Annotated in this window: 54 protein-coding genes and 1 riboswitch (1 of these 55 running past the window's edge); of the genes, 46 read left to right on the top strand and 8 right to left on the bottom strand. The window is 72.5% G+C overall.

What is annotated here, in order from left to right; genetic code table 11:
- The 13 genes from AB0B85_RS26175 to AB0B85_RS26115 form a co-directional block, all read left to right on the top strand.
- On the top strand, nt 1-102 hold the 3' portion of the coding sequence (locus AB0B85_RS26175; RefSeq protein WP_357411614.1) for a glycosyl hydrolase. Its footprint begins 1,611 nt before the window's first position; only the last 102 of its 1,713 coding nucleotides appear in the window; its start codon lies beyond the left edge, outside the window; its stop codon occupies nt 100-102.
- A 212-nt stretch (nt 103-314) separates the two neighbouring features.
- Nucleotides 315-2,264, top strand: coding sequence for a hypothetical protein (locus tag AB0B85_RS26170; protein WP_357411625.1), 1,950 nt, complete (start codon nt 315-317; stop codon nt 2,262-2,264).
- Between the two features lie 112 nt (nt 2,265-2,376).
- Nucleotides 2,377-2,910 (top strand): DapH/DapD/GlmU-related protein, encoded by a 534-nt coding sequence (locus AB0B85_RS26165; protein WP_357411613.1) that lies wholly within the window; start codon nt 2,377-2,379, stop codon nt 2,908-2,910.
- Entirely contained in the window at nt 2,903-4,489 is a 1,587-nt protein-coding gene (locus AB0B85_RS26160) for a lipopolysaccharide biosynthesis protein (protein WP_357411612.1), read from the top strand. The genes AB0B85_RS26165 and AB0B85_RS26160 overlap by 8 nt, the downstream gene beginning before the upstream one ends.
- Before the next feature lie 68 nt (nt 4,490-4,557).
- Complete coding sequence (locus AB0B85_RS26155; RefSeq protein WP_357411624.1) at nt 4,558-5,859, top strand: O-antigen ligase family protein; 1,302 nt, start codon at nt 4,558-4,560, stop codon at nt 5,857-5,859.
- Nucleotides 5,856-7,484, top strand: coding sequence for a lipopolysaccharide biosynthesis protein (locus AB0B85_RS26150; protein ID WP_357411611.1), 1,629 nt, complete (start codon nt 5,856-5,858; stop codon nt 7,482-7,484). The genes AB0B85_RS26155 and AB0B85_RS26150 overlap by 4 nt, the downstream gene beginning before the upstream one ends.
- 8 nt (nt 7,485-7,492) lie before the next feature.
- Complete coding sequence (locus tag AB0B85_RS26145; protein ID WP_357411623.1) at nt 7,493-8,395, top strand: sulfotransferase domain-containing protein; 903 nt, start codon at nt 7,493-7,495, stop codon at nt 8,393-8,395.
- The gene (locus tag AB0B85_RS26140) at nt 8,392-9,654 is read left to right on the top strand and encodes a hypothetical protein (protein WP_357411610.1); all 1,263 of its coding nucleotides are present in this window, start codon (nt 8,392-8,394) and stop codon (nt 9,652-9,654) included. Before AB0B85_RS26145 ends, AB0B85_RS26140 begins: the two co-directional genes overlap by 4 nt.
- Before the next feature lie 211 nt (nt 9,655-9,865).
- Nucleotides 9,866-10,345: a UDP-N-acetylglucosamine--LPS N-acetylglucosamine transferase gene (locus AB0B85_RS26135; RefSeq protein WP_357411609.1), complete on the top strand. Its 480-nt coding sequence runs from the start codon at nt 9,866-9,868 to the stop codon at nt 10,343-10,345.
- Nucleotides 10,342-11,010: a glycosyltransferase gene (locus tag AB0B85_RS26130; protein ID WP_357411608.1), complete on the top strand. Its 669-nt coding sequence runs from the start codon at nt 10,342-10,344 to the stop codon at nt 11,008-11,010. Before AB0B85_RS26135 ends, AB0B85_RS26130 begins: the two co-directional genes overlap by 4 nt.
- Nucleotides 11,007-11,930: a glycosyltransferase family A protein gene (locus AB0B85_RS26125; RefSeq protein WP_357411607.1), complete on the top strand. Its 924-nt coding sequence runs from the start codon at nt 11,007-11,009 to the stop codon at nt 11,928-11,930. The genes AB0B85_RS26130 and AB0B85_RS26125 overlap by 4 nt, the downstream gene beginning before the upstream one ends.
- Nucleotides 11,931-12,030: 100 nt before the next feature.
- Nucleotides 12,031-13,209 carry a chorismate synthase gene (gene aroC / locus AB0B85_RS26120; protein WP_357411606.1) on the top strand — a complete coding sequence of 393 codons (1,179 nt, stop codon included), beginning with the start codon at nt 12,031-12,033 and terminating at the stop codon, nt 13,207-13,209.
- Nucleotides 13,209-13,712: a shikimate kinase gene (locus tag AB0B85_RS26115; RefSeq protein ID WP_357411605.1), complete on the top strand. Its 504-nt coding sequence runs from the start codon at nt 13,209-13,211 to the stop codon at nt 13,710-13,712. The genes aroC and AB0B85_RS26115 overlap by 1 nt, the downstream gene beginning before the upstream one ends.
- A gap of 28 nt (nt 13,713-13,740) precedes the next feature.
- Here the strand turns inward: AB0B85_RS26115 and AB0B85_RS26110 are convergent, their stop codons facing one another.
- Entirely contained in the window at nt 13,741-14,469 is a 729-nt protein-coding gene (locus AB0B85_RS26110) for an alpha/beta hydrolase (protein ID WP_357411604.1), read from the bottom strand.
- Nucleotides 14,470-14,548: 79 nt separating this feature from the next.
- Here AB0B85_RS26110 and AB0B85_RS26105 point away from each other — a divergent pair, with 79 nt between their 5' ends.
- From AB0B85_RS26105 to nusB, 5 genes are all read left to right on the top strand, one after another.
- Entirely contained in the window at nt 14,549-15,547 is a 999-nt protein-coding gene (locus tag AB0B85_RS26105) for a YafY family protein (RefSeq protein WP_357411603.1), read from the top strand.
- 10 nt (nt 15,548-15,557) lie between these two features.
- On the top strand, nt 15,558-16,637 hold the full coding sequence (gene aroB, locus AB0B85_RS26100; protein WP_357411602.1) for a 3-dehydroquinate synthase: 1,080 nt from the start codon (nt 15,558-15,560) through the stop codon (nt 16,635-16,637).
- Nucleotides 16,634-17,065: a type II 3-dehydroquinate dehydratase gene (aroQ, locus tag AB0B85_RS26095; protein WP_357411601.1), complete on the top strand. Its 432-nt coding sequence runs from the start codon at nt 16,634-16,636 to the stop codon at nt 17,063-17,065. Before aroB ends, aroQ begins: the two co-directional genes overlap by 4 nt.
- Before the next feature lie 415 nt (nt 17,066-17,480).
- Nucleotides 17,481-18,038, top strand: coding sequence for an elongation factor P (efp, locus tag AB0B85_RS26090; RefSeq protein WP_007458344.1), 558 nt, complete (start codon nt 17,481-17,483; stop codon nt 18,036-18,038).
- A 23-nt stretch (nt 18,039-18,061) separates the two neighbouring features.
- Nucleotides 18,062-18,472: a transcription antitermination factor NusB gene (gene nusB, locus AB0B85_RS26085; RefSeq protein WP_203176905.1), complete on the top strand. Its 411-nt coding sequence runs from the start codon at nt 18,062-18,064 to the stop codon at nt 18,470-18,472.
- Between the two features lie 75 nt (nt 18,473-18,547).
- On the opposite strand, the gene AB0B85_RS26080 is transcribed toward nusB, so the two are convergent.
- Nucleotides 18,548-19,036: a transcriptional regulator gene (locus AB0B85_RS26080; RefSeq protein WP_007458348.1), complete on the bottom strand. Its 489-nt coding sequence runs from the start codon at nt 19,034-19,036 to the stop codon at nt 18,548-18,550.
- Between the two features lie 288 nt (nt 19,037-19,324).
- Between AB0B85_RS26080 and pyrR the strand changes: the two genes are divergently transcribed.
- The 15 genes from pyrR (at nt 19,325) to AB0B85_RS26005 (ending at nt 37,327) form a co-directional block, all read left to right on the top strand.
- Entirely contained in the window at nt 19,325-19,909 is a 585-nt protein-coding gene (gene pyrR / locus AB0B85_RS26075; protein WP_357411600.1) for a bifunctional pyr operon transcriptional regulator/uracil phosphoribosyltransferase PyrR, read from the top strand.
- Entirely contained in the window at nt 19,906-20,832 is a 927-nt protein-coding gene (locus tag AB0B85_RS26070; RefSeq protein WP_357254827.1) for an aspartate carbamoyltransferase catalytic subunit, read from the top strand. The genes pyrR and AB0B85_RS26070 overlap by 4 nt, the downstream gene beginning before the upstream one ends.
- Entirely contained in the window at nt 20,829-22,106 is a 1,278-nt protein-coding gene (locus AB0B85_RS26065) for a dihydroorotase (protein ID WP_357411599.1), read from the top strand. Before AB0B85_RS26070 ends, AB0B85_RS26065 begins: the two co-directional genes overlap by 4 nt.
- The gene (gene carA, locus AB0B85_RS26060; protein ID WP_357411598.1) at nt 22,106-23,269 is read left to right on the top strand and encodes a glutamine-hydrolyzing carbamoyl-phosphate synthase small subunit; all 1,164 of its coding nucleotides are present in this window, start codon (nt 22,106-22,108) and stop codon (nt 23,267-23,269) included. Before AB0B85_RS26065 ends, carA begins: the two co-directional genes overlap by 1 nt.
- Nucleotides 23,262-26,609 (top strand): carbamoyl-phosphate synthase large subunit, encoded by a 3,348-nt coding sequence (gene carB / locus AB0B85_RS26055; RefSeq protein ID WP_357411597.1) that lies wholly within the window; start codon nt 23,262-23,264, stop codon nt 26,607-26,609. Before carA ends, carB begins: the two co-directional genes overlap by 8 nt.
- 145 nt (nt 26,610-26,754) lie before the next feature.
- Complete coding sequence (locus AB0B85_RS26050; protein WP_357411622.1) at nt 26,755-27,798, top strand: quinone-dependent dihydroorotate dehydrogenase; 1,044 nt, start codon at nt 26,755-26,757, stop codon at nt 27,796-27,798.
- Nucleotides 27,799-28,048: 250 nt separating this feature from the next.
- Nucleotides 28,049-29,323 carry an adenosylmethionine--8-amino-7-oxononanoate transaminase gene (locus tag AB0B85_RS26045; protein WP_357411596.1) on the top strand — a complete coding sequence of 425 codons (1,275 nt, stop codon included), beginning with the start codon at nt 28,049-28,051 and terminating at the stop codon, nt 29,321-29,323.
- Nucleotides 29,324-29,385: 62 nt separating this feature from the next.
- Nucleotides 29,386-30,222: an orotidine-5'-phosphate decarboxylase gene (gene pyrF, locus AB0B85_RS26040; RefSeq protein ID WP_357411595.1), complete on the top strand. Its 837-nt coding sequence runs from the start codon at nt 29,386-29,388 to the stop codon at nt 30,220-30,222.
- A 178-nt stretch (nt 30,223-30,400) separates the two neighbouring features.
- Nucleotides 30,401-30,718: an integration host factor, actinobacterial type gene (gene mihF, locus AB0B85_RS26035; RefSeq protein ID WP_112584585.1), complete on the top strand. Its 318-nt coding sequence runs from the start codon at nt 30,401-30,403 to the stop codon at nt 30,716-30,718.
- A 25-nt stretch (nt 30,719-30,743) separates the two neighbouring features.
- The gene (locus AB0B85_RS26030; RefSeq protein WP_357411594.1) at nt 30,744-31,277 is read left to right on the top strand and encodes a guanylate kinase; all 534 of its coding nucleotides are present in this window, start codon (nt 30,744-30,746) and stop codon (nt 31,275-31,277) included.
- 63 nt (nt 31,278-31,340) lie between these two features.
- Entirely contained in the window at nt 31,341-31,604 is a 264-nt protein-coding gene (gene rpoZ / locus AB0B85_RS26025; RefSeq protein WP_074318577.1) for a DNA-directed RNA polymerase subunit omega, read from the top strand.
- Nucleotides 31,605-31,618: 14 nt separating this feature from the next.
- On the top strand, nt 31,619-32,827 hold the full coding sequence (gene coaBC / locus AB0B85_RS26020) for a bifunctional phosphopantothenoylcysteine decarboxylase/phosphopantothenate--cysteine ligase CoaBC (protein ID WP_357411593.1): 1,209 nt from the start codon (nt 31,619-31,621) through the stop codon (nt 32,825-32,827).
- A gap of 87 nt (nt 32,828-32,914) precedes the next feature.
- Nucleotides 32,915-34,108 carry a methionine adenosyltransferase gene (metK, locus tag AB0B85_RS26015; RefSeq protein ID WP_357411592.1) on the top strand — a complete coding sequence of 398 codons (1,194 nt, stop codon included), beginning with the start codon at nt 32,915-32,917 and terminating at the stop codon, nt 34,106-34,108.
- 59 nt (nt 34,109-34,167) lie between these two features.
- On the top strand, nt 34,168-36,087 hold the full coding sequence (locus AB0B85_RS26010) for a primosomal protein N' (RefSeq protein WP_357411591.1): 1,920 nt from the start codon (nt 34,168-34,170) through the stop codon (nt 36,085-36,087).
- 256 nt (nt 36,088-36,343) lie between these two features.
- A complete protein-coding gene (locus AB0B85_RS26005) occupies nt 36,344-37,327 on the top strand; it encodes an AAA family ATPase (protein ID WP_357411590.1) in 984 nt (327 codons plus the stop codon).
- 75 nt (nt 37,328-37,402) lie between these two features.
- Here AB0B85_RS26005 and AB0B85_RS26000 read toward each other — a convergent pair whose 3' ends face one another.
- Nucleotides 37,403-38,692 (bottom strand): hypothetical protein, encoded by a 1,290-nt coding sequence (locus AB0B85_RS26000; protein ID WP_357411589.1) that lies wholly within the window; start codon nt 38,690-38,692, stop codon nt 37,403-37,405.
- Between the two features lie 242 nt (nt 38,693-38,934).
- Here AB0B85_RS26000 and AB0B85_RS25995 point away from each other — a divergent pair, with 242 nt between their 5' ends.
- The 4 genes from AB0B85_RS25995 to AB0B85_RS25980 all read left to right on the top strand — a co-directional run bounded on the left by AB0B85_RS25995 (nt 38,935) and on the right by AB0B85_RS25980 (nt 44,541).
- Nucleotides 38,935-41,424 carry a tetratricopeptide repeat protein gene (locus AB0B85_RS25995; RefSeq protein ID WP_357411588.1) on the top strand — a complete coding sequence of 830 codons (2,490 nt, stop codon included), beginning with the start codon at nt 38,935-38,937 and terminating at the stop codon, nt 41,422-41,424.
- 194 nt (nt 41,425-41,618) lie between these two features.
- Complete coding sequence (gene def / locus AB0B85_RS25990; protein WP_357411587.1) at nt 41,619-42,176, top strand: peptide deformylase; 558 nt, start codon at nt 41,619-41,621, stop codon at nt 42,174-42,176.
- 5 nt (nt 42,177-42,181) lie between these two features.
- The gene (gene fmt, locus AB0B85_RS25985) at nt 42,182-43,108 is read left to right on the top strand and encodes a methionyl-tRNA formyltransferase (RefSeq protein ID WP_357411586.1); all 927 of its coding nucleotides are present in this window, start codon (nt 42,182-42,184) and stop codon (nt 43,106-43,108) included.
- Complete coding sequence (locus AB0B85_RS25980) at nt 43,063-44,541, top strand: transcription antitermination factor NusB (protein ID WP_357411621.1); 1,479 nt, start codon at nt 43,063-43,065, stop codon at nt 44,539-44,541. The genes fmt and AB0B85_RS25980 overlap by 46 nt, the downstream gene beginning before the upstream one ends.
- A gap of 17 nt (nt 44,542-44,558) precedes the next feature.
- On the opposite strand, the gene AB0B85_RS25975 is transcribed toward AB0B85_RS25980, so the two are convergent.
- On the bottom strand, nt 44,559-45,449 hold the full coding sequence (locus tag AB0B85_RS25975) for a septum formation family protein (protein ID WP_357411585.1): 891 nt from the start codon (nt 45,447-45,449) through the stop codon (nt 44,559-44,561).
- Between the two features lie 82 nt (nt 45,450-45,531).
- Entirely contained in the window at nt 45,532-46,422 is an 891-nt protein-coding gene (locus AB0B85_RS25970) for a septum formation family protein (protein ID WP_357411584.1), read from the bottom strand.
- Nucleotides 46,423-46,677: 255 nt separating this feature from the next.
- Between AB0B85_RS25970 and rpe the strand changes: the two genes are divergently transcribed.
- The 7 genes from rpe to ribH all read left to right on the top strand — a co-directional run bounded on the left by rpe (nt 46,678) and on the right by ribH (nt 52,881).
- Entirely contained in the window at nt 46,678-47,358 is a 681-nt protein-coding gene (gene rpe / locus AB0B85_RS25965) for a ribulose-phosphate 3-epimerase (protein ID WP_357411583.1), read from the top strand.
- The gene (locus AB0B85_RS25960; protein ID WP_357411582.1) at nt 47,330-48,316 is read left to right on the top strand and encodes a response regulator; all 987 of its coding nucleotides are present in this window, start codon (nt 47,330-47,332) and stop codon (nt 48,314-48,316) included. Before rpe ends, AB0B85_RS25960 begins: the two co-directional genes overlap by 29 nt.
- 77 nt (nt 48,317-48,393) lie before the next feature.
- A riboswitch (FMN riboswitch) is annotated at nt 48,394-48,564 on the top strand.
- A 164-nt stretch (nt 48,565-48,728) separates the two neighbouring features.
- Nucleotides 48,729-49,790: a bifunctional diaminohydroxyphosphoribosylaminopyrimidine deaminase/5-amino-6-(5-phosphoribosylamino)uracil reductase RibD gene (gene ribD / locus AB0B85_RS25955; protein ID WP_357411581.1), complete on the top strand. Its 1,062-nt coding sequence runs from the start codon at nt 48,729-48,731 to the stop codon at nt 49,788-49,790.
- Between the two features lies 1 nt (nt 49,791).
- Nucleotides 49,792-50,430, top strand: coding sequence for a riboflavin synthase (locus AB0B85_RS25950; RefSeq protein WP_357411580.1), 639 nt, complete (start codon nt 49,792-49,794; stop codon nt 50,428-50,430).
- Entirely contained in the window at nt 50,430-51,116 is a 687-nt protein-coding gene (gene pnuC, locus AB0B85_RS25945; RefSeq protein ID WP_357411579.1) for a nicotinamide riboside transporter PnuC, read from the top strand. The genes AB0B85_RS25950 and pnuC overlap by 1 nt, the downstream gene beginning before the upstream one ends.
- The gene (locus AB0B85_RS25940) at nt 51,113-52,378 is read left to right on the top strand and encodes a bifunctional 3,4-dihydroxy-2-butanone-4-phosphate synthase/GTP cyclohydrolase II (protein ID WP_357411578.1); all 1,266 of its coding nucleotides are present in this window, start codon (nt 51,113-51,115) and stop codon (nt 52,376-52,378) included. The genes pnuC and AB0B85_RS25940 overlap by 4 nt, the downstream gene beginning before the upstream one ends.
- Before the next feature lie 2 nt (nt 52,379-52,380).
- Nucleotides 52,381-52,881: a 6,7-dimethyl-8-ribityllumazine synthase gene (gene ribH, locus AB0B85_RS25935; RefSeq protein WP_238648758.1), complete on the top strand. Its 501-nt coding sequence runs from the start codon at nt 52,381-52,383 to the stop codon at nt 52,879-52,881.
- 105 nt (nt 52,882-52,986) lie between these two features.
- On the opposite strand, the gene AB0B85_RS25930 is transcribed toward ribH, so the two are convergent.
- Genes AB0B85_RS25930 through AB0B85_RS25920 form a run of 3 tightly spaced genes read right to left on the bottom strand, consistent with a single transcriptional unit; the run spans nt 52,987 to nt 55,438 of the window.
- Nucleotides 52,987-53,730 (bottom strand): amino acid ABC transporter ATP-binding protein, encoded by a 744-nt coding sequence (locus AB0B85_RS25930; protein ID WP_357411577.1) that lies wholly within the window; start codon nt 53,728-53,730, stop codon nt 52,987-52,989.
- Between the two features lie 2 nt (nt 53,731-53,732).
- Nucleotides 53,733-54,569, bottom strand: coding sequence for an amino acid ABC transporter permease (locus tag AB0B85_RS25925; protein WP_357411620.1), 837 nt, complete (start codon nt 54,567-54,569; stop codon nt 53,733-53,735).
- Between the two features lie 5 nt (nt 54,570-54,574).
- Nucleotides 54,575-55,438, bottom strand: a complete 864-nt coding sequence (locus AB0B85_RS25920) for an ABC transporter substrate-binding protein (RefSeq protein WP_357411576.1) — start codon at nt 55,436-55,438, stop codon at nt 54,575-54,577.
- 115 nt (nt 55,439-55,553) lie between these two features.
- On the opposite strand from AB0B85_RS25920, the gene AB0B85_RS25915 reads away from it, so the two are divergent.
- Nucleotides 55,554-55,835, top strand: a complete 282-nt coding sequence (locus AB0B85_RS25915) for a phosphoribosyl-ATP diphosphatase (protein ID WP_357411619.1) — start codon at nt 55,554-55,556, stop codon at nt 55,833-55,835.
- Nucleotides 55,836-55,883: 48 nt separating this feature from the next.
- Nucleotides 55,884-56,729: an ATP phosphoribosyltransferase gene (gene hisG / locus AB0B85_RS25910; protein WP_357411575.1), complete on the top strand. Its 846-nt coding sequence runs from the start codon at nt 55,884-55,886 to the stop codon at nt 56,727-56,729.
- Nucleotides 56,730-57,230: the final 501 nt, after the last annotated feature.

Raw genomic sequence — 57,230 nt, 5'->3', positions numbered from 1 at the left:
ACCTGCGACATGACGATGAACCACGATGCCTCGGCCGTGGCCGGCTTCGCGAAGGCCGGGCAGGATCCGTACCTGCGGCAGCCCACCGGAGGGAGCCGCTGACGAGCGTCTCAGCGCCGTGACAGGACGCCGGGCGCCGGAGGTCGGACATCCGACCGCCCGGCGTTCTGTCGGCTAGCAGATTCATGCACCGCCCAATCGGCGGATTTCTTTGACCAAGATGGCCGAGGCACGCTACCTCGGGTTCTCATCCATCTTGGAGGCGCAGCGTGCCCAAACTCTCGCACTTGTGGCGTTTCGCAGGACGACGTCGTATCAGAGCGGGGATGGTCGCGTTGGCGATCGTCGCCGCGGTTCTAGGCGTACCCACCACCGCGTCGGCCGCGGTGGTGCCGGTCCCGGCGACGGCGACCCTGGTGTCGGCCAATCCCGCCGACGTGACGCCGCACGCCCGAGACGGTGAGACCCGTGCCTTCGCCCAGGTGGGCAACACGGTCTTCGTCGGCGGCAGCTTCACCCAACTCCGGCAGACCGCCAGCTCCGCCTGGGTCACCCAGCGCTACCTCTTCGCGTACGACCGGCTCACCGGCACCATGTCCACCACCTTCCTGCCGGTGCTCGACGGCGCGGTCAACACGCTTGTCGCCGGCCCCGGCGGCACGCTGATCGTCGGCGGCACCTTCAAGAACGTCAACGGTGTCTCCCGCAAGAACCTGGTCGCGCTCGACCCGGCCACCGGCGCGACCATCGACAGCTGGGTCGGGCGCTCCGACGGTGGCACCGTCCGCGACCTGGCGCTGCACGGCAACTGGTTGTACGTGGCCGGCGCGTTCAACTGGCTCAACGGCACCGCGCACGTCGGTCTCGGCCGGCTCAACGCGACAACCGGCGCGATCGACCCGAGTTTCGTCATCGACGCCACAGTGGGACGGCACGGCACCACGTCGTACGTCTGGACGCTCGATGTCGCGCCGGACGGCAACACGCTTGTCGTCGGCGGCAACTTCACGCTCGTCAACGGCGTGGCGCGCAACCAGATCGCGCTTGTGGACGTCTCCGCGACGCCCACCCTGCTCGACTGGAGCACCGAGAAGTACACCTCGCCCTGCGCGTCGCCGTCGACCTTCGTGCACTACGTCCAGGACGTGAAGTTCGGTGAGGACGGCAGCTGGTTCGTCGTCGGCAGCAACGGTGGCGGCGGCTGGCCGACCGCGTACTGCGACGTCCTGGTCCGTTTCGAGACCGCCGCGCGGGGCAGCGGCCTGGTCGCCACCTGGACCGACTTCACCGGCAACGACACCATCACCTCGGTCGAGGTGGCGGACAACGTGATCTACCTGGGCGGGCACTTCCGCTGGATGAACAACCCGAACGCCAGCGACAACGCCGGTCCGGGCGCTGTCGACCGGCTCGGCATCGCCGCGGTCACCCCGGCCACCGGGATGCCGGTGAACTGGAATCCGCGCCGCAGCGGGAGCGCCTCGATGCCCGCCGGCACCAGCAGTTGGGGTTCGGCGGTGCCGGTGCTCTGGCGCGGTTCGGACGGCCTCTACTTCGGGCACAACTCCGATGGCATGGGCGAGGAGTACCACGGCCGGCTCGGCATGTTCCCGCTGGCCGGCGGGCGGACCTTCACCCCGAAGAACCCGCCCTCCGGCACCACCGGCAACCTCTACCTGAACACCGGTCCGGGCACGGTGGCGAAGGTGCCGTTCGACGGCACCGCGCTGGGCACCGCGACCACTGTCAGCCAGCCGGCCTACACGGCGGCCGGCGCGACGTGGCGGGTGGACGACCGGATCTACTGGTCGCACACGGTGGCCGGCACGCCCACCGGCAGCCGGATCGACGTCTCACTGTTCAACGGCGGCGCGATCGGCTCGTCGTGGGAGGCGTCCGGCTACAACGACTGGTACAACCCGGCGATCCTGACCGGTGCCTTCTTCCTCGACGGTCGGCTCTACTACACCCGCACCGGGGCCAACAATCTCTACTACCGCTACTTCGAGATCGACGGCAACTACCTCGGCGCCACCGAGTTCACCCTGCCGACCACCGGGGTGACCTGGTCCGGAGTGCGTGGCATGGCCTGGGTGGGCGGTCGGATCGTCTACGGTGGAACCGACGGCGCCCTGCGCAGTGCGCCGTTCGACCCGACGGCTTCGCCGAGCATGGCGGTCGATGGCACCACGGCGACAGTCATCAGCACCGCTACGCCCGAGTTGTCCTGGTCCACCCCTGCGACCTTCTTCTCCGTGCAGTAATGGTCAACCGTTCGTAACGGAGCGTCGGTAGATTGTTCACGTTGGGTCGGTGGCGGGCACACCGCCGCCGACCCCGTGACGTGGGGGAGGCTCGTTGCTCGGCGCCGCTGGCATGCGTACGAGACGCGCGGTGCGTCTGGTCTTCGCGGTCAAACGTGGGTGGTACCGGCTCCGCTACCGGCGGCTGACGCTCGGCCGGGACGTGGAGATCCGGGGCCGGGTCCGGCTGCGCCGGGGCGTGCGGGTGACCATCGGCGACCGCACCCGGATCAACAAGTTGGTCCGCTTCGCGGGCCCCGGCGAGGTGCGCGTCGGCGCCGACTGTCTGCTCAACGCCACCTGGATCGGCACCTGGACGTCGGTCACGGTGGGGGACCGGTGCCTGCTGTCGGATTGTGAACTTCTGGACAACGACTTCCACAACCTGCCGCCCGCGCACCGACACGCCCCGCCCGGCCCGGCCACCCGTGCCCCGATCGTCCTTGAGGACAACGTGTGGGTCGGCGCGCACGCCCTGGTGTTGAAGGGCGTCCGGGTCGGCCGGGACAGCGTCGTGGGTGCGGCCACTGTGGTCCGCACGGACGTCCCACCCGGCGTCGTGGTCGTCGGCAATCCTCAACAGGCGGTGAAGAAGTTCCATGACTGATGCGACTTCCGGCTCCTGGACCACCGACGGCCCGCCCGCCGCGACGCCCGGCGCGGTGACCCTGACCGACCTGCTGCGGGTGCCCATGCACCGGCTGCGGCTGGTCGGCGCGGCGGCACTGGTCGGTCTACTCGCCGCGCTCGGTTACGTGCTGCTGGTGCCGGCGGCGCTTACCGCCAACGCAGTGGTGGCGGTCCGGCCGGTGGTGACCGACGCGTTCACCCCCAGCGGCGCGGGCGCCGACCGGGCGGTCAACATGAACGTGGAGAGCGGCATCGCCACCGGCACCGAGGTGGTGCAGCGGCTCGCCACCGCTACCGGCGGGCGCCCGCGCGACGTCCGCGCCGCGCTCGAGGTCGAGGTGCCCACCGGCGGACAGATCCTGCGCTTCACCTACCAGGCGGGCACTGCGCCCCGGGCGGTGCAGGGCGCCAACCTGGCCGCCCAGACCTACCTGGACGTGCGACGCACCATGTACGAACAGCAGCGCGCCGAGATGCTGCGCTCCTACGACACCAGCATCACCAAGGTCGCGGCCCAGCAGGCCGCGCTGCAGAAGCGGGCCGTCACCACCAAGGACCCCGCCGCCGGCAACGCGGTGGTCGCCGAGTTGGCCGGCATCAACAACCAGCTCACCCAGCTCAACGCCGCGCGTACCGAGATCGCCGCGGTCGACGTCAACCCCGGCTGGGTGACCCAGACCGCGGAGAAGTCGCTTGTCACCTCCGCCGGGCACCGGCCGCTCTACCTGGTGGCCGGCCTGCTCGGTGGCGCGCTGATCGGCATCGTGCTCGCCTACGCCTGGGAGTCGACCGACCGGCGGGTCCGCTCGGTCGCCGACGGTCGGGACGCCACCGGTCTGCCGCTGCTCGGCACCGTACGTCGGCCGGCGTTTCGGGGCAGCCCCCGGGCTGTCGACGCCGACATCAGGTACGTGGCGATGGCGGTCGCCGAGCGGGTCCGCCAGCCCGCCCGGGTGGCGCTGCTCAGCGCCCGGGAGGACGCCACCGCGCTCACCGCGGGGCTCGCGGTGGCCTTCGCCGCCGACGGCCGCGACGTCTTCGTCGCCGACGACAGCGGGCGCACCGAACGGCTGCGCGCCACGGTGCTCGCCGACCGGGGACGGCTGCCCATCGACCCGGCCCGACCGCTGGTGCCCAAGCCCCGCCCGGCCGGTAGCCCGCCGGCCGCCGAAGCCCCGGCCCCCCGCCGGCCCTCCCCGCATCCGCCCGGCGCCCGCCCGGCCGCCGAGGCGGACGCCACCCTGACGCTGCCCCGGGTGTCGTCCGCCCGTCCGGAGAACGGGCGGGTCGTCGACCCGGACGAGGTGAGCGTCGGGGTGGGCAGCGTCCGGTTCGGCACCTGGCGGCAGGGCGCGGATCACGGTCTGGTGCTGTTCAACGCCCCACCCGCCGAGTCCGACGAGCGGGGCGTCGCCGTCGCCCGGCAGGGCAGCGCGGTGGTGGTCGTGGAGCGCGACCGCACCCGGCAGAGCGACCTACGACGCCTGGTGGAGCGCCTGCGCGCCGCCGGCGTCACCCCGCTGGGCTTCGTGCTCACCCGCAACGGCCGGGCCTGAGCGTGTCGGTCACCCGCGCCCCGGCGACCCACCCACCGCCCGGCGGCGCCCCCGTCGGCGACGGCGCGGTGCCCGCGCCCCCGCCGCCCCGGCTGCCGCTCTGGCCGCTGTCACTGATGTTCGGCCTGGTGCCACTCTGGTGGCTGCTCGGCGCGTTCTACCTCGGTTGGCCGCTGCTGGGTGCGTTGCTGTTCGCGTTGCTGCTCACCCGGGGTCGGGTGCCACTGCCACCGGCGGCCAGGATCTGGCTGCTGTTCCTCGCCATCGTGGTGGTCAGCGCCACCCAGTTGGCATCGCCGGCCTCACTGCTGACGTTCGCGTTGCGCCTGGCGTTCTACCTGACCGCGCTCGTGGTCGGCGTCTACGTCTACGTCGCCGCCCGGGAACGCGCGAACCTGGTGGCGGTGCTCAGCCCGCTCTGCGCGTTCTGGTTCGGGCTGGTGGCACTCGGCTGGCTCGGGGTGCTGATGCCCCGGCTGGCGCTGGCCACCCCGATGGAGGTGCTGCTGCCCGGCGGGGTGGCCGGCACTCCGTTCATCCAGGACATGGTGCACCTGACCACAGCGGAATACAGCACCCGATCGCTCAACCCGATCTACCGGCCGGCCGCGCCGTTCGCGTACACGAACAACTACGGCAGCGCGTACGCCATGACGCTGCCCTGCGTGGTGGCCTTCACGATGCTGCGCCGGAAAGGTGTCCTGCGCTGGGCCCTGCTCGCGTCGTTGCCGTTGTCGCTCGCTCCGGCGTTCCTCACGCTCAACCGGGCGATGTTCCTCAGCCTCGGCGCCGGGCTGGCGGTGCTCGGGGTGCGGGCCAGTCTGCGGGGCAACGTCCGGGTGGCCGCGTCAATCGTCGGGGTGGTGGTGATCGGGGCGTTGGCCACGTTGTTCATCCCGATCACCGAGCTGATCAACAACCGGGTCGAGTCGAGCGACACCAACACCGACCGACTCTCGCTCTACACCGAGGTGATCCGCCGGGTGCAGGAGTCGCCGTGGTTGGGCTACGGCGCGCCGGTGAACGTCGACACCGTGTCGGCGGACGCGCCGATCGGCACCCAGGGGCAGCTCTGGATGGTGCTGTTCAGTCACGGCGTACCAGCGCTCGGCTGTTTCCTCGGCTGGTTCGTCGCCGCCGCGGTGATCTGCGCGCGGGCGACCTCGGCGGCCGGGCAGTGGCTGGCGGTGGTGCCGGTGGTCTGTCTGGTGCAGGTCCCCTTCTACGGCATGGCCAACCAGAATCTCGCTGTCGCGTTCTTCGCTGTCGGCTTCGCGATGGCGCTCACCGAACGGGAACGCCGGGTCGGGTCGACCCGGGCGGCTGGCTGGCCACGGCCCGCCGCGCCGGCACCGGCGGTGCCGGTATGACCGCCGCGACCCGACCACCGACCGGCCCGGAGCATCCGACGCCGGTGTCCGCCGGTGCGGACCAGCCGGCCGTCGTCGCGGACGCGGGCTCGACCGAGACCCGACGCAGCGCGCGTAGCGGCGTGGCCGGGCTGCTCGGCGCGGCCACCAGCGGACTGTTCGGCTTCGTGCTGGCCGTGGTGATAACCCGGGGGTACGGCACGGCCGGCGCGGGCGCGTTCTTCGCGGCGATCGGGGTGGTCACCGTGGCCACCGCGGTCTGCACGCTCGGCGCGGAGACGGGTCTGATGTGGGCGCTGCCCCGCCGCGCTGCCGGCGTGCGCGGCGACGCGGCCCGGGTGCTCCCGGTGGCGTTGATCCCGCCGCTGCTGGCCGGGCTCCTGGTCGCCGTGGCCGGTGTGCTGGCCGCCGACGCGCTCGCGCCCCGGCTGCTGCGCGGCTCTGGCGCGAGCGGTCACGCGCTGCTCACTGTCACCTTCGCCGCCGTGCCGGTGGTGGTCGCGATGACCCTCCTGCTGGCCGCGTTGCGCTGCGTACGGCCCATCCGGGCGTACGTCGGGGTGCAGTTCCTTCTGCTGCCGGTGGCCCGGCCGGTGCTTGTCGGCGCCGCCGCGCTGGCCGGCGGCGGCCTGGTCGCCGGCATGGCCGGCTGGTTGGTGCCGGCGGCGGTGGCGCTGCTGGTCTGTCTCGTCCTGGTGGCCGGTCCGCTCGGGGTGGGCCGGGGCGCGGCGCTTCGACCCCACCGCGACGACTGGTCGACGTTCTGGCGCTTCGCGCTGCCCCGGGCCGCGTCGGCGGCGATCGACGCGGGCAGCATGTGGGTGGGTGTGCTGCTCACCTCCGTGCTGGCCGGGCCGACCGACGCCGGCGTGTTCGGCGCGGTCGGCAGGTACGTGCTGGCCGGCCAGCTCGCCATGCAGGGGTTGCGGGTGGCGGTGTCACCGCAGTTGTCCCGGCTGCTCGGGCGCGGCGAGCGGGCCGCGGCGGCGGCCGTGCACAGGCAGTTGACCGTCTGGGGGCTGGTGTTGTCCTGGCCGGTGTACCTCCTCCTTGCGGTCTTCGCGTTGGCCTTCCTGCAACTGTTCGGGCCGGAGTTCACCGCCGGGGTGCCGGCGATGACGGTGCTCGCGCTGGCGATGCTCGTCAACACCGGGGTGGGCAACGTGCAGAGCCTGCTGCTGATGGGCGGGCGCAGCGGGCTGCACCTGGTGGCCACCCTGGCCGGCCTGACGGTGACCGTGTCACTGGGCCTGTGGCTGATCCCCGGGCACGGCGCCACCGGGGCGGCGGTGGCGTGGGCCGCCGGCATCGCCACCGAGAACCTCACCGCCGCCGGGTTCGCCCGGTCGGTGGTCCGGGAACCGCTGTTCGACGGCGCGACGGTGCGTGCCGCGGCGGCCACCGCCGCAACTGTGGGGGTGGCGGCCGGAGCCGGTGTGCTGGCGGGCGGGCGCGGCCTGCCCGGCCTGACGGTGGCGTTGGCCGTGCTGCTGGCCGGCTGCGTCGGCATGTTGACGTTGGCCCGGGTGCGCGCCGGCGTCCGGGAGACCATGAGGCAGCTCCGTGGACGGGACAGCGCGGCGGTGGCCGCCGACCCCGGCCCGGCATCGACGAGAGGCAGGTGAGGTCCGTCGTGGCGTCCATCCGTGACCGGGTCAAGCAGTTGGTCCCGACCCAGGTGACAGTCCGGGTCAAGGAGTCCCTTGTGGACTACGGGGTCCGCACGAGTGACCGGCGGCCCCTGCCGGACTTCTTGATCATCGGCACGAAACGGGGCGGCACCACCTCCCTGTGGAACTACCTCATCCAGCATCCGCTCGTGCCCCGCCTCTTTCCGGCGTGGAACACGAAGTCGGCGCACTACTTCGAGGAGCACTGGGGGCGCGGCGAGGCGTGGTACCGCTCGCACTTCCCGACCCAGCGCCACCGCGATGCCCTGTCGAAGCGGCACGGCGGGCCGGTCCGGGTCGGCGAGGCCGCCCCGCTGTACATGTTCCACCCGCTCGCCGCGCAGCGGGTCGCCGCGCTGCTGCCCGGAGTGAAGCTGATCGTGCTCCTGCGGGATCCGGTGGAGCGGGCGTACTCGCACTGGAAGGAGCGCCGCACGCACGGCATCGAGCCGCTGGACTTCGCCGCCGCGCTGGCCGCCGAGCCGGAGCGCACGGCGGGGGAGCGGGAGCGGCTGATCGCCGAGCCGGAGTCGTTCAGCGAGGCGTACGACTGGTACACGTACCGGGCGCGGGGGCGCTACCTGGAGCACCTGGAGCCGTGGTTGGCGCTTTTCGACAGGCAGCAGATCCTCTTCCTGCCCAGCGAGGATCTCTACCGCGACTCCCGGGCGACCTATCGGCGCACCCTGGACTTCCTCGGGCTGCCGGCGTACGACCTGCCCGACTTCAAGGTCTACAACGACCGACGCTCGGCCCCGCTGGAGCCGGCGCTGCGCGCCGAGTTGACCGACTACTACCGGCCGCACAACGACGCGTTGCGTGAGCGGCTCGGGCTGGACCTCGACTGGGCGGACCGGCCGGCGTGACGACGCGGGTGGGCCCGAGCACCGACCCCCGGGCCCGGGTGGACGGTCTGGGCTGGGTGAGCCGGGCGGTCTTCCCGGATGAGCGGGTGAACCTGACAGTGGGCGGCGGCGCACCAGCCGGACACCGGGCGGTGGCCCGGTACGCGGTGGTGCCGTCGGTCGCCCGGGCCCGGTTCCTGGTGCCGTTGGGCGCTCCGCGGGCCGGGGCGGCGTCGCTGTTGGCGTACAACGCGTTACGACCGCCGAAGGTGCGCGCGCTGCGGGCGGTGCTCGGCGGGCTGGCCCGGCTCGGTGCGGTGGGGCTCGCGCCCTTTCCGACGTTGACAGTGTCGGTGCCCGTCGGTGCGACGGCGGCGGAGTTGCTGCTTGCCGAGCGGCTCGCGGCCGAGCTGGGCGGCACGCCGCTGCTGGCCGCGTGCGGGGTCCGACCGCCCGACCCGAACGGCAAGCCCACCCTGCAACTCTTCACCGTCGACGGTCGGCCGTACGGCTACGCGAAGATCGGCTGGAACGACGCGACCCGGGCGCTTGTCACAGCTGAGGCGGCGGCGCTGCGGGCGCTGCGGGCGGTGACAGGTGTCGCCGACCACCCGACACCGCCGCGGCTGCTCGCCGAGACGGCGTGGGCGGGCCAGGTGGTCGCGGTGATCGAGCCACTGCCACCCGCGGTACGCGGGGTGCCGGTCGACGACCCGCCCCGGATCGCGGCGCTGCTCGCTGTCGCCCGGCGGGGCGGCCCGCCGTCCCCGCCCCGGGCACTGGCCGGGTCGACGTTCCTGACCCGCCTGGCCGGGCAGGCCGAGCGGGCCGCCGCGGCCGAGGAGAGCGGCGCGCGGGCGGTCGCCGCGGTCGCCGCGCTGGCTCGCCGGCACGGCGACACGAGTGTCGAGTTCGGCCACTGGCACGGTGACTGGGTGCCCTGGAACCTCGGCCGGCACGACGGCCGGCTGGTCGCCTGGGACTGGGAGCACAGTGCGGCGGACGTGCCGGTCGGGTTCGACCTGGCGCACGACGCGTTCCAGCGGGCCCTGGTGCTGCGGGGCGAGACGGCCGCCGTCGCGGCGTCGGCAGTCGACGCGTACCTGGACCGGCACGGCGACCGACTCGGGCTCGGCGCGTCACAACGCCGGCTGGTCGCCGACGCGTACCTGGTGGAGATGTGGTTGCGGACCTGGCGGCTGGCCGATGCGGGCGCGGGCTGGAACCCCGCGCTGCATCCCGCACTCTTGGACGTCATCGAGAAAAGACATAGCGGCTGATCCGGCGGAATCACGACGTCGGGTACGCCGAAGAGTGACGACAAAATCGCAGGTGGTGATAACGATCGATGGGCCTCGGACGTCCGACGCGTCCGAGCGCCGGGGGCAGAGATCGATGCTCGTCCGGTTGCGCTATTCAACGACCGGAGAACGTGTGATCTGCTTCTGCGTGGCGTGAACTGGAATTCCAAGCGAACTTGTGGGGAGTCGCGTGGACACGAAGAACGACGACGATGCCGCGCCAGTGCTTCTGCTGGTCGGCTCCAGCGGCGGCCATCTGGCCCAACTACTCGCCCTGCGGCCCTGGTACGAACGGTGGCGGCGCTGCTGGGTCACCTTCGACACCCCCGAGGCGGTGTCCCTGCTGACCGGCGAGGACCTGGTGCCGGCGCACCACCCGACCACCCGCAACATCCCGAACCTGCTGCGCAACGCGTTGCTGGCCTGGCGGGTGCTGCGGTCCCGGCGGGTCGCGGCGGTGGTCACCACCGGCGCCGGGGTGGCGGTGCCGTTCGTGGTGCTGGCCCGGCTGTGGCGCATCCCGACCGTCTACATCGAGGTGTACGACCGGATCGACACCCCGACGATGACCGCCCGGCTCTGCCGGCCGTTTCTGTCCGCGATGCTCGTGCAGTGGGACGAGCAGCGCCGGCAGTACCCGGAGGCCACCGTCGTCGGGACGCTGCTGTGACGGGGGAGGCCGGCACCGCCCGGCGTCCGCAACCCGGGTCGACCGGCGAGCAGCCCCGGCTGCCGCGCCAGCGCGACAGCTCGACAGGTCACCTCGGCCTGCTGGTCGCGGTCGGCACCGACAAACACCCCTTCGACCGGCTCGTCGACTGGTTGGCGCAGTGGCACGCGCAGGCCGCCGACCAGGTCGGGCTGACGGTGCAGCACGGGCACACCCGGGCTCCGCAGCTGCCCGGCGCGGTGCCCTTCCTCGGCCACGACGCGCTGCAACAGGCAATGGGCGAGGCCGACCTGGTGGTCTGCCACGGCGGCCCGGCCACCATTCTGGAGGCCCGCCGGCACGGCCACCTGCCCATCGTGGTGCCCCGTGACCCGGCCCGTGGTGAGCACGTCGACGACCACCAGTTGCTGTTCGCCCGCCGGCTCGGCGCCGCCGGCCTGGTCGCGCTCTGCGAGACCCGGGAGGCGCTGCACGGCGCGTTGGCCGCCGGGTTGGCCGACCCGTCCCGGTACGCGGTGGCCCACGACCCGCAGGCGCACCAGGCACAACGGGCGGCGGTGGCCCGGGTCGGGCGGATCGTCGACGACCTGGTGGCCCGCTCGACCCCGCGCCCACCGCGGCGGGCCTGGTCCCGGCCGCGCCCGGGTGCGAAGGAGATCCGATGACCCACCAGCCCAGCGTCAGCGTCGTGGTACCCACCCGGGACCGCCCCGAGCTGCTGCGCTCCGCGGTCCGCGCGATCCTCGCGCAGGACTACCCGGGCCCGATCGAGGTAGTGGTGGTGTTCGACCAGTCCGTGCCGGACGAGTCGCTCACCGAGCTGGGCAGCGGCCCGACCCGGGCGGTGCGGGTGATCGGCAACAGCCGTACCCCGGGGCTGGCCGGGGCCCGCAACAGCGGCACCCTCGCCGGCACGGGTGAGCTTGTCGCGTTCTGCGACGACGACGACGAGTGGCTGCCCGGCAAGCTGGCCGTGCAGGTCGACGCGCTGGCCGCCGACCCGGGGGCCGAGTTCGTCTGCTGCGGCATCCGGGTCAGTTATGACGGGCACACCGTCGACCGGGTGCTGGACCAGGACCGGATCAGCCTGGACGACCTGCTGCGCGACCGGTTGACCGAGCTGCACCCGTCGACCTTCCTGATCCGTGCCAGCGCGCTGCGCGACGGGTTCGGGCTGGTCGACGAGGAGATCCCGGGCAGCTACGCGGAGGACTACGAGTTCCTGCTGCGGGCGGCACGCAGCGCGCCGCTGATCAATCTGCGGACGCCCTCGGTGCTGGTGCGCTGGCACAAGCGCTCGTACTTCTCGCAGCGCTGGGACACCATCTCCGAGGCGCTGCAGTGGCTGCTGCGGCGCTACCCCGAGTTCGCCGGCCAGCCGGCCGGTGCGGCCCGGGTCGCCGGTCAGATCGCGTTCGCCCAGGCCGCCGCCGGCAACCGCCGGGGTGCGCTGCGGTGGGCCCGGCGCACCCTGCGCAGCAATCCCCGCGAGCCGCGCGCCTACCTGGCCCTCGCCGTCGCCGGTCGGGTGGTGCGGGCCGACGCGGTGCTGCGCACCCTGCACAAGCGCGGTCGGGGGATCTGACCTGCCGCCGGTGCCCGCCCGAGCGGGCGCCGGCGTCCGCAGGGCGGGACGCGGCGGGCAGCGTGCCGGGTCGGTGGCACGCCGTGACAGACTGACCGCCGTGTTGCGTTGGTTGACTGCAGGTGAATCGCACGGTCCCGCCCTCGTCGCGATGCTGGAGGGGGTGCCGGCCGGCATTGAGGTGACCACCACCGAGATCGCCGACGAGCTGGCCCGTCGACGGCTGGGCTACGGTCGGGGTGCCCGGATGGCGTTCGAGCGAGACGAGGTCGAGCTGCTCGGCGGGCTGCGGCACGGCGTCACGCTGGGCAGCCCGGTGGCGATCCGGGTGGGCAACTCCGAGTGGCCGAAGTGGCAGACAGTGATGGCCGCCGACCCGGTCGACCCCGACGAGCTGGCCCGGCAGGCCCGCAACGCCCCGCTCACCCGTCCGCGGCCGGGCCACGCCGACCTGGCCGGCATGCAGAAGTACGGCCACACCGACGCCCGGCCGATCCTGGAACGCGCCAGCGCCCGGGAGACCGCCGCCCGGGTGGCCGTCGGCACCGTCGCCAAGGCGTTGATCCGGCAGGCACTCGGCATCGAGATCGTCTCGCACGTCGTCGAGCTGGGCCCGGTGGCCGCGAAGCCCGGGCTGCGTCCGGTGCCGTCCGACGCTGCCCGGATCGACGCCGACCCGCTGCGCTGCCTCGACCCGGAGGCCAGCGCGCTGATGGTCGCCGAGGTCGACGCGGCGAAGAAGGCCGCCGACACCCTCGGGGGTGTGGTCGAGGTGCTGGCGTACGGGGTGCCGCCGGGGTTGGGCAGCCACGTGCAGTGGGATCGCAAACTCGACGCCCGGCTGGCGACCGCGTTGATGTCCATCCAGGCGATCAAGGGCGTGGAGATCGGCGACGGCTGGCAGCAGGCCCGATCCCGGGGCTCGGAGGCGCACGACGAGATCATTCCGTCGGCGACCGGGGTCCGCCGGGTCACCGACCGGGCCGGCGGGCTGGAGGGCGGCATCACCACCGGCGAGCCGTTGCGGGTCCGTGCCGCGATGAAGCCGATCTCCTCGCTGAACCGGGCGCTGGCCACCGTGGACATCACCACCGGCGAGCCGGCCACCGCGATCAACCAGCGCTCCGACGTCTGCGCGGTGCCCGCCGCGGCGGTGGTCGCCGAGGCGATGGTGGCGCTGGTGCTCGCCGAGGCGGCGACCGAGAAGTTCGGCGGGGACTCGATCGCCGAGATCCGCCGCAACCTGGCCGGCTACCTCGACGCGCTGGTGATCCGCTGATGGCACCTGTCGTCGTGCTGGTCGGCGTGCCCGGCTGCGGCAAGACCACGGTCGGCCGGGCGCTCGCCGCCACCCTCGGTGTGGAGTTCCGCGACACCGACATCGACATCGAGCAGATGGCCGGCAAGCCGATTCCGGAGATCTTCGTCGACGAGGGTGAGGCGCACTTCCGTACCCTGGAACGGGCTGCGGTGGCGGCGGCGCTGGCTGGCGGCACGGGTGTGCTCGCGCTCGGCGGCGGCGCGGTGTTGGCCGAGGAGACGCGGGCCGCGTTGATCGGGCACCGGGTGGTGCACCTCTCGGTGGAGCTGCCGGACGCGGTGAAGCGGGTCGGGTTGGGCGCCGGCCGGCCGCTGCTGGCGATCAACCCGCGCGCCACCCTGAAACACCTGATGGACCAGCGCCGGCCGCTTTACCGCGAGGTCGCCACGGCGACGGTGACCACCGACGGTAAGACCCCGGCGGCGGTCGTCGCCGAGGTCGCCGCCCTGTTACAGAGCTGACCGGCCCGGTCGCGGCGGTCCCGGCCGCTCAGCCGCGGGCGATCAGGCCGAGGACGTCGGCAAGCGCCTTCGGCTCGCTGAGCATCGGCCAGTGCCCGGTGGGCACCTCGTGCAGTTGTCCGTCGGCCAGCCCGGTGAAGAACGGGTGCCGCTGGTCGATCATGTCCCGCACCACGTCGAGCGGAAAGGTGCTGGCCACCAGCGCCGTCGGCACCTGCCGCCCGCCGGTGCGACGTACCGGGTCGGTGGCGGTCCGCAGGGGCTGGGCGGTGGCCCGGGTCCGCAGCAGGGCCAGCGTCGGCTCGTCCAGCCCGGCGAGGTTCACCGGGTCGGCGAGCGGATCCCAGGCCGGCGGCGGCAACAGGTGGCCGTCGCCGATCGCGACCCGCAGTCGCCGCTGCTCCTCCGGCGGCACGGTGTCGAACTGCGCGGTGCCGTCGGGTAGCGGCCCGCTCTCCACGTAGATCACCCGGGCGATCCGGTCCGGGATGCGGTCCGCCACCTGGGCGACCGGCATGCCGCCGCCGGAATGCCCGACCAGCAGTACGTCGCGCAGGTCCTCCACCTCGATGAGCCGGACGATGTCCGTGGTGTGCGTCTCCAGGCTCACCTGCGGCCCGGCCAGGTGGTCGCGTTCGGCCAACCCGGTGAGCGTCATCGGGTAGACGTCGTGGCCCTGCGCCCGCAGGGTCCCGGTCACCTCCCGCCACGCCCAGGCGCCCAACCAGAACCCCGGTACCAGCACGTACGTTGCCATCTGTCGCTCCTTCTCTCGGTTACCGGAAGAACGTACGATCGAATCCGGACAGAATCCGCCCGGTTTCGAGGAGTGGTCCGTGACACATCCCGCCGGCCGGGTGCTGGCCCTGCTGGAGCTGCTCCAGGCCCGGCACCGCGCGACCGCCGCCGAGCTGGCCGAGCGGCTCGGCGTCGACGAACGGACCGTGCGCCGATACGCGGCCACCCTCGTCGAGCTGGGCATCCCGGTCACCGCGGACCGGGGGCGAAACGGCGGCTACCGGCTGCACCCCGGCTACAAGTTGCCGCCGCTGATGCTCACCGACGACGAGGCGGTGGCCGTGCTGCTCGGTTTGGTCGTCGCGGAGCGCGTCGGGCTGGCCACCGAGCAGCCCGCCACGGCCACGGCCCTCGCGAAGATCCGTCGGGTGCTGCCGGCGGCGCTCGCCGACCGGCTCGCGGCCGTGCAGGAGCACCTCGGTTTCACGCTGCGACGTCCCGAGCCGGAGCTGCGGCCGGCGTCGGGCACCCTGCTCGCCCTGGCCGCGGCGGCCCGCCACCGGCAACGGGTGGCCCTGGACTACCGCTCCTGGCGGGGCGAGCGGTCCCACCGGGAGCTCGACCCGTACGGCCTGGTCTTCCACTCCGGCCGGTGGTACGTGACGGGCCACGACCACCGGCGCGGGGAGGTCCGCACGTTCCGGCTGGACCGCGTCGGCGCGGTGTTGCCCGGCACTGCGACGTTCACCGTCCCGGCGGGTTTCGACCCGGTGGCCCGGGTGACCCGGTCGCTTGCCGGCGTGCCCTACCCGCACGAGGTCGAGGTGCTCCTGGAGACCGACCTGGACACGGCCCGGCGCCGCATCCCGCCCAGCGTGGCCGAGCTGACCGTCACCGCCGCGGGAGTGCTGCTGAAGGCCCGGGCGGAGAGCCTGCCCGGGATGGCCGCGCTGCTCGCCGGTCTGGGCTGCCCGTTCACGGTGCGGCACCCGGAGGCGCTGCGCGCCGCGGTGGCCGAGCACGCCCGCCTGCTCGCCGACTGGGCGGCCCGGCCAGCAGGTGGACGGACGCCCGCGCCGCGTGGCCCGCTGGACTAGGCTGCCGGCGATGGACGAGGTGACCCGGATTCCGGTCGGCGGCGAGCGGCCGTACGACGTGTTGGTGGGACGTGACCTGCAGGGCGCGTTGCCCGGCCTGCTGCCCGGCGCGAGCCGGGCGGCGGTGCTGCACGCGCCCCCGCTCAAGACCCTGTCGGACGCGCTCGGCGAGCGGCTGCGCGCCGCCGGCATCGAGCCGCTGCTGATCGAGGTGCCGGACGCCGAGTCGGGCAAGCAGATCGAGGTGGCGGCCGGCTGCTGGGACCGGCTCGGCGCGGCCGGCTTCACCCGCACCGACGCGGTGGTCGGGGTGGGCGGCGGCGCGGTGACCGACCTGGCCGGCTTCGTCGCGGCCTGCTGGTTGCGCGGGGTGCGCTGGGTGCCGGTGGCGACCTCGCTGCTGGGCATGGTGGACGCGGCGGTGGGCGGCAAGACGGGCATCAACACGGCGGCCGGCAAGAACCTGGTGGGCGCGTTCCACCCGCCGGTCGGGGTGCTCGCCGACCTGACCACCCTGGACAGCCTGCCCGCTGTCGACCTGGCGGCCGGGCTCGCCGAGGTGGTCAAGTGCGGGTTCATCGCCGATCCGGTGATTCTGGACCTGGTCGAGCGTGATCCGGTGGCCGCCACCGACGCGGGCGGGCCGGTGACGCGGGAGCTGATCGAGCGGGCGATCCGGGTCAAGGCCGACGTGGTCACCGGTGACCTGCGCGAGTCTGGTGTGCGGGAGGTGCTCAACTACGGTCACACCCTGGCCCACGCCATCGAGCAGAACGAGGGCTACCGCTGGCGGCACGGCCACGCCGTCGCGGTCGGCCTGGTCTACGCGGCCACGCTGGCCCGGCTCGCCGGCCGGCTGGACGCGCCGACAGCCGACCGGCACCGGGCCACGGTGAGCGCGCTCGGCCTGCCGGTGAGCTACCCGGCCGACGCCTGGCCGCAGTTGTTGGCCGCGATGCGGGTCGACAAGAAGACCCGGGGCAGTCGGCTGCGCTTCGTGGTGCTCGACGGGCTGGCCCGACCGGCGATGTTGGAGGGCCCGGACGACGCGTTGCTGGAGGCCGCGTACCGGGAGGTGTCCGCCTCGTGAGGGTGTACGTCCTCAACGGGCCGAACCTGGGCCGGCTGGGCACCCGGGAGCCCGAGGTGTACGGCGCGACCACCTACGCCGATCTGGTGGAGCTCTGCGCGGCCACCGGCCGGGAGCTGGGGCTGGACGTGACGGTCCGGCAGACCGACGCCGAGCACGAACTGCTCGGCTGGCTGCACGCCGCCGCCGACGAGGCGGCCGCGGTGGTGCTCAACCCGGCTGCCTGGTCGCACTACTCGTACGCGGTGCGCGACGCGTGCGCCATGTTGCGGGCGCCGTTGGTGGAGGTGCACCTGTCGAACATCCACGCCCGGGAGCAGTTCCGGCACCATTCGGTGGTGTCCGCGGTGGCGACCGGGGTGATCTGCGGCCTCGGCATCGACGGCTATCGCCTCGCTCTGCATCACCTGGCCGCCCGGGGCGGCTGACCACCGGCTTCCGGCCCGCCCATTCCGGCCGGCTGTGACAAATCACCGATTGTGAGCGTTAACGTTTTCCGTTGGCAGGTGACCCGGCGCCCTGCGCCCGGTGGCGGAGTGCCTGCCCGCTTCGCCCCTTTGCCCTGCTCTGTCCGGTGCGATAGCGCTGTGAGCTGCGACTTTGTGTGTCGCATCGGGTTGGGGCGGCTGGCCGGCCGGCACGCTGGGTCACCGGTGGGCGGGTCGACGCAGCGCAACGGGTCCGAACGGTGGAGTCGACACCCCTCCAGCGGGTCACTGTGTGTTACCTCCGTGGGCGTCGATGGCCGCTGGTCGACCCCCGCCCACGTACGGCAGTCGGCAGGTCTTGGCGCAGCTAGTAGACTCGTCAGGTCTGTCCGCCAATTGATGATCAAGGCAGGAAATGGCCTCCACCAACGACCTCAAAAACGGCCTGGTACTCAACCTGGACGGCGAGCTCTGGGCTGTCGTCGAGTTCCAGCACGTCAAGCCCGGTAAGGGTGGTGCCTTCGTGCGCACCACGCTGAAGAACGTGCTGTCCGGGAAGGTGGTCGACAAGACCTTCAACGCGGGCACCAAGGTCGAAACCGCGACCGTTGACAAGCGCACGATGCAATACCTGTACGCCGACGGTGAGGACTTCGTCTTCATGGATCTGGAGACGTTCGACCAGATCACCGTGCCCGGCGGCACCGTCGGCGAGGCAGCCAACTACCTGCTGCCCGAGGCGGAGGCGACCGTCGCCCAGCACGAGGGTGTGCCGCTCTACATCGAGCTGCCCACGAGCGTCGTGCTGGAGGTCACCTACACCGAGCCCGGCCTGCAGGGCGACCGCTCGACCGGCGGCACCAAGCCGGCGACCGTGGAGACCGGTGCCACAGTGCCGGTGCCGCTGTTCATCACCACCGGTGAGAAGATCAAGGTCGACACCCGCGACGGCCGTTACCTCGGCCGCGCCTGATGGCTGAGGGTGCCAAGCAGCAGATGCCGGCGCGCCGCAAGGCGCGCAAGCGGGCGCTGGATGTCCTCTACGAGGCTGACCTGCGGGACAAGCCTCCGGTGGAGGTGCTGGCCGGCTACGTGCAGCGGATCGAGCAGCCCCGACCGGAGCACCTCGGCTACGCGGTGAGCCTGGTCGAGGGGGTTGCCGAGCACCTCAATCGGATCGACGAGCTGATCGCCAGCTATGCCGAGGGTTGGACGCTTGAACGGATGCCGGTCGTCGACCGGAATCTGGCCCGGATCGCCGTCTACGAGCTGCTCTACGTCGACGAGATCGACGACGCGGTGGCGATCAGTGAGGCCGTGGAGCTGGCCCGGCAGATGTCCACTGACGATTCGCCGCGCTTCCTCAACGGGGTGCTCGGCCGGATCGCCGAGTACGCCACCCGCTGAACGGCGCAGCACCGCACGCCGTAACCGGAAAGGGCCCGTGCCAGGTGGCACGGGCCCTTTCGGTACAGCGACAGCTCAGGAGGCGAAGAACGCCCGCGGGTCGGCCACCAGCACACCGTGCTCGGTGAGACGCTCGATCAAACCCGACGGCGAGGCGTCGTAGACGATCGCGAGCGCCCGCAGGTCGTCGGCGCGGATCGAGAGCACCCGGCCGTTGTAGTCACCACGCTGCTGCTGGATGGCGCGGGCGTAGCGGGCGACGTAGGCCAGGTCCTCGGAGGCCTCGTCGTAGAGCCGCTCCAGGTCCAGAACGATCTTGCTGGTGGGCTCGTGCCGGACACCACTGCCGTCAGGCAGCAGCTCCGAAACGGGGACCCGGTAGAACTCGGCCAACTCGGCCAGACGGGACACCGTCACGGCCCGGTCGCCGCGCTCGTACGAGCCGACCACCACGGCCTTCCACCGCCCATTCGACTTCTCCTCCACACCCTGCAGGGAAAGACCCTGCTGCTGGCGGATGGAGCGCAGGCGGGCGCCCAGAGACTTGGCGTATTCAGAGGGCATTCGGACACTCCCAGTGCTGCTCGGGGTTCTCCCGTCGATCGCTACGGAGCGTGACGGTACGGGGAATGCGACACCTGGTCAAGTGGTCGGGACCCGACCGTTGGGGAGCGTCCGGGAAGTTATCCCCATTTCCTGGTCCTGATCCGATGGTCAGCGGCCGCCGTCCATCGGCCCGGTGACCACTGGTAACGTGGCGTGAAGCCCCGGTCAGGTCCGCTGCGCGGTCCGGCCGGAGGTGCCCGACATCCTTTAACGACCCGTCCCGTGAGGCGGGGAAGGAGGTCCGCCGTGGCATACCCACCGGCTGCCCGCTCTTCACCACCGCGACAACCCTCGGTAAAGGTGATCCTCGCCAGCGCCGACGTGCAGCGCGTGGTCGACCGCATCGCCCACCAGATCCTGGAAAAGACCCAGGGCGCCGCCAACACGGTGCTGCTGGGCATTCCGACCCGGGGGACGCCCCTCGCCCGCCGGCTCGCCGCCCGGATCAGCACCTTCGAGGACGTCGCCGTCGGCGTGGGTGTGCTCGACATCACTCTGTACCGCGACGACCTGCGGCGGCACGCCACCCGCGCGGTCGGGCCGACCGAGTTGCCGGCGGGCGGGATCGACGGCAAGCGGGTCATCCTCGTCGACGACGTGCTCTTCTCCGGCCGCACCGTCCGGGCCGCGCTCGACGCCCTCAACGACGTGGGCCGCCCGGCGTCGGTGCAGCTCGCCGTCCTGGTCGACAGGGGCCACCGCGAGTTGCCGATCCGCGCCGACTACGTCGGCAAGAACATCCCGACCTCGCTCGCCGAGAGCGTGAAGGTGACGTTCGCCGAGACCGACGGGACGGACGAGGTAAAGCTCTACGGGGGACCCAACTCGTGATCAAGCATCTGCTCTCCGGCGCGGACCTGGACGCCGACACCGCCACCGAGATCCTGGACACCGCCGCCGAGATGGCCACCGTCGCCGGCCGGGAGATCAAGAAACTGCCCGCGCTGCGCGGCCGGACCGTGGTGAACCTCTTCTACGAGGACTCCACCCGCACCCGGATCTCGTTCGAGGCGGCGGCGAAGCGACTCAGTGCCGACGTGATCAACTTTTCCGCGAAGGGCTCAAGCGTCACCAAGGGCGAGAGCCTGAAGGACACCGCGCTGACCCTGCAGGCCATGGGCGCCGACGCCGTGGTCGTGCGGCACCCCGCCTCGGGCGCGCCGCACCGGTTGGCCAACTGGGTCGACGGGTCGGTCGTCAACGCCGGCGACGGCACCCACGAGCACCCCACCCAGGCGCTGCTCGACGCGTACACCATGCGGTCCCGGCTGGGCCGGCTCGCCGGGCTGTCGGTGGCGGTGGTCGGAGACGTGCTGCACTCCCGGGTCGCCCGCTCCAACGTGCTGCTGCTGTCCACCCTCGGCGCGAAGGTCACCCTGGTCGGACCGCCGACCCTCATCCCCGTCGACATCGCCGGCGCCCTCGCCCCGGCCACCGACGTCTCCTACGACCTCGACTCCGTGCTGCCGAACGTCGACGTGGTGATGATGTTGCGGGTGCAGCGGGAACGGATGAACGACTCCTACTTCCCCTCCGCACGCGAGTACGCCCGCCGCTACGGGCTGGACGGCCCGCGGATGCGTCGGCTGCCCGAGCACGCGATCGTCATGCACCCCGGCCCGATGAACCGGGGGATGGAGATCACTCCCGAGGTCGCCGACTCACCCCGCTCCACAATCGTCGAACAGGTCACCAACGGGGTCTCCGTGCGGATGGCTGTTCTTTACCTGCTGCTCGGAGGGAACAACCGGTGACCGCGTACCTGATCACCAGCGTGAGTGTCGTCGGCGGCGCGCCGACCGACCTGCTGATCCGCGACGGCCTGGTCGCCGAGGTCGGCTCCGGCCTGTCCGCGCCGGACGCCACAACCGTCGACGGCACCGGGCTGGTCGCCCTGCCCGGCCTTGTCGACCTGCACACCCACCTGCGCGAGCCCGGCCGGGAGGACGCCGAGACCGTCGAGTCCGGGTCCCGCGCGGCGGCCCTGGGCGGCTACACGGCGGTCTGCGCGATGGCCAACACCTCCCCGGTCGCCGACACCGCCGGCGTTGTCGAGCAGGTCTGGCGGCTCGGCCGCGAGGCCGGTCTGGTCGACGTGCAACCGATCGGCGCGGTCACCGTCGGGCTGGCCGGGGAGCGCCTGGCCGAGCTGGGCGCGATGGCGGACTCCGCGGCCCGGGTGCGGATCTTCTCCGACGACGGGCACTGCGTCGCCGACCCCAAGCTGATGCGCCGGGCGTTGGAGTACGTCAAGGCGTTCGACGGGATCATCGCCCAGCACGCCGAGGAGCCGCGGCTCACCGAGGGTGCCCAGATGCACGAGGGTGAGGTCTCCACCCGGCTCGGTCTGATCGGCTGGCCGGCGGTCGCCGAGGAGGCGATCATCGCCCGCGACGTGCTGCTCGCCGAGCACGTGGGCAGCCGACTGCACGTCTGCCACGTCTCCACCGCCGGCAGCGTCGAGGTGCTGCGCCAGGCCAAGGCGCGCGGGGTACGCGTCACCGCCGAGGTCACCCCGCACCACTTGCTGCTCACCGACGAGCGAGCCGAGAGCTACGACCCGGTCTTCAAGGTCAACCCGCCGTTGCGGACGGCCACGGACATCGCCGCGCTGCGCGCCGCGCTCGCCGACGGGGTGATCGACATGATCGCCACCGACCACGCCCCGCACGCCGTGGAGGACAAGGAGTGCGAGTGGGCGTACGCCCGGCCGGGCATGCTCGGCCTGGAGACGGCCCTGTCCATCGCGCTCGACGTGTTCGGCCCCGAGTGGGACCTGATCGCCGAGCGGATGTCGCGTACCCCCGCCCGGATCGCGGGGTTGACCGGGCACGGCGTCGACCCGGCACCCGGCGTGCCGGCCAACCTGACACTCATCGACCCGGCCGCCCGCCGCACCATCGAGCCGACGGAGCTGGCCAGCCGCAGTCGCAACACCCCGTATGCCCGCATGACGCTGCCGGGTCGCATCGTGGCGACCTTCCTGCGTGGCGAGCCGACGGTCCTGGACGGAAAGGCTGTCAAGTAATGGTCAAGCGCAGACCCGCGACCCTGGTTCTCGAGGACGGGCGCACGTTCCCCGGTGAGGCGTACGGCAGTGTCGGGGAGACCTTCGGCGAGGCGGTCTTCAACACCGGCATGACCGGTTATCAGGAGACGCTGACCGACCCGTCCTACCACCGGCAGGTGGTGGTGCAGACCGCCCCGCACATCGGCAACACCGGAGTCAACGGCGAGGACGACGAGTCCGGCCGGATCTGGGTCGCCGGTTACGTGGTGCGCGACCCGGCGCGGATCGGGTCGAACTGGCGGGCCACCGGCGGTCTCGAGGACCGCCTCGCCACCGAGGGGGTGGTGGGCATCAGCGGGGTGGACACCCGGGCGCTGACCCGGCACCTGCGCGAGCGGGGCGCCATGCGGGTGGGCATCTCCAGCGTCGACAACGACCCGCAGAGCCTGCTGGCCCGGGTCCGCCAGGCGCCACAGATGGTGGGCGCCGACCTGTCCGCCGAGGTGAGCACCGACAAGCCGTACGTCGTGGAGGCTCTCGGCGAGCACCGGTTCACAGTGGCGGCACTGGACCTGGGCATCAAGCGCAACGTGCCGCGCCGGCTCGCCGCGCGCGGGGTGACCACCCACGTCCTGCCGGCCGGATCGAGCATCGAGGACCTGCTCGCCACCGGCGCGGACGCGGTCTTCTTCTCGCCCGGCCCGGGTGACCCGGCGACCGCCGACGGGCCGGTGGCGCTGGCCCGGGAGGTGCTGACCCGGCGGATCCCGCTGTTCGGCATCTGCTTCGGCAGCCAGATCCTCGGGCGGGCGCTCGGCTTCGGCACCTACAAGCTGGGCTACGGCCACCGGGGGATCAACCAGCCGGTGCTCGACCGGGCCACCGGCAAGGTGGAGGTGACAAGCCACAACCACGGCTTCGCGGTGCAGGTGCCGGGCGCCGGGTCGGGCGCGGTGGTCCCCGACCAGGTGATCGACACCGACTTCGGTGGCGTTCGGGTGTCGCACGTCTGCCTCAATGACAACGTGGTCGAGGGGCTGCGGGCGATCGACGTGCCCGCCTTCACCGTCCAGTACCACCCGGAGGCGGCGGCCGGCCCGCACGACGCGGACTACCTCTTCGACCGATTCGCCGACTTGATCGAGGGTCGGACCCACAGCGAGGGGCGCAGCAATGCCTAAGCGGACCGATCTCAAGCACATCCTGGTGATCGGCTCCGGCCCGATCGTCATCGGGCAGGCCTGCGAGTTCGACTACTCCGGCACCCAGGCGTGCCGGGTGCTGCGCAGCGAGGGGATCCGGGTCAGCCTGGTCAACTCCAACCCGGCCACGATCATGACGGACCCGGAGTTCGCCGACGCGACCTACGTCGAGCCGATCACCCCGGAGTTCGTCGAGCTGGTCATCGCCAAGGAACGCCCGGACGCGATCCTGGCCACGCTCGGCGGGCAGACCGCGCTGAACACGGCCGTCGCCCTGCACGAGGCCGGCGTCCTGGAGAAGTACGGCGTGGAGTTGATCGGCGCGAACATCGACGCCATCAACCGGGGCGAGGACCGGCAGCTGTTCAAGGAGATCGTGGCGAAGGCCGGCGTACGTCTGGGTGTCGAGGACCCGGCGGGCCTGGTGCCCCGCTCCCGGGTCTGCCACTCGATGGACGAGGTCGAGGCGACGGTCGCCGAGCTGGGCCTGCCGGTGGTGATCCGGCCGTCGTTCACAATGGGTGGCCTGGGCTCCGGCATGGCGCACACACCGGAGGACCTGGCCCGCATCGCCGGCGACGGCCTGGCCGCCAGCCCGGTGCACGAGGTCCTCATCGAGGAGAGCGTGCTCGGCTGGAAGGAGTACGAACTCGAACTGATGCGCGACCGGCACGACAACGTGGTGGTGGTCTGCTCGATCGAGAACATCGACCCGATGGGTGTGCACACCGGCGACAGCGTCACTGTGGCCCCGGCCATGACGCTCACCGACCGGGAGTACCAGCGCCTGCGTGACCTGGGCATCGCCGTGCTGCGCGAGGTCGGGGTGGACACCGGCGGCTGCAACATCCAGTTCGCTGTCAACCCGGTCGACGGCCGGATCGTCGTGATCGAGATGAACCCCCGGGTGTCCCGCTCGTCGGCGCTGGCGTCCAAGGCGACCGGTTTCCCGATCGCGAAGATCGCCGCCAAGCTGGCCATCGGCTACACCCTCGACGAGATCCCCAACGACATCACCCTGAAGACCCCTGCGGCGTTCGAGCCGACCCTGGACTACGTGGTGGTGAAGATCCCCCGGTTCGCGTTCGAGAAGTTCCCCGGCGCGGACCCGGAGCTGACCACCACGATGAAGTCGGTGGGCGAGGCGATGAGCCTCGGGCGTAACTTCACCGAGGCGCTGAACAAGGCGATGCGCTCGATGGAAACCAAGTCTTCTGGTTTCTGGACCGTGCCCGATCCGGCCGGCGTGACCCTCGCCGACACTCTCGCCGCGTTGCGGATCCCGCACGACGGTCGGCTCTACACCGTCGAGCGGGCACTGCGCCTCGGCGCGTCGATCGCCGAGGTCGCCGAGGCGTCCGGCGGGATCGACCCGTGGTTCCTGGACCAGATCGCCGCGTTGATCGAGCTGCGCGCGGAGATCGTCGACGCGCCGGTGCTCGACGCCGAGCTGCTGCGCCAGGCCAAGCGGGCCGGCCTGTCCGATCGGCAGCTCGCCGCGTTGCGCCCGGAGTTGGCCGCCGAGGACGGGGTACGGACCCTGCGGCACCGCCTCGACGTGCGGCCGGTCTACAAGACGGTGGACACCTGCGCTGCCGAGTTCGAGGCGACGACTCCGTACCACTACTCGACGTACGACCTGGAGACCGAGGTCGTGCCGTCGGACCGGCCGAAGGTGCTGATCCTGGGCTCCGGCCCGAACCGGATCGGCCAGGGCATCGAGTTCGACTACTCCTGCGTGCACGCCGTCCAGGCGTTGCGCTCGGCCGGCTACGAGACCGTCATGGTCAACTGCAACCCGGAGACGGTCTCCACCGACTACGACACCGCCGACCGGCTCTACTTCGAGCCGCTGACCTTCGAGGACGTGCTGGAGGTCTGGCACGCGGAGGACTCGTCCGGCCGGGCGGCCGGCGGGCCGGGTGTGGTCGGGGTGGTCGTGCAGCTCGGCGGTCAGACCCCGCTGGGGCTGGCGCAGCGGCTCAAGAACGCGGGCGTGCCGATCGTCGGCACCTCCCCGGAGTCGATCCACCTGGCCGAGGAGCGGGGCGCGTTCGGCGCGGTGCTGGCCCGGGCCGGGCTGCGCGCGCCGGCGCACGGCATGGCCACGTCCTACGACGAGGCCAAGACGATCGCCGACGAGATCGGCTACCCGGTGCTGGTCCGGCCCTCGTACGTGCTGGGCGGGCGGGGCATGGAGATCGTCTACGACGACCCGACGCTGCGTGACTACATCGGCCGGGCCACCGACATCTCCCCGGATCACCCGGTGCTTGTGGACCGGTTCCTCGACGACGCCATCGAGATCGACGTCGACGCGCTCTGTGACGCCGACGGCGAGGTCTACATCGGCGGTGTGATGGAGCACATCGAGGAGGCCGGCATCCACTCCGGCGACTCGTCCTGCGCGCTGCCGCCGATCACCCTCGCGGGTTCGCACCTGGCCGAGGTCCGCCGCTACACCGAGGCCATCGCCCGGGGCGTCGGCGTCCGTGGCCTGCTGAACGTGCAGTACGCGCTCAAGGACGACGTGCTCTACGTGCTGGAGGCCAACCCGCGGGCGTCGCGGACCGTGCCGTTCGTCTCCAAGGCGACTGCGGTGCCGCTGGCCAAGGCGGCGGCACGGATCGCGCTCGGCGCGAGCATCGCCGAGCTGCGCGCCGAGGGTCTGCTGCCCGCGTCCGGGGACGGCGGCACGATGCCCGCCGACGCGCCGGTCGCGGTCAAGGAGGCGGTGCTGCCGTTCAAGCGGTTCCGGACCCGCGCCGGCAAGGGGATCGACTCGCTGCTCGGCCCGGAGATGAAGTCGACAGGCGAGGTGATGGGCATCGACACCAACTTCGGGCACGCCTTCGCCAAGAGCCAGTCGGCCGCGTACGGGTCGCTGCCGACCGCCGGGAAGATCTTCGTCTCGGTGGCGAACCGGGACAAGCGCGGCATGATCTTCCCGATCAAGCGGCTGGCCGACCTCGGTTTCGAGATCGTGGCGACCACCGGCACCGCCGAGGTGCTGCGTCGACACGGCATCGCCTGTGAGCAGATCCGCAAGCACTACCAGGCGGGCGAGGGCGACGACGCGGTGTCGTTGATCGGCGGCGGCCAGGTGGCGCTTGTCATCAACACGCCGCAGGGTTCGGGTGCCAGCGCCCGCTCCGACGGCTACGAGATCCGCAGCGCCGCCGTCACCGCCGACATCCCGTGCATCACCACGGTCCCCGGCGCGGCGGCGGCGGTCATGGGCATCGAGGCACGCATCCGGGGCGACATGCGGGTACGCCCCCTGCAGGACCTGCACGCCACCCTGCGGGCCGCCCACTAACCACCCAACCGCCCACCCTCGTCGATCATGAGGTTATCGCCCGCCCAGACGGCGTGTCGGGGCAATAACTTCATGATCGGCGGCGGGGCGTGCGGGCGGGAGTGGGGTTTGGGTGGGGTGGGTGGGTGGGAGAGGGAGGGTGGGGTTGATGTTCGAGCGGGTTGTTCGGCCCTGGTTGTTCCGGCTCGGCGGTGGGGACGCCGAGGCGGCGCACGAGTGGACGCTGCGCCGGCTGACCGCGCTGTCGCGGCGGCCGGTGGCGCTGGCGGCGCTGCGGGCCCGGTACGCGGTCCACGCGCCGCGCACTGTGTTCGGGGTGCGCTTCCCCAACCCGGTCGGGTTGGCCGCGGGGATGGACAAGGACGGCGCGGCGCTGCCGGCGTGGCCCGCGCTCGGCTTCGGTTTCGTCGAGGTCGGCACTGTCACCGCGCACGCCCAGCCGGGTAACCCCCGGCCGCGGCTGTTCCGCCTGCCGGCCAGCGAGGCCGTGGTCAACCGGATGGGCTTCAACAACGCCGGGGCCGCCGCGCTGGCCGCCCGGCTGGCCGCGCTGCCGCGTCCGCTCGGGGTGCCGCTGGGCATCTCGTTGGGCAAGTCCAAGGTGACCCCGCTCGACGAGGCGGTCGAGGACTACCTCGCCTCGTACCGGGCACTTCGCGGGCACGGCGACTACTTCGCGGTGAACGTGTCCTCACCGAACACCCCGGGCCTGCGTGCGTTGCAGGACCGGGCCCATCTGGACGCGCTGCTCGGCGCGCTGGTGGGGGAGAAGCCGGTGCTGGTCAAGATCGCACCCGATCTGACCGAGGCGGCGATCGCCGAGTTGCTGGAGGTCTGCCTGGCCCGAGGCGCGGCCGGGGTGATCGCCACCAACACCACGCTGGCCCGTACCGGTCTGGCCACTGTGGACGTCGAGCGTGGCGCCCAGGCCGGTGGTCTCTCCGGTCGGCCGTTGACCGGACGAGCCCGCGAGGTGGTCGACTTCGTCCACCGGGAGACCGGCGGTCGGCTACCGATCATCGGTGTCGGCGGGGTCCTCGACCCGGACGACGCGGCGCGGATGTTCGACGCGGGCGCCGCCCTGGTGCAGCTCTACACCGGCTTCATCTACCGGGGCCCGGCCCTGGTGCGTGCCGCCGCCCGCGCGACTGCCGGGTCAGCGGCTCCGGACCATCTCGCGGGTCGGTGACCGCCCTCGACGCGGTGTTGGCGGCGGCGGGGGAGGCCGAGATGCTCCGCCCCGCCGCCGCATGCGGCAAGGTCGCGCTTGATCCTGGATGTAGTGGCCTCGCTCGCGCCGGAGGCCACTACATCCTTGTTCGAGCACGATCTTGCGGTTGGACCCGACCGACACGGCACGAGCGCGACCCACACGGCGCGCGAGACGCTGCCGGCGGATATTCGCCGTCCGGACCGCTTGAGGCGCAGAGGAGTTACCCGTGACACCCGAGGAGATCCTGGCCGCCGACCGGGCGCACGTCTGGCATCCGTACGCCGCGCTGCCGCCGACGAACCCGCCGTACGTGGTGCACAGCGCCGAGGGGGTGCGGCTGCGGCTGGCCGACGGGCGGGAACTGGTGGACGGTATGTCGTCCTGGTGGGCGGCGATCCACGGCTACCGGCACCCGGTGCTTGACGCGGCGGTGACCGACCAGCTCGGCCGGATGAGCCACGTGATGTTCGGCGGGCTCACCCACGAGCCCGCCGTGCGTCTCGCCCGGACCCTGGTCGAGCTGACCCCTGACGGTTTGGAGCACGTGTTCCTGGCCGACTCCGGCTCGGTGAGCGTCGAGGTGGCGGTGAAGATGTGCCTGCAGTACCAGCGGGCCGTCGGCCGGCCGCAGCGGCGCCGGTTGGCGACCTGGCGGGGCGGCTACCACGGCGACACGTTCCACCCGATGAGCGTCTGTGACCCGGAGGGCGGCATGCACCACCTCTGGGGCGACGTGCTGCCCCGGCAGGTGTTCGCCCCGGTCCCGCCCGGCGGTTTCACCGACCCGCCCGACGACGCGTACGTGGCGGCGTTGGTGGAGACCGTCGAGCGGCACGCCGACGAACTGGCCGCGGTGATCGTCGAGCCGGTCGTGCAGGGTGCCGGCGGGATGCGGTTCCACAATCCCGGCTACCTGCGGGTGCTGCGCGAGGTGACCCGGGCGCACGGGGTGTTGCTGATCTTCGACGAGATCGCCACCGGCTTCGGCCGTACCGGTGCGATGTTCGCCGCCGAACACGCCGGGGTGACGCCTGACGTGTTGTGCCTGGGCAAGGCCCTCACCGGCGGTTACCTGACGCTCGCGGCGACGCTCTGCACCCCGGAGATCGCCCGGGGCATCTCCGCCGCCGGCGTGCTGGCGCACGGGCCGACGTTCATGGGCAACCCGTTGGCCTGCGCGGTGGCCAACGCCTCCATCGGGCTGCTGCGGGCCGGGGACTGGTCGGCCCAGGTGGCCAGGGTCGGCGCCGGCCTGCGCGCCGGCCTGGAGCCGCTGCGCGCCGCGCCCGGCGTGGCCGACGTGCGGGTGCTCGGCGCGATCGGCGTGGTCCAGCTCGATCACGAGGTCGACCTCGGCGCGGCCACCGCCGCCGCGGCCGGGCAGGGGGTGTGGCTGCGCCCGTTCCGCGACCTGGTCTACACGATGCCGCCGTACGTCACCGACGACGCCGACCTGGCGCGGATCGCTGCCGGCGTGGCGGCGGCCGTGGCGGCCGGCTGAACCCATGGGTAAACCCCGGGAGGCGCGTCGCCGCCCGGGCGAGAAGAGAGAGGGAGCACCGGATGGAGAGCTTCGGAACCCGGCTGCACCGGGCGATCGGCGAGCGGGGGCCCCTGTGCGTGGGCATCGATCCGCATCCCGCTCTGCTGGCCCGTTGGGGCCTTCCGGACGACGTTCAGGGGCTGGACCGGTTCGCGCGGACCGTGGTCGAGGCGCTCGGTGACCGGGTTGCGGTGGTGAAGCCTCAGTCGGCCTTTTTCGAGCGATTCGGATCCCGCGGAGTGGCGATTCTTGAGTCAACTATCCGACAGTTACGGGATGCTGGCTCGCTCGTTCTCCTCGACGTGAAACGCGGCGACATCGGTTCGACGGTGCGCGCGTACGCCGCCGCGTACCTCGATCCATCCAGCCCGATGTATGTCGACGCGGTCACCGCGAGCCCCTACCTGGGAGTAGGTTCGCTGGCGCCGATGTTCGAGCTGGCCGCCGAGCACGGCGGTGGTGTGTTCGTGCTGGCCCTCACCTCAAACCCCGAGGGCGCGGCCGTGCAGCAGGCCCGCACGGCCGACGGCCGCACCGTCGCGCAGACCGTGATCGACGAGATTTCCCAGCTCAACATGGGTGCGACTCCGCTCGGGAGCTTCGGTCTGGTGGTCGGCGCGACCATCGGCGACACCGGTCACGACCTCTCCGGGGTGGGGGGTCCGCTGCTCGCTCCGGGGCTCGGCGCACAGGGTGCCGGCGCCGCCGATCTGCGTACCGTCTTCGGTTCGAGCCTCGCCTCGGTGCTCCCGTCGTACTCCCGGGAGGTGCTCTCGGTCGGCCCCGATGTCGACGCTCTGCGGGCCGCCGCGGACCGCGTGTTGGCCGACTGTCGGGCCGTATTGCCTGCCCGGTGACTGACTGACGGGTCGGTCACCTTACGGTGATCATGCGGCCCCCACGTTGCCGAAAGTTCCGTTGGCCGCTAGTTTTCCCCGCGCTGGGAACCATGGACCCCTTGGTTCACAGCGACACCACGTTTCACAGATGCGGCGGTGCGCCCCGCCCGCCGCGATAGGGACCTGAGGAGAACTGGTGCCGCTCCCGTCACTGACCCCCGAACAACGCGCTGCCGCGCTCGAGAAGGCCGCGGAGATCCGCAAGGCCCGTGCTCAGCTGAAGGAGCAGCTCAAGCAGGGCAAGACCACGCTTGGTGCCGTCCTCGAGCGCGCCGAGAACGACGACGTCGTCGGAAAGCTCAAGGTTTCGGCAGTCCTGCAGGCCATGCCGGGTATCGGCAAGATCCGGGCTACCCAGATCATGGAGAAGCTCAAGATCGCCGACAGTCGTCGCCTGCGTGGCCTCGGCGAGCAGCAGCGCAAGGCACTGCTTGGAGAGTTCGCCGCCAACTGAACCTGGCAGCGTGTAGAAACAAGCAGTGAGCACGGATGACGAGGCGCGCCCGGCTGCTCGGCTCACTGTCCTGGCTGGACCTTCGGGTTCCGGCAGGGAGAGTGTCGTCGAGCTGGTCCGGGCGCGTTCTCCGTCCGTGTGGGTCCCGGTGCCGGCAACCACCCGGCCGCGCCGGGAGTCGGAGATCGACGGGGACGACCGGGTTTTCCTCGCCCCCGCCGAGTTCGATCGCCGGCTCGCCGTCGGCGAGCTGGTGGAGTGGTCCCGGATCGGCGACTACCGCCGGGGCACGCCGTACCCGCCGCTGCGCGCCCGGCTCGACGCCGGGCAGCCGGTGCTGCTCCCGCTCGACCTGCCCGGCGCTGCGCTGGTGCGGGCCCGCCTGCCCGACGCGCGGCTGGTGCTGCTGAGCCCACCCGGGTACGAACCCGACCCGGCCGTGGCGGTCACCTTCACGCACACGCTCACCCACGACCGCACCGAGCGGGTGGCGGACGAGCTGGTAGGCTTACTCGGTTCTTCTTATCCGGATCCGGCCTGGTCGCGCGTGCGCGGCTGACCGCCGGCGCCGTTGAGACTCAGCACCGCGTGCGCGCGGCTCGAAAGACGCAGAGGTTAATTCGTGGGATCCATCGCCAACCCCGAAGGCATCACCAACCCGCCGATCGACGAGCTCCTCGAGAAGACGACGTCGAAGTACGCGCTTGTCATCTTCGCCGCCAAGCGCGCGCGCCAGGTCAACGCCTACTACAGCCAGCTCGGCGAGGGCCTGCTGGAGTACGTCGGCCCGCTCGTCGAGACCACCCCGCAGGAGAAGCCCCTCTCCATCGCCATGCGCGAGATCAACGGGGGCCTGCTCACCGCCGAGCCGACCGACCAGCCGTAAGCCCTCGCCGGCCGATGTCCGCCTCGATCGTCCTCGGGGTCGGCGGCGGCATCGCCGCCTACAAGGCGTGTGAGCTGCTGCGACTCTTCACCGAATCCGGTCACCGGGTTCGGGTCGTGCCGACCGCGTCGGCGCTCCGGTTCGTCGGAGCGCCGACCTGGGCGGCGCTGTCCGGCCAGCCGGTCGCCGACGACGTCTGGACCGACGTCCACGAGGTGCCGCACGTCCGCCTCGGTCAGCAGGCCGACCTGGTGGTGGTCGCACCGACCACCACCGACCTGCTCGCCAAGGCCGCGCACGGGCTCGCCGACGATTTGCTGACGAACACCCTGCTGACCGCCCGCTGCCCGGTGCTGCTGGCCCCGGCCATGCACACCGAGATGTGGGAGCATCCGGCCACCGTGGCCAACGTCGCCACGCTGCGCGCCCGGGGGGTCCGGGTCATCGAACCGGCCGTCGGGCGACTGACCGGCGTCGACACCGGCAAGGGCCGACTGCCCGACCCGGCGGAGATCTTCGCCGTCGCCCGTCGGGTCCTGGCCCGGGGCGCCGCCGCCCCCGCCGACCTGGCCGGTCGCCGGCTGGTCGTCACCGCGGGTGGCACCCGGGAACCACTGGACCCGGTCCGGTTCCTGGGCAACCGCTCCTCCGGCAAGCAGGGGTACGCGTTCGCCCGCGCGGCGGTCGCCCGGGGCGCCCGGGTCACCCTGATCGCGGCGAACGTCGCCCTCGCCGACCCGGCCGGCGTCGACCTGATCCGGGTCGGCACCACCGCCGAGTTGCGGGAGGCGACGCTGAAGGCCGCCGTCGAGGCCGACGCTGTGGTGATGGCGGCGGCTCCGGCCGATTTCCGGCCGGCGGCCTACGCGCCTGGCAAAATCAAGAAGTCGGACGACGGTGTCGCGCCCACCATCGAACTCGTCACGAACCCGGACATCGCGGCGGAGCTCGGCCAGCGCAAGCGACCGGAGCAACTGCTCGTGGTGTTCGCCGCCGAGACCGGCGACGCCGAGGCCAACGGCCGGGCGAAACTCGCCCGGAAGCGGGCCGACCTGATCGTCATCAACGAGGTCGGTCCCGACCTGGTCTTCGGCGCCGACACCAACACGGTGACGGTCATCGGCGCGGACGGCTCGGTCAGCCGGCTGCCCGAGCAGGCCAAGGACGCCGTGGCCGACACCGTCTGGGATCTCGTCGTGGCGCGGCTACCCGTCCGCTCCTGACGGGTGGAACAGAGCGCGACCGCTCCCTGCACCGGCCGCAGTGGTGACTAGACTGCCGCGGAACGACCTCACACGCTTAGGAGTGCCGTGACACGCCGCCTCTTCACGTCCGAATCGGTCACGGAAGGCCACCCGGACAAGATCGCCGACCAGATCAGCGATGGCATCCTCGACGCGTTGCTGACCGAGGATCCGCACAGTCGGGTGGCCGTGGAAACCATGATCACCACCGGCCAGGTGCACATCGCCGGTGAGGTGACCACCAAGGCGTACGCCGACATCCCGACGATCGTCCGCCGGACCATCCTCGACATCGGCTACGACTCGTCGAAGAAGGGCTTCGACGGCGCGTCCTGCGGCGTCAGCGTCTCCATCGGCGCGCAGTCCGAGGACATCGCCCAGGGCGTCGACAACGCCTTCGAGCTGCGTACCGGGGCGTCGGAGAGCGCACTTGACGCGCAGGGCGCCGGCGACCAGGGCATGATGTTCGGCTTCGCCTGCTCGGAGACGCCCGAGCTGATGCCGTTGCCGATCGCCCTCGCCCACCGTCTGGCCCGTCGGCTGGCCGCCGTGCGCAAGGACGGCACGATTCCCTACCTGCGCCCGGACGGCAAGACCCAGGTGACCATCGAGTACGAGGGGCTGCGCCCGGTCCGGCTGAACACCGTCGTCGTGTCCAGCCAGCACGCCGCGGACATCTCGCTGGACTCGCTGCTCACCCCGGACGTGCGCGACCACGTGATCGCCCCGGAGTTGGAGAGCCTCGGTCTGGACACCGACGGCTACCGACTGCTCGTCAACCCGACCGGCCGGTTCGAGATCGGCGGCCCGATGGGTGACGCCGGCCTGACCGGTCGCAAGATCATCGTCGACACCTACGGCGGGTACGCCCGGCACGGCGGTGGCGCGTTCTCCGGCAAGGATCCGTCCAAGGTGGACCGCTCCGCCGCGTACGCGATGCGCTGGGTCGCCAAGAACGTGGTCGCCGCCGGTCTGGCCGAGCGGTGCGAGGCGCAGGTCGCCTACGCCATCGGCAAGGCCCACCCGGTGAGCCTGTTCATCGAGACGTTCGGCACCGAGACCGTGCCGGTGGCCTCGATCGAGAAGGCCGTCGCCGAGGTGTTCGACCTGCGTCCGGCCGCGATCATCAGGGACCTCAACCTGCTCCGCCCGATCTACCAGCAGACCGCCGCGTACGGCCACTTCGGCCGGGAGCTGCCGGACCTCACCTGGGAGAGCACCGACCGGGCCGCCGACCTCAAGTCGGCCGCAGGAGCCTGACCGCCACCACGCGCAGCGACCGGCGACCCGCGGACGGGTCGCCGGTCGCGCGCGTCTGCGTGGACGTCGGCCTGGCCCACCTGGACCGGCCGTTCGACTACCTGGTGCCGGCGGAACTGGACGAGGTGGCGGTGCCCGGCACCCGGGTGAAGGTGCGCTTCGCCGGGCAGCTCGTCGACGGGTGGCTGCTGTCGCGCGCCGACGACTCCGGGCACACCGGCCGGCTCGCGTACCTGGAGAAGGTCGTCTCGCCGGAGCCGGTGCTGGCGCCCGAGATCGCCCGGCTGGCCCGGGCGGTCGCCGACCGGTACGCGGGCAGCCTCGCCGACGTGCTCCGGCTCGCCGTCCCACCCCGGCACGCCCGGGTCGAGAAGGAGCCCCGCGGCGAGCAGCCGGCCCCCGGGGCGGACAGCGCGGCCGGGCCCGCTGTCGACCCGCGCGGGTGGCGGGACTACCCGACCGGCCCGGCGCTGCTGCGGGCGCTCACCGACGGTCGGGCGCCCCGCGCGGTCTGGTCGGCGTTGCCCGGCGAGGACTGGGCGGCCCGGTACGCCGACGCGGTTGCCGCCACCGTCGCCGGCGGGCGGGGCGCGGTGGTCGTGGTACCCGACGCCCGCGACCTCGATCGGCTGGACGCCGCGCTCACCGGCGTGCTCGGCCCGGGACGGCACGTCAGCCTCTCCGCCGCGCTCGGGCCGGCCCGCCGCTACCGGGCGTTCCTGGCCGCCCGCCGTGGGCAGGTGCCGGTGGTGATCGGCACCCGGGCGGCGATGTTCGCCCCGGTGCACCGGCCCGGCCTCGTCGCCATCTGGGACGACGGTGACGACCTGCACTCCGAACCCCGGTCGCCCTACCCGCACGCCCGCGATGTGCTGCTCACCCGCGGCCAGCTCGCCGAGGCCGGCGTGCTGGTCGGCGGGTACGCCCGCACCGCCGAGGCGCAACTGCTGCTGGAGACCGGCTGGGCGCGGGAGGTGGTCGCCGACCGGGCCACCGTGCGGGCCCGGATCCCGGCCATCGCGCCGACCGGCGACGACCCGCAACTGGCCCGCGACCCGGGAGCCGCCACCGCCCGACTGCCCAGCCTGGCGTGGACGGCCGCCCGGGACGCCCTCCGGCAGGATCTGCCGGTGCTGGTGCAGGTGCCCCGACGTGGCTACCTGCCGTCGATCTCCTGCGCGGAGTGCCGCACCCCGGCCCGCTGTGCGCACTGCTCCGGGCCGCTCGCGTTGCCCTCGGCCGGCGGCACCCCGTCCTGCCGGTGGTGCGCCCGGGTGGCCGCCGCGTACGCCTGCCCGCAGTGCGGTGGGCGGCGGCTGCGGGCCGCGGTGACCGGTGCCCGGCGGACCGCCGAGGAGCTGGGTCGGGCGTTCCCCGGCGTGCCGGTGCGCACCTCGGGGCGCGAGGAGGTGCTCACCGACGTGCCCGGCGGCGCGGCAGTGGTGGTGACGACGCCCGGTGCCGAGCCGGTCGCCGAGGGGGGCTACGGCGCGGTGTTGCTGCTCGACTCGTGGGCCCTGCTGACCCGGGCCGACCTGCGGGCCGGGGAGGAGGCGCTGCGCCGCTGGCAGGCGGCGGCGGCGCTGGCCCGGCCGGCCCCGACCGGCCGGGTGGTGGTGGTCGCCGACGGCGCCCTCGCCCCGGTGCAGGCGCTGCTGCGCTGGGACGCGGCCTGGTTCGCCGGCCGGGAGTTGGCCGAGCGTCGCGAGTTGGGCTTCCCGCCGGCCGTCCGGATGGCGAGCCTCACCGGCCCGGCCGAGGCGGTGGCCGACCTGCTCGCCGCGGCCCGGCTGCCCGACGACGCCGAGGTGCTCGGGCCGGTTCCGGCCGAGGAGGGCCGGGAACGGATGCTGGTCCGGGTGCCCCGGGCTCGGGCTGCCGCGCTCGCCGAGGCGCTGCACTCGGCCGCCGGCGCGCGGACCGCCCGCAAGGCCGCCGACCCGGTTCGTCTCCAGGTCGATCCGCTCAGCCTGTTCTGAGGAGTTTCGGGCGGTTCCGGTGGCGGCGGTGCCGACCCGCGTGGCTGGCCCTCGCACACCGCGTCCGACAAAGCGGTGGCGATCAGGTGGTAGCATCGCCCGTCATGCCAAGGCGTACGACGGCTCCAGGTCGCGACGGAGCGTCACAGGCGCCGTGCTGGGGGCCGCCGCAGGATGGCCCGACGATTGCGGGAACGCGTCGGTCGGACGCGAAGTCGATGATTTCTTTGAGCCGGTGAGCAGGGGTGGACCAGTCGTGACCGTTGGACAATCGATCGTCTTCAACGGCGACCTCGGCAGCGGCAAGAGCACCGTGTCGGTCGAGATCGCCAAGCGGCTCGGCATGCGCCGGGTCAGTGTCGGAGACCTCTACCGGGAGATGGCGCAGCAGCGGCAGATGACCGCGCTCCAGCTCAATCTGCACGCCGAGCTGGACCAGGCCGTCGACGGCTACGTCGATCAGCTCCAGCGGGACATCGCCGCCTCCGGTGAGCGCCTGATCATGGATTCCCGGCTGGCCTGGCACTTCTTCACCGACGCGCTCAAGGTTCACATGATCACCGAGCCGGGTGAGGCGGCCCGCCGGGTGCTCGCCCGGCCGTCCGGGCCGGCGGAGAGCTACGCCTCCCTGGACGAGGCGAAGGCCAAGCTGCGGGAACGCAGCGCGAGCGAGCGCAGCCGGTTCATCATCCGGTACGGCGTGGACAAGGCCCGACTGCGTAACTACGACCTGATCTGCGACACCACCCGGGCGACCGCGGCCGAGGTGATCGAGCACATCGTCGCCGCGTACCAGGGGACGCTCGGCGCCGAGGTGCTGCGCGACGGGCCGCCGCTGCTGCTGCTGGACCCGGCCCGCGTCTACCCGACCGAGGACATCTCCACCCTGCGGGGCCTGTGGGACACCGACTTCGTCGGCGACGTGGCCGAGGCCGGCGGTGAGGGGCTCGAACCGTTGAAGATCGGGTTCACCGGCGAGTACTTCTTCGTCGTCGACGGTCACCGCCGGCTCAGCGCCGCCCTGCAGAGCGGCTTCTCGTTGGTCCCCGCCCAACTGGTCGCCGAGGTCGACGAGCCGGTCGTGGGCGGGATGACGGCGATCGACTACTTCGCCGCCCAGGTGCGCCCCGGCCTGGTCTACGACTGGGAGGCGGCGCACAAGATCCAGCTGCCGCCGCCCGAGCCCGCGCTGTTGCGTGGTGACGCGGTGCTCGCCGGGGATCCGGCCGTCGGCGCCTGAGCCGAGCGTGCGGCCGGGCCGGCACGCGGGGTGCGCGCCGGCCCGACCACCTGTCCGATCGTGTCGAGCGATGCCTCAGCCGAGCACCACTCCCGAGGCGCCGACGCCGGCCATGCCGGAGAAGATGTCCTCGTAGTAGAACCGCCAGGCGCAGATCCGACCGGTGGGGACGTAGCCGGTGCAGGCCGTTGACGTGTTCGCGCTGTCGATGGCGGTGTTGGTGCCGGTGGCCCAGACCTGGAGGGTGTTCGCCGCGTTCACGATCTCCACCGGGCCGCCGCTGTCGCCCTGGCCGACGGCGTTGGTGAAGGTGGTGTTCTCCGCCTGCACCTGACCGCAGACCTGGCCGAAGTTCTGCACGTTGATGCAGAGGTTGCGGGCCTTCACCTGGATCGAGCAGCGGGTTCCGGAGTAGGCGCCAGAAGTGCACACCCAGTTGCCGACCTGGCTGGCCGACGCGCCGATCACCTGGTTGCTGAACTCACTGACCACCTGACCGGCCGCGTTCGTGCTGTTGTTGAAGACCCGGCCACCGCCGCTGCCGTTGAGCAGCAGGGTGTCGGTGCCGACGTTGCGGGCGGTGACGGTGCCGATCGTCTGCCCGGTCGGGTCGGTCGCCAGGACGTTGAGGTTGGCGCAGTGCGCGGCGGAGAGCACCCGCGTCACGCCGGCCTGGTAGACCCCGAAGCCGGTTGAGCAACCACCGCCGTTGGCGGTGTTGCGCCACGCGGCGCCGCCCCACCACGGCGGGCTGTCGTCCCACCTGGTCGCCGGCGAGGCGGCGACCCCGGTCTGCACCGTCACCGGCACGCCGGCCAGGGCCGCCGCCCCGAGCAGCCCGCTCTGCGTGCCGACCAGCAGGCCGGCACCGTCGGCGCGCGGGCCGACCGTGGTGATCTTGTCGCCGACCTTGGCCCGCAGCCGGTCGGCCGCGGCCATCAGCTCCCGCTGGGTGTACGGGGCGGACAGCACCCGGGTCGCGACTGTGGCCCGAGCGACGGCCACCACGTTGGCTGGCGGCTCACCCTTCCAGTAGACCTGGAGCTCCCGATTGGTGGGATCGGCGACGATACCGGCGAAGCCGGAGCTGGCGCTGCGCTCGGCCACTGTGGTGATCCGCGCGGCGGCGGTGTTCATGCGTTGCTGCAGTCGGAGCAGCTCCGACCAGGAGGCGAAGCCACCGGGCACGGGCGTGCTGTCGACGAACGACCCGGCGCTGGCAGCCTTGCCCGCCGGTGCGGCCGGTGCGGCGGCGGCCGGTGCGGCGGCCACCCCCGTGACCAGCAGCGCGAGGCCGAACGCGGCGACGGCGGCGCGACGCAGCAGCGACGGGGACCGCCGGACGGTCAGATGTGGACGGATCATCAGTACCTCTTCCCCCAGGGGTGTGTGGAGCGGGTCGACCCCGCAGCCAGGACGGTGGCATGGGAGGTCGGCACCGCGCGGGGCATCCTGGACGGGGCTGGACACCGCCGGACAGCGCCGGACGTTCCACCCTCCGGGATGGAACTGTCAGACATCGGCGCTCACCTATCGATCGGCGCGGCGGCGGAATTAGCCTGCCCGTGCGCATCCGGGGGGCCGGGTGACCGGGGGGTGGGAGCCGCATGTCCGACCAACGGGTACCTCTCGTCCGATCGGCGGCACCGGGATCGCCCGCGGCGTTCGAGGTGGCCCGCGGCGCGGCTGAGGCGCAGACCCTCCAGGAGTTGGCCGGGTTGCTGCGCCAGTTGCGCCGTCGGGAGGCCCGACAGCAGGGCGAGACCCAGCTGACCTACCGGCAACTGGCCGCGAAGACCGGTTGGTCGCGGGGGATCATCGGGGAGTACTTCGCCGGCAACATCCTGCCTCCGCCGGAGCGGTTCGACGCCCTCATCAGGCTGCTCGGGGCAACCCCGGCCGAGCAGGGCGTGCTGGCCACGGCCCGGGACCGGGTCGAGGAGCACCGTCGAGGCCCGAACCGGGACCACGCGACCACCGGACGGGCGAGCGCCGGTGCCGGTCGGGCCAGGGCCGGCGGTCCCCGCCCGGGTACGCCCTCGGCCCGCTTCCCGGTGCCGCGCCAACTGCCCCCGGCGCTTCCGGGTTTCGTCGGGCGGGCCGCCCAGCTCGCCGAACTCGATGCCGCGTGCGCCAGCTCCGCCGGGCCCGGGGACGGCGACCCGGCGGCGGCCACCGTCATGACGTTGTCCGGCACGGCCGGGGTCGGCAAGACGACGCTGGCGGTGTACTGGGCGCACCGGGTCGCCAACCGCTTCCCGGACGGCCAGCTCTACGTCGACCTGCGCGGGTTCGACTCCTCCGGAGCGGTGGTGACAGCCGTCGAGGCGGTCCGGGGATTCCTGGAGGCCCTCGAGGTGCCGCCCGAACGGATCCCCACCCACCTGTCCGCGCAGGTGGGCCTCTACCGCAGTCTGCTCGCCGGCCGCCGGATGCTTGTGCTGCTCGACAACGCCCGCGACGTCGACCAGGTCCGCCCCCTGCTGGTCGGCAGCCCGAGCTGCCTGGTCCTGGTCACCAGCCGCAACCGGCTCGCCGGTCTGATCGCCGCCGACGGCGCCCGGCCGATCGGCGTCGGCCTGCTCGACCCCGTCGAGGCCTGGCAACTGCTGGCCCGGCGGCTCGGCGCGGACCGGTTGGCGGCCGAACCGGACGCGGTGGACGAGATAATCGAGCGGTGTGCGCGGCTGCCGCTGGCGCTCGCGGTGCTCGCCGCCAGAGGCGCGGCGAATCCCGCCTTCGGCCTGGCCGCCCTCGCCGACGAGCTGCGCGAGGCCCCGCACCCGCTGGACTCGTTCGACGGTGGCGACGCCGGCAGCGACGTGCAGGCGGTCTTCTCCTGGTCGTACCGGAGCCTGACGCCTGCGGCGGCGCGCCTGTTCCGGCTGTTCGGCTGCCATCCGGGGCCGGAGATCGGGGTCGCCGCGGCGGCCAGCCTGGCCGGGCTGCCCCGGGGCCAGGTGCCTCGACTGCTGGCGGAGCTGGCCCACGCCCACCTGGTCACCGAGCAGGCCCCCGGCCGGTTCGGCGCCCACGACCTGCTCCGCGCGTACGCGGCGGAGCTGGCCGAACGCCTCGAACCGGCGCAGGCCCGGCGGGCCGCGATCCGGCGTGGGCTGGACCACTACCTGCACACCGCGCACGCGGCCGCGCTGCTGTTGCAACCGGGGCGGGACCCGGTCACCCTGGCCGACGCCCCACCGGGCGTGCAGCCGGAGGAGATCACCAACCACGGTCAGGCGCTCACCTGGTTCACCGTCGAGTACCCGGTGCTGCTGGCGGCCGTCGCCCACGCGAGACGTGCCGGGTTCGACGGCCACGCCTGGCAGTTGGCCTGGACACTGGTGGACTTCCTGCAACGTCGGGGGCGGTGGACGGACCTGGCCGTCGCCCAGCGGGCCGCCCTGGCCGGGGCACGGCAGGCTGGCGACCGGCTCGGGCAGGCGAACGCCCACCGCGACCTGGCCCGGGTGCTCTCCCGGCTGGGCAACGTGGACGAGGCGGCCCGCAACTACCGGCAGGCCCTGGTGATCTTCGAGGCGCTGGGTGACCACACCGGGCAGGCGCGTACCCACCGGGCGTTCGGCGCGATGCTCGACGGGCTCGGCCGGTACGCCGAAGCCCTCGACCACGGCCAGCGGGCGCTGGCGTTGTACCGGGCCGCCGGCCACCCGGCCGGGGAGGCCAGCGCCCGCAACGCTGTCGGTTGGGCGCACGCCCAGCTCGGCCAGTACGGGCCCGCGCTCGCGCACTGCGAGCAGGCGTTGGCACTGCTGCGTCCGAGCGGCGACCGACACGGTGAGGCGAACACCTGGGACAGCCTCGGCTTCATCCACGCCCGGCTCAACGACCACCGCGCGGCGATTCGCTGCTACCAGCGGGCGCTCGGGTTGTACCGGCGGATCAGTGACCGCTACGACGAGGCGGACACCCTGTCCCGGCTCGGTGAGAGTCGACACGCGTCGGGGGACACGGCCGGTGCCGTACGCACCTGGCGGCGGGCCCTGGGCATCCTCGACGACCTCGGCCACCCCGACATCGAGCGGGTGCGTGACCTGCTGAACCGGGCGGCGGCCGGCGACGCGACCCCGGGCTGACGCCCGCCCACGAGGGCCGGGCGCCCGACGGTCAGGGGCCGGCCGCCGGGCACGCTCGGCCGGTGCCGGGCCGCCGACCGGTGACGCTCGGCACACCGGCGGTGGCCGATCGAGGTACGCCGGCCAGCGTCCGCCCGGGCACTCCGTAGACTGGTACGGCACCGCCCGTCCACCTGTCGAAGGAGCCACCCCGCGTGACCGTTCAGCCCATCCGTCTGTTTGGGGATCCGGTGCTGCGCACGCCGGCCGATCCGGTGGTCACCTTCGACGCCGAGCTGCGTCGGCTGGTCGCCGACCTGACCGACACGATGCGTGAGCAGAACGGCGCCGGCCTGGCCGCGCCGCAGCTCGGCGTGAGTCTGCGGGTGTTCACCTTCGACGTCGACGACGTGCTGGGGCACCTGATCAATCCGGTGCTCGAGTTCCCCGACGAGGAGGAGCAGGACGGCCCGGAGGGCTGCCTGTCGATCCCCGGGCTCTACTTCGACACCAAGCGTCGGCAGAATGTCATCGCCAAGGGCTTCAGCTCCTTCGGTGACCCGGTCCAGATCGTCGGCACCGGCCTGATGGCGCGGTGCGTCCAGCACGAGACCGACCACCTCGACGGGGTGCTGTTCCTGGACCGGCTTGACCAGGAGGGGCGCAAGGAGGCCATGAAGGCGATCCGTCAGGCCGACTGGTACGACGCGGCGGCCCCACCGACGGTCAAGCTGAGCCCGCACCTGAGCGACCCGTTCGGGCTGGGGCGGTGACCCCGATGCGGGTGATCTTCGCCGGTACGCCGGCCGTCGCCGTTCCCGCCCTGGCCGCCGTCGCCGCCTCCCGGCACGAGCTGGTCGCCGTGGTCACCCGGCCGGACGCGCCCGCCGGGCGTGGGCGTGGCCTGTCCCGCTCGCCGGTCGGCGAGTGGGCCGACGCGCACGGCGTCGAGGTGCTCACCCCGGCCCGCCCCCGCGACCCCGAGTTCCTCGACCGGCTCCGCGAACTGGCGCCGGACTGCGTCCCGGTGGTCGCCTACGGCGCGTTGGTGCCGCCGGCCGCCCTGGAGATCCCCCGGCACGGCTGGATCAACCTGCACTTCTCGTTGCTGCCCGCCTGGCGCGGCGCCGCTCCCGTGCAGCACGCCGTGCTGCACGGTGACGAGCTGACCGGGGCCAGCGTCTTCCAGTTGGAGCAGGGTCTGGACACCGGCCCGGTCTTCGGCACCCTCACCGACGAGATCCGGGCCGCCGACACCTCCGGTGACCTGCTGGACCGGCTCGCCGACTCCGGTGCCGGGCTGCTGGTGGCGGTGCTCGACGCGATCGCCGACGGCACCGCCCGAGCCGAGCCGCAGCCCGCCGACGGGGTGTCGCTGGCGCCGAAGCTGACAGTGGACGACGCGCGGGTGCGCTGGGCTGACCCGGCCTTCGCCGTGGACCGCCGCATCCGGGCCTGCACGCCGGCCCCGGGCGGCTGGACCACCTTCCGGGGCGAACGGGTGAAGCTCGGCCCGGTGGTGCCGGTGCCCGACGGCCCCGAGTTGAAGCCGGGGGAGTTGCTTGTGGAGAAGTCCCGGGTGTTGGCCGGTACGGCGACAGTGCCGGTGCGCCTCGGCGAGGTTCGCGCCGCGGGCAAGCGGGCCATGGGCGCCACCGACTGGGCGCGCGGCGTCCGGGTCGGCACCGGAGAGGACTTCGCGTGACCGCCCCGGAGGGGACCCGCCCGACGCGCTCCGGCCCGTCCGCCGGTCGTGGCGGGGACCGCCGGCCGGTCCGGCCACCACTCGACCGCCCGCGCCGGGCGGCGTACGAAGCGGTGGCCGCGGTGCACCGCGACGACGCGTTCGCCAACCTGGTGCTGCCCATCATCCTGCGGGAGGAGGGGCTGTTCGGCCGGGACGCGGCCTTCGCCACCGAGCTGACCTACGGCACCCTGCGCAACCTGGGCACGCTGGACGCGATCCTGACCGACGCCGCCGGCCGGGACGTGGCCCGGATCGACCCGCCGGTCCGCGACGCGCTGCGGCTCGGGGCGTACCAACTCCTGCACACCCGGGTGCCCGCACACGCCGCGGTGTCGTCGACCGTGGACCTGGTCCGTTCGGTGGCTCCGGGCGCTACCGGCTTCGCCAACGCGGTGCTGCGCGAGGTGTCCAGCCGGGACGCGGACGCCTGGGTGGCGAAACTCGCCCCACCGACGGAGACCGACCCGGTCGGGCACCTGTCGTTGGCGTACAGCCATCCGCAGTGGATCGTGCGGGCCTTCTCCGAGGCGCTTGACGGTGATCTCGGTGAGACGGCCCGGCTCCTGATCGAGGACAACGAGCGTCCCCCGGTGCACCTGTGCGCCCGGCCCGGCCTGATCGACCCGATCGAGCTGGCCGACCAGGTCGGCGGGGCGCCCGGCGCCTTCTCGCCGTACACCGTCTATCTGCCCGGCGGCGCGCCCGGCGACATCCCGGCGGTGGTCGACGGCCGCGCCCACATCCAGGACGAGGGCTCCCAACTGGTCGCCGCGGCCCTGGCCGACGCGCCCCTGGACGGCCCGGACGGGCGGTGGCTGGACCTGTGCGCCGGCCCGGGCGGCAAGGCCGGCCTGCTCGGCGCGTTGGCCGCGCAGCGTGGCGCGCGGGTGACAGCGGTGGAGGTGGCCGAGCACCGCGCCCGGCTGGTCTCCCTGGCCACCCGCGACCTGCCGGTGACCGTGCTGGCCATGGACGGCCGCGACGTCGGCGCCGACCCGAAGCTGCCGGAGCAGCACTTCGACAGGGTGCTCGTGGACGCCCCGTGCACGGGGTTGGGCTCGCTGCGGCGCCGGCCGGAGTCGCGCTGGCGCCGCCAGCCGTCCGACCTGCCGCCGCTGACCCGGCTGCAACGGGAGTTGCTGGGTGCGGCGTTACGGGCGGTTCGTCCGGGTGGGCTGGTCGCCTATGTCACCTGCTCGCCGCACACAGTGGAGACGCACGTGACGGTGACCGAGGCGGCCCGCCGCAGCGGCGTCGCTGTGGACTTCGTCGACGCCCGGTCGCTGCTGCCGGCCGGCATGCCCGGGCTCGGTGACGGGCCGACGGTGCAGCTCTGGCCGCACCGGCACGGCACCGACGCGATGTTCCTCGCCGTCCTCCGGCGCGGCTGACGCGGGGCGCGGGCTGCTCAGGTGACCGGGAGTCCCTTGGTGCCGGCGTTGCGCATCGAGCGGGTCAGGTTCCGGTCGGAGATCCAGAGGAAGCACTGCACGCCGCGGTTGCCGTTCTTCCACTCCTCCTCGTACGGCTGGTAGAAGATGGTGCCGGCGCGGAACTCGAGCTGGGAGTTGTCCGGCACCTTGGCGTACCTGGCGATCATCGTCTGGCAGGCCCGGTGGGTCTTCTTGACGGTGCGGGAAAACTCGGCGTAGCTGATCTCCGGGGCCTGCCAGACCCCGACGAACTCGGCGTGGTGCTTGGCGGTGCAGGCGACCGGCACCATCTCGTCGATGTCGTCCTTGACCAGCTTCGGGTTGAAGCAGCGGTACGCAAGCGATGCCGCGCCGGACAGCGCACCCCGCAGGCTGCCGGTGCGCTCGCCGGCGGTGGTGTCGTCGATGCTGGCGATCTCGCTGACGTCGCAGCGGTACCAGCGGGCACCGCCCAGCCACGCCTGCGGCGACGGCAGCACCACGGTCAGGCCGAGCCGGCCGGAACGCCAGTCGGCGCCGACCGCCTTGTTGACCTCCGTGTCGCACCCCGCCTGCGCGGCCCGCATGCCCGCCGAGCCGGGCTGCGGGGGCGCGCCCGGCTCGGCGTTCGGGCCGGTGAGCGTGCCGACGTGCATGGTCTCCACCAGGTGCGAGTCGGTGCACGGCGTCGGGTTGTAACCGGTCAGGAAGCCGACCTGCTGCGAGGTCAGGTGACACACGTCGGCGGCGGGCACGAACTGCTGCGCCGCGACCGGCGCCGGCCAGTCGTCCACGAGGTCACTGTCGATCCCGGCGGGTGCGCTGCACCCGGCCAGTACCAGGGCCAGGGCCGCACCCCCGGCGTACGCCGCCCACCACCGTCGCATCCCTGACCTCCCGCCACTGTGGCCCCCAGCCGGACCCCGCCGGTCGGTAGCGCCACGGCGCAGCAGCATACGGCACCGACGTTCAGATGGCCGGCAGTCCCTCGGGGCCGGCGCCGCGCATCGAGCGGGTGAGTTTGCGGTCGTCGCTCCACAGGAAACAGCGCACCCCACGGTCGCCCTCCTCCCACTCCCGTTGCGACGGCGGGTAGTAGATGGACCCGGCCCGGTACGGCAGGTCCTTGTTGTTCGGCACTGCCGCGTACGCGGCGATCAGTGCCATGCAGCGTTGGTGTGACTGCGCGGCGGAGCCGGTGAACTCCGCCCAGCTGGTGTCCCGTTCCTGGTAGACGCCTACGAACTCGGCGCGGTGCGGCTCGGTGCAGAGCACCGGCGCCATGTAGTTGAGGTTGTCGCCGATCAGCTTGGGGTCGAAGCAGCGGTGGGTGAGCGGGCTGTCGCCGATCAACGCGCCGCGCAGGCTGCCGGTGCGGTTCACCGGGCGGGTGTTGTCGATGCTGCCGGTCTCGCTGAGGTCGCAGCGGAACCAGCGCGCGCCACCGGCCCAGGCCGGTGTCGACGGCAGCGCCAGGGACAGCGTGAGCCGGGCCGTGTGCCAGTCGCCGCCGAGCACCTCCCGGGCCCGTTGGTCGCACTCGGCGCGGGCCGTGCGCAGCGCCGGCGAGCCGGGCGCCGGCCGGGTCTCGGTGAGCGCGTCGGGCCCGACGAAGGTGCCGACGTGGATGGCCTCGGCCAGGTGGTTGCGGGCGCAGTCGACAGTCTCGTAGGTGCTGGCCTGCACGACCGTGGTGATCCGGGGCAGGCAGGTGTCGGTGGCGGGGGTGAACGGCGTGGGGTCCCGCAGCACCGGCCAGTCGTCGGTGAGATCACCGTCCGCGCCGCGAGCCGGCGCGCAGCCGGCCAGCAGCATCGTCGTGACGCCGGCCAGCACCAGAGCTGGAAGCCACCGTCGCATCGTCCGCCCTTCCGGGAACTGGCGGCCGGTCACCGCGCCCCGCGACGAGACTCCGGCGGCCGTGGGCCCTTTCGGCACCGTCCGGCTTGGAGTGTCGTCGCGTTTCCGTCGATCGGCCAGCCACTCATGTCTGTTCGTCCGGATTCGCCGGTCCGGAGCGCCTCATTCTGCACCACTGGTCACTGTCGCATCACAACGCGTCGGACTTGGTGCCGCGATGGGAGTGACGGCTGACCGCGTTCGTACACTGGCCCCGTGACCGTACCGCCGCCGATCGTCGCGCCGAGCATCCTGGCCGCCGATTTTGCCCGCCTCGCCGAAGAGGTCCGTGCCGTCGAGGACGCCGCGGACTGGTTGCACGTCGACGTGATGGACAACCATTTCGTGCCGAACCTGACCATCGGGTTGCCGGTGGTGCAGAGCCTGCGGGCGGTCACCGCGATGCCGTTCGACGTGCACCTGATGATCGAGGATCCGCGCCGGTGGGCCCCCGGTTACGCCGACGCGGGGGCGTACAACGTCACCTTCCACGCGGAGGCGGCCGACGACCCGGTGGCGTTGGCCAAGGACCTGCGCTCGGCGGGCGCGAAGGCCGGCCTGGCCATCGACCGGGACACCCCGATCGAGCCGTACCTGGACCTGCTGCCCAGCTTCGACACCCTGCTGATCATGACGATCAAGGCCGGCTTCGGTGGGCAGCGGTTCATTCCGCAGTTGCTGGAGAAGGTGCGTGCCGCCCGCCGGCACGTCTCGGCCGGGCATCTGGAGCTGCGCATCGAGGTGGACGGCGGGATCGCCGCGGACACCATCGAGCAGGCCGCCGCCGCCGGCGCCGACGCGTTCGTGGCCGGCACCGCCGTGTACGGCGCCGCCGACCCGGCGGAGGCGGTACGACACCTGCGGGCGCTTGCGGAACGCGCGGCTGCCGGGGACTGAGGTGGAGCCCGAGGTCGACCGCAAGGACATCATCCTCGTCGTCGACGACGACGAGGACATCGCTCGTTTCGTCGAGTTCAACCTGCGGCTGCACGGCTTCGACGTGATCCACGCCAGCGACGGCCAGGAGGCCCTGGAGCTCATCGAACGTCAGCGCCCGGACCTGGCGGTGGTCGACCTCATGATGCCCCGCGTCGACGGGCTGGAGTTGACCCGGCGGCTGCGCGCCGACCCGATGACCTCCGCGCTGCCGGTGATCATGCTGACGGCCAAGGGGATGACAGTCGACAAGGTGCACGGGCTCAGCGCCGGCGCGGACGACTACCTGGTCAAGCCGTTCGACACCGCCGAGTTGGTGGCCCGGGTCTCGTCCACGCTGCGCCGCAACAAGGAGTTCCGGGAGGTTTCCCCGCTCACCGGGCTGCCCGGCAACAGCCGGATCCGGCGGGAGATCAGCGACCGGGTGCGACAGGGCGTGGACTACGCCGTCGGCTACGTCGACATCGACCGGTTTAAGAGCGTGAACGACAGGTACGGCTTCGTCCGGGGCGACGACTTCATCTCCGCGTTGGCCCGCAGCCTGCACCGGGCGGTGGTGGGTGTCGGACTGCCGCCGGCCTTCCTGGGCCACGTCGGCGGTGACGACTTCGTCATCGTCTGCGCCCCCGACCAGGTCCGCCCGCTCACCTCCCGGGCGGTGGTGGACTTCGAGAACGCCGCCGACACGCTCTACGACCCGACCGACCGGGAGCGCGGCTTCGTCGAGCTGAAGGACCGGCGCGGCAACATCCGGCGCGCCGCCCTCGTCACGCTCTCCATCGGGGTGTCCCTCTCCGACGCCGGTAAGCGGTTCACCGACCCCCTTGAGGTGATCGCGGTGGCCTCGGAAATGAAGACTGTCGCCAAGAGCCAACCGGGGTCGTACGTCGCGGTGGACCGGCGCCGTGGTGTCACGTGAGCATGACGGCGCTGTGAAGTAGCTCGCCGGGGTGGCGACGGACCCCCGTCGGCGTGTAAGACTGCCCTGTACCCACCACGCGCTGGCGGGACTCGGTGAAATTCCGAACCGGCGGTGATCCACGGTCCAACCGTGGTCAGCCCGCGACCCGGACGGCTCTGTCGTCCGGTGGACCTGGTGAAAATCCGGGGCCGACGGTTGGGAGCGGTTCGTCCGCACCCAGACAGTCCGGATGGGAGACAGCGCGCGGGACGGACGGGTCCGAGCCGGCCGCTGGCTTCAGCGTGCCGCGCCGACCCTCCGGGGGCGGCTGTGCCGTTCCCGGGATCCGCCACCGCCTGCCCGTGGCCCCATGGCCACCGCCTCCCAGACCGCCCGCGCGGACCGGCGAGTGAGAGGGCAGGGCAGGGCGATGGCCAGCGTCTCCGTCGACGAGGCGATGCGGCGTGCGATCGAGTTGGCGGCACGCGGGCTCGGCACCACCAGTCCCAACCCGGTGGTCGGCTGCGTGCTGCTCGACGAGGACGGCCGGGTCGTGGGTGAGGGCTTCCACGCGTACGCGGGCGGACCGCACGCCGAGATCGTCGCGCTGGCGCAGGCCGGGCGACGCGCCAAGGGCGGCACCGCGATCGTCACTCTGGAACCATGCGACCACACCGGGCGCACCGGTCCCTGCAGTGTCGCGCTGGTCCAGGCCGGGGTCGCCCGGGTGGTCATCGCCGTGCCCGACCCGAACCCGGTCGCGTCCGGGGGCGCCGCCACCCTGCGCGCCGCCGGGGTCCAGGTCGACCTGGGGGTACGCGGCGAGGAGGCCGAGGCCGGCAACGTCGCCTGGCTGACCTCGATGCGCCGCGGCTGGCCGTACGTCATCTGGAAGTACGCCGCCACGCTCGACGGGCGCTCCGCCGCGGCGGACGGCACCAGCATGTGGATCACCTCGGAGGCGGCCCGGATGGACGTGCACGCGCTGCGCGGCACCGTCGACGCGGTGCTCGCCGGGGTGGGCACAGTGCTCGCCGACGACCCCCGGTTGACCGCCCGCAACCTGCGCGACGGCAGCCTCGCCATCCGGCAGCCGCTGCGGGTGGTCGTGGACAGCTCGGGGCGTACCCCCGCTGACGCCCGGGTCCGCGACGGCGCCGCGCGGACCTGGATCGCGACCGCCGAGGAGGTCGGCGCGGACCCGGACGGCCGTGTCGACCTGCCGGCGCTGCTCGCGGCGCTGCACCAGCGGGGAGTCCGCGCGGTGCTGTTGGAGGGCGGCCCCCGACTGGCCGGCGCGTTCCTGCGGGCCGGCCTGATCGACAAGATCGTCTCCTACGTCGCGCCCCGGTTGCTCGGCGCCGGCCCGACCGCCCTGGTCGACGCGGGAGTGACCACCATCGCCGAGGCCATCGATCTGGAGTTCGTCGACGTTACGCAGATCGGTCCAGATCTCCGGATCACCGCTTTGCCCCGAAAAAGGGAGGGCTGACATGTTCACCGGCATTATCGAGGAGTTGGGCGAGATCGTCCGGGTCACCGCGACGGCTGGCGATTCGGCGCTCGTCGCCGTGCGTGGTCCGCTCGTCACGTCCGACGCCCGGCACGGCGACTCGATCGCCGTCAACGGCGTCTGCCTGACCGTGGTGCAGGTCAGCGACGGGGTCTTCACCGCCGACGTGATGGGGGAGACGCTGCGCCGCTCCGCGCTCGGCGCGTTGAGCGTCGGCGACCCGGTGAACCTGGAGCGGGCCGCCGCCCTCGGCAGCCGGCTCGGCGGGCACCTGGTGCAGGGGCACGTCGACGGGGTGGGCGAGCTGATCTCCCGGGAACCGGCCGAGCAGTGGGAGACCGTGCGGTTCCGACTGCCCGCCGCGCTGTCCCGCTACGTGGTGGAGAAGGGGTCGATCACCATCGACGGCGTCTCGCTCACCGTGGCCGAGGTGGGCGCCGACGAGTTCAGCGTCGGGTTGATCCCGACCACGCTCAACCTGACCACGCTCGGTGCCAAGGGCGTCGGCGACCCGGTCAACCTGGAGGTGGACGTGCTTGCCAAGTACGTCGAGCGGCTGCTCGGCGACCGGCTCGCCGACACTCGCGGGGCGGCCCCGATCAGCGGCGGGGTGGCCTGATGGGTCCCCTCGGTTGGCTGCTGGACGCCCAGGTGCAGGTGGCCGGCTCGCCGGTGCTGGTGCGGGAGATCGTCGGCAACGCGTTCGGGTTGTTCTCCGCGTTGCTCGGGCTGCGCCGGGTCGTCTGGGCGTGGCCGGTCGGCATGATCGGTAACGCGCTGCTGCTCACCGTCTTCCTCGGCGGGGTGTTCACCACCCCGCAGGAGCACGACCTGTACGGGCAGGCCGGCCGGCAGGTGTTCTTCTTCGCGGTCAGCGTGTACGGCTGGTGGCGCTGGCAGCGCAACCGTCGCGCCGACGCGGGGCAGGCGGCGGTCGTCCCCCGCTGGGCCACCGGACGGGAGCGGCTGATGCTGCTGCTGGCCGCCGTGGTCGGCACCGCCGCGGCGTACCCGGTGCTCAAGGCACTGGGCTCGTGGGGTCCGCTGCCGGACGCCTGGATCCTCACCGGCAGCCTGCTGGCCACGTACGGCATGGCCCGCGGCTGGGTGGAGTTCTGGCTGCTCTGGATCGCTGTGGACGCGGTAGGCGTGCCGCTGCTGCTGCGCGGCGGGTTCTACCCGTCGGCGGTCATGTACCTGATCTACGGCGCGCTGTGCGCCTGGGGCTTCGCCGCCTGGTGGCGCACCTCGCGGGCCTCCCGGCCGTCCGCCGTCCGTCCCATCTACACGGAGGCCGTCGCGTGACCAGCTACGGGGATATCGAGCAGGCGGTCGCGGAGATCGCGGCCGGTCGGCCGGTCGTCGTCATCGACGACGCCGACCGGGAGAACGAGGGCGACCTGATCTTCGCGGCCGAGCTGGCCACGCCGGAGCTGATGGCGTTCATGGTGCGCTACACCTCCGGGTACGTCTGCGTGCCGTTGATCGAGAGCGAGGCCGACCGCCTCGACCTGCCGCCGATGCACCACACCAACCAGGACCGGCGCGGCACCGCCTACACGGTGACAGTGGACGCCCGGGAGGGGATCAGCACCGGCATCTCGGCTGCCGACCGGGCGCACACCATCCGGCTGCTGGCCGGTGCGGGCACCAAACCGACGGACCTCGCGCGACCCGGGCACGTGGTGCCGCTGCGTGCCCGTGAGGGCGGGGTACTGCGCCGCCCCGGGCACACCGAGGCGGCCATCGACCTGACCCGGCTCGCGGGGCTTCGCCCGGCCGGCGTCCTCTGCGAGCTGGTGAACGACGACGGCACCATGATGCGGGTGCCGGACCTGGAGAAGTTCTGCGCCGAGCACGGCCTCACGCTGATCACCATCGCCGACCTGATCGCCTACCGGCGGCACACCGAAAAACAGGTCGAGCTGGTCGCGGACGCCCGGATGCCCACCCGGCACGGCGTGTTCCGGGCGCTCGGCTACCGCACCGCGCACGACCCGGCCGAACACGTCGCGATGGTGCTCGGTGACCTCGGCGACGGCCAGGACGTGCTGGTCCGGGTGCACTCCGAGTGCCTGACCGGGGACGTGTTCGGCTCGCTGCGCTGCGACTGCGGACCGCAGTTGGACGCCGCGCTGGCCCGGGTCGGCCGGGAGGGCCGGGGCGTGGTCCTCTACGTCCGCGGACACGAGGGGCGCGGCATCGGCCTGCTGCACAAGCTGCAGGCGTACCAGTTGCAGGACCTGGGCCGCGACACCGTCGACGCGAACCTCGACCTGGGCCTGCCCGCTGACGCCCGCGACTACGGCACCGGCGCGCAGATCCTCTACGACCTCGGGGTGCGCTCGATGCGCCTGCTGACCAACAACCCGGCCAAGCGGGCCGGGCTGGAGGGGTACGGGCTGACCATCACCGGCCGGGAGGGGCTGCCGGTCGGCGCGCACCCGGAGAACATGCGCTACCTACGCACCAAGCGGGACCGGATGGGTCACCTGCTTGACGAGTTGGACGAGGTGTCCGAGGCGCCGCTGGGGCGTCCGGTCGCCAACGACGAGATCGGAGCATGACGATGGCGGGTTTCGGTGAGCCGGGAGTCGACGCGGTGGACGCCGCGGGGCTTACCGTCGGGATCGTGGCCGCCCGCTGGCACGGTGACCTGACTGATCACATGCTGGAGCGGGCCGTTGCCGCAGCCGAGGCCTGCGGCGCGCGGTCCGTCGTCGCACGGGTCGCCGGCTCGGTCGAGTTGCCGGTGGTGGCCCAGGCCCTCGCGCGCCGCTGCGACGTGGTGGTCGCGCTCGGCGTCGTGGTCCGTGGTTCCACAGCCCACTTCGACTACGTCTGCCGGTCGGTGACCGACGGGCTGACCCGGGTCGCGCTTGACGAGGGCAAGCCAGTGGCGCACGGGGTGCTGACAGTGGAGACCATCGAGCAGGCCCGCGACCGGGCCGGTCTGCCCGGCTCGGCCGAGGACAAGGGCTGGGCCGCGACAGTGGCCGCGCTCGACGCCGCGCTGGCCGTGCGCACGGTGGCGGCGGGCAACGCCCAGCGGGTCGGCTTCGGCGGCTGACGCGGCGGCACGGGCGGCCGGCTCCACGGCGGCCCGCTTCCTCGTGGGCCGGCTTCCCTCGGTGGGCCAGCTTCCCCCGGTGGCCGGCTTCCTCGGTGGCCAGGTTCAGAGCCGGCCAGCCTCGATGATCCGGTGCAGGAACTGCCGGGTCCGGGGCTGGGTCGGCTCGCCGAGCACCTGCTCCGGCGGGCCGCTCTCGACGACCCGCCCGGCGTCGAGGAAACAGACCTGGTCGGCGACCTCACGGGCGAAGCCCATCTCGTGGGTGGCCAGCACCATTGTCATGCCGTCGGCCTTCAGATCGCGGATCAGCGCCAGCACCTCGCCGACGAGTTCCGGGTCCAGCGCGGAGGTGATCTCGTCGAGCAGCATCAGTCGAGGTGAGTTCGCGAGTGCCCGCACGATCGCCACCCGCTGCTGCTGCCCGCCGGAGAGCCGATCCGGGTAGGCGTCCGCCCGGGCGCCGAGACCCACCCGGTCGAGCAACTCCCGGGCCTGTGCCTCCGCCTCCGCCCGGGCCCGCCGGTGTACCCGCCGCGGCGCGAGGGTGATGTTGTCCAACACGCTCAGGTGCGGGAAGAGGTTGTAGGCCTGGAACACCATCCCGATCCGCCGACGGACCCGGTCGGCGTCCACCCGCGGACCGGAGATGTCCTCCCCGTCCAGCTCGATGGTGCCGTCGTCGAGCTCGTCCAGGAGGTTCACGCAGCGCAGCAGGGTGGACTTACCCGAACCGGAGGCGCCGATCAGCGCGACCACCTGATGCTCGGCGACCGTCAGGTCGAGCTGGTCGAGGACGACGGTGCCCGCGAACTCCTTGCGCAGACCCCGGCAGCGCAGCAGCGCCATGGTCAGCCTCCCGACTGTCGGCGGGCCGCCCGCAGCGTCACCCAGTCGGTGACCGCGATCAGCGGGATCGCGAGCAGCACGAAGAGCACCCCCGCGACGATGTACGGCGTGTAGTTGAACGACTGGGCGGTGGCGATCTGGGCGGCCCGGACCGCGTCGATCGGCCCGGCGAGCGAGACCAGCCCGACATCCTTCTGCAACGCCACCACGTCGTTGAGCAGCGGTGGCGCCACCCGGCGCACGGCCTGCGGCAGGACCACGTGCCGCATCGTCTGCCGGTAGCTCAGGCCCAGGGAACGGGCCGCCGCGAGCTGGCTGGGATGCACCGACTCGATGCCGGCCCGGAACACCTCGGCGAGGTAACCGCCGTAGGTGAGGACCAACGCGAGACCGCCGAGCACCAGCACCGGCGGCATGCCCTGCAACCGCAGGCCGGGCACACCGAGGGTGAGCAGGTAGAGCACGATGATCAGCGGCAGCCCGCGGAAGGTGTAGGTGTAGCCGGCGGCCAGCGCCCGGACCGGAAAGAACAGCGGACCGCGCAACGTCCGCAGCACCGCGATCACCAGCCCGAGCAGCAGCGCGCCGACCGCACAGCAGACAAGCAGCCGGACGTTGAGCCAGAGCCCGCCCAGCACCGCCGGCAGCGCGTCCCGGGCGATCGCCGGGTCCAGGAACGACTGCCGGACCCGGTCCCAACCCGGTGCGCCGGTCACTGCGACGACGAGTAGCGTGCCCAGCGCCGCCGTGGAGGCCGCCGCGACGACCACGCTGTAGACGGTCTGCCGACGCCGGTACGCCGACCGCCGCAGCTGCGCCTCGGACGGCACCCGATCCAGGAGCGTCACCGCAGCTCGGCCGCCCCCGCCACCTGCGCGAGCCACTTCTGCTCCAGTTGCTTGAGCGTGCCCGCCTCGCTGAGCTGACCGACCGCGCCGGTGACGCAGGAGGTCAGCGGCGAGTTCTTGTCAAGCAGCAACCCGAAGGCCTCGGGCGTGCCGACCTGCGGCACCTGCCCGACGATCGTCGCGTCGGTGAGCTCCGCGCCGGTGATGTAGAAGGCGGTCGGCAGGTCCACCACCAGACCGTCGATCTGCCCGTTCTGCAGGGCCTTCTTGGCGTCGTCGTTGCTGTTGTAGACCTGCGGCTGCCGGGTCGGCTTCAGCACGTCGGTGATCGCCTGGTAGCTGGTGGTGCCGACCTGGGCGCCGAGCCGGGCGTCCCGCAGGTCCGCCAACGACTTCCGGCCCGCGATCTTGGACGACTTCAACGCGATCACCGTCTGGCGCACCAGGTAGTACGGTGCGGAGAAGTCGACAGCCCGCTTGCGCTCCTCGGTGATGGAGAACTGGTTGATGTCGAAGTCGAAGTTCTTCGGCCCGGGTGCGATGGCGGTGTCGAACTTGACCCGGGTCCAGGCGACGTCCGCGCGGGCGTAGCCGAGCTTCTCCGCCACCGCGTACGCGACGGCGGATTCGAAGCCCTCGCCGTTGTCCGGCTTGTCCTTGGTGAACCACGGCTCGTACGCGGGCTGGTCGGTGGCGATGGTGAGCTTGCCCGGCGTACGCGTGGGCAGGCTGTCCTTGGCGCAGGACGGCGCCGCGGTGACAGTCGGGTTCGGTTTCTCCTCCTGTGGCGCGCACCCGGCGGTGGCGACGACGGCGGCACCGGCGAGGGTGAGCGCGAGGAGACGTGAGCTGCTGGCCATGGCCGACAGCGTAGAGCTCCATGGGCGTCGATCGAAGATCTTCCCACCGCGCTGGTAGGGAATTGTCCGCTTGCTGGATTCCGGTGGACCCGGACGCGGGGGGCCGCCCCGGCGGCTGGAAGAATCGCGTTCCGTGAAGACGTTCGAGGAGTTGTTCGCCGAGCTGCAGGCCAAGGCCGCCGCCGGCACCCCGGGCTCGGGCACCGTCGCCGCCCTGGAAAAGGGCGTGCACTTCATCGGCAAGAAGGTCGTCGAGGAGGCGGCCGAGTCGTGGATGGCCGCCGAGCACGAGGGGCCGGAGCGCACCGCCGAGGAGATCTCCCAACTGCTCTACCAGGTCCAGGTGCTCATGCTCGCCAGTGGTCTCGACCTCAAGGACGTCTACCGACATCTGTGAGTGCCCCCACCCGTTGATCGCCATCCGGATCGAAGGAGCACTCCCGTCATGCTGCGTGTCGCCATTCCCAACAAGGGCACCCTGGCCGAGCCGGCCGCCCAGATGCTGCGCGAGGCGGGCTACCGCCAGCGCACCGACCCCAAGGACCTCGTCTGCCGCGACGAGGCCAACGACGTCGAATTCTTCTACCTGCGCCCCAAGGACATCGCCACCTACGTCGGGTCCGGTGACCTCGACCTCGGGATCACCGGCCGGGACCTGCTCATCGACTCGGCCGCGCCGGCGGAAGAGGTAGTCGACCTCGCCTTCGGTCGGGCGACCTTCCGCTTCGCCGCCCGCCCCGACGACATCGCCTCGGTGCAGGACCTGGGCGGGCACCGGATCGCCACCGCGTACCCCGGGCTGGTCGAGCGGCACCTCGGTGAGGTGGGCGTCAAGGCCGACGTGATCCGCCTCGACGGCGCGGTGGAGAACGCCGTACGCCTCGGCGTCGCCGACGTCATCGCGGACGTCGTGGAGACCGGTGCCACCCTGCGTCAGGCGGGTCTCGTGGTGTTCGGCGAGCCGCTGCTGCGCTCCTCGGCGGTGCTGGTCCGCCGCGCCGCCGCGCCGGCCCACCCGCAGGCCGAGCAGTTGTTGCGCCGCCTGCACGGGGTGCTCGTCGCCCGCCGTTACGTGATGCTCGCCTACGACGTGCCGGCCGGCCTGCTGGAACGAGCCAGCGGGCTCACCCCCGGCATCGAGTCGCCCACGGTGTCGCCGCTGCACCGCGAGGGGTGGGTGGCGGTGCAGGCGATGGTGCTCCGTGACGACGTGCACCGCATCATGGACGAGCTGTACGAGTTGGGCGCCCGCGCCATCCTCGTCACCAACATCCACGCCTGCCGCCTCTGACCGGTTCCCGTGCCCGAAACGGCACTGCCGCTCGATCCACTCGGGTTCCTTGAAACGGGGGTGTCCGCACGCCGGCGACACCCCCGTTTCCTTGAACCCGAGTGGATCTCCGATGCCGGCGCCGGCGCCGGTGCCGTGCCGGTGCCGGTGTCGGCGGGTGCGGGCGCGGGCTTGCGGCGCGGGCTTGCAGTGCGGGCTTGCGGTGCGGGCTTGCGGGTGCTTGCGGTGACGGGCTTGCGGTGCTTGCGGTGCGGGCTTGCGGTGCGGGCTTGCGGGTGCTTGCGGTGACGGGCTTGCGGTGCTTGCGGTGCGGGCTTGCGGCGCGGACGCCCGATGGCCGCGCCCAGACCGGCAAGATCGCGCTCGATCATTGAAGTAGTGGCCTCGATCTCGACGGAGGCCACTAGATCCTGGATCGAGCACGATCTTGAAGCGGGCGGCGGGCGGCGGGCGGCGGGCGGCGGGCGGCGGGCGGCGGGCGGGTGGCGGGCAGGCGCTGGC

The organism is Micromonospora sp. NPDC049044 (assembly GCF_040649215.1).
GTDB lineage: Bacteria > Actinomycetota > Actinomycetes > Mycobacteriales > Micromonosporaceae > Micromonospora.
Note: the sequence above shows the minus strand (reverse complement) of the source record. Positions and strands in the feature narration are given on the sequence as shown.

What these genes read in the sequence shown, in the direction of transcription:
- nusB (WP_203176905.1), top strand. Translation starts at nt 18,062, where the DNA reads ATGCCGGCGCGCCGCAAGGCGCGCAAGCGGGCGCTGGATGTCCTCTAC.
- AB0B85_RS25950 (WP_357411580.1), top strand. Translation starts at nt 49,792, where the DNA reads ATGTTCACCGGCATTATCGAGGAGTTGGGCGAGATCGTCCGGGTCACC.
- AB0B85_RS26150 (WP_357411611.1), top strand. Translation starts at nt 5,856, where the DNA reads ATGACCGCCGCGACCCGACCACCGACCGGCCCGGAGCATCCGACGCCG.
- pyrF (WP_357411595.1), top strand. Translation starts at nt 29,386, where the DNA reads ATGGAGAGCTTCGGAACCCGGCTGCACCGGGCGATCGGCGAGCGGGGG.
- ribH (WP_238648758.1), top strand. Translation starts at nt 52,381, where the DNA reads ATGGCGGGTTTCGGTGAGCCGGGAGTCGACGCGGTGGACGCCGCGGGG.
- AB0B85_RS25970 (WP_357411584.1), bottom strand. Translation starts at nt 46,422, where the DNA reads ATGCGACGGTGGCTTCCAGCTCTGGTGCTGGCCGGCGTCACGACGATG.
- carA (WP_357411598.1), top strand. Translation starts at nt 22,106, where the DNA reads ATGGTCAAGCGCAGACCCGCGACCCTGGTTCTCGAGGACGGGCGCACG.
- coaBC (WP_357411593.1), top strand. Translation starts at nt 31,619, where the DNA reads ATGTCCGCCTCGATCGTCCTCGGGGTCGGCGGCGGCATCGCCGCCTAC.
- AB0B85_RS26165 (WP_357411613.1), top strand. Translation starts at nt 2,377, where the DNA reads ATGCGTACGAGACGCGCGGTGCGTCTGGTCTTCGCGGTCAAACGTGGG.
- ribD (WP_357411581.1), top strand. Translation starts at nt 48,729, where the DNA reads ATGGCCAGCGTCTCCGTCGACGAGGCGATGCGGCGTGCGATCGAGTTG.
- carB (WP_357411597.1), top strand. Translation starts at nt 23,262, where the DNA reads ATGCCTAAGCGGACCGATCTCAAGCACATCCTGGTGATCGGCTCCGGC.
- AB0B85_RS26115 (WP_357411605.1), top strand. Translation starts at nt 13,209, where the DNA reads ATGGCACCTGTCGTCGTGCTGGTCGGCGTGCCCGGCTGCGGCAAGACC.
- fmt (WP_357411586.1), top strand. Translation starts at nt 42,182, where the DNA reads ATGCGGGTGATCTTCGCCGGTACGCCGGCCGTCGCCGTTCCCGCCCTG.
- pnuC (WP_357411579.1), top strand. Translation starts at nt 50,430, where the DNA reads ATGGGTCCCCTCGGTTGGCTGCTGGACGCCCAGGTGCAGGTGGCCGGC.
- AB0B85_RS26110 (WP_357411604.1), bottom strand. Translation starts at nt 14,469, where the DNA reads ATGGCAACGTACGTGCTGGTACCGGGGTTCTGGTTGGGCGCCTGGGCG.
- hisG (WP_357411575.1), top strand. Translation starts at nt 55,884, where the DNA reads ATGCTGCGTGTCGCCATTCCCAACAAGGGCACCCTGGCCGAGCCGGCC.
- AB0B85_RS26125 (WP_357411607.1), top strand. Translation starts at nt 11,007, where the DNA reads ATGACCCACCAGCCCAGCGTCAGCGTCGTGGTACCCACCCGGGACCGC.
- efp (WP_007458344.1), top strand. Translation starts at nt 17,481, where the DNA reads ATGGCCTCCACCAACGACCTCAAAAACGGCCTGGTACTCAACCTGGAC.
- AB0B85_RS25930 (WP_357411577.1), bottom strand. Translation starts at nt 53,730, where the DNA reads ATGGCGCTGCTGCGCTGCCGGGGTCTGCGCAAGGAGTTCGCGGGCACC.
- AB0B85_RS26160 (WP_357411612.1), top strand. Translation starts at nt 2,903, where the DNA reads ATGACTGATGCGACTTCCGGCTCCTGGACCACCGACGGCCCGCCCGCC.
- AB0B85_RS26080 (WP_007458348.1), bottom strand. Translation starts at nt 19,036, where the DNA reads ATGCCCTCTGAATACGCCAAGTCTCTGGGCGCCCGCCTGCGCTCCATC.
- AB0B85_RS25920 (WP_357411576.1), bottom strand. Translation starts at nt 55,438, where the DNA reads ATGGCCAGCAGCTCACGTCTCCTCGCGCTCACCCTCGCCGGTGCCGCC.
- AB0B85_RS25995 (WP_357411588.1), top strand. Translation starts at nt 38,935, where the DNA reads ATGTCCGACCAACGGGTACCTCTCGTCCGATCGGCGGCACCGGGATCG.
- AB0B85_RS25975 (WP_357411585.1), bottom strand. Translation starts at nt 45,449, where the DNA reads ATGCGACGGTGGTGGGCGGCGTACGCCGGGGGTGCGGCCCTGGCCCTG.
- AB0B85_RS26000 (WP_357411589.1), bottom strand. Translation starts at nt 38,692, where the DNA reads ATGATCCGTCCACATCTGACCGTCCGGCGGTCCCCGTCGCTGCTGCGT.
- aroB (WP_357411602.1), top strand. Translation starts at nt 15,558, where the DNA reads ATGGACGAGGTGACCCGGATTCCGGTCGGCGGCGAGCGGCCGTACGAC.